The sequence below is a fragment of the Streptomyces sp. NPDC059009 genome, from assembly GCF_042740175.1.
Lineage (GTDB): Bacteria > Actinomycetota > Actinomycetes > Streptomycetales > Streptomycetaceae > Streptomyces.
The window spans coordinates 1-56,640 of record NZ_JBHYJB010000019.1 but is presented as its reverse complement, the minus strand read 5'-3'; the positions used below and the strand labels follow the sequence as shown (position 1 = coordinate 56,640).

Below are 56,640 nucleotides of genomic sequence, written 5' to 3'. Positions count from 1 at the left end.
CGCTCGTACCGTCAGGTCAGCACGGAGGCCAAGCACCAGGCGGTCACCGTCGCCAAGGTGAACGGCGTGTACGCGGGCACCGCCCTCGGCCTCAACGCGGTCCTCGCCGCGGCCGTGACCCTGACGGCGGGCTGGCTGGCGCTCGGCGGCGAGATCAACATCGGCGAACTCGTCATGGCCGTGGGCCTCGCGCAGTTCATCATGGAGCCACTGAAGCTCTTCTCGGAGATGCCCAAGTACGTGATGACGGCCCGCGCCTCCGCCGAGCGGATGGCCCTGGTGCTCGGTGCGCCGCCGGTGGCGACCCCCGGCGAGGGCCGCCCGGCCGAGGGCGGCGACCTGGAGCTCGACCACGTCCGGTACGGGTCCCTGCGCAAGCTGAAGTTCCGGGTGCGCGCGGGCGAGTTCGTGGCGATCGCCGTCTACCAGCCGCGCGCGGCGGCCGACCTCGCCTCGGTCCTCGCCGTGAACGTCCCGCCCGAGGCGTACGAGGGCGTGGTGCGGCTCGGCGGACAGGAGCTCGCCGCGCTGTCGGTCGAGTCGGTGCGCGAGCACCTGCTGGTGAATCCGTACGACGGGGAGATCTTCGCGGGCACCCTCCGGTCGAACATCGACCCCGCGGGCACGAGCCGCACGGTCGACGAGGCCGTCGAGGCGTCCATGCTGACCGACGTCGTCGCGCTGCACCGCGAGGGGCTCGACTACGGCGTCCGCGACCGCGGCGCCAACCTGTCGGGCGGACAGCGCCAACGCCTGTCGCTGGCGCGCGCGCTGGCCGCCGACGCCGAGATCCTGGTCCTGCACGACCCGACGACGGCCGTCGACGCGGTCACCGAACAGCTCATCGCGCGCAACGTCGCGAAGCTGCGCCGGGGCCGCACCACGGTCGTGCTGACCAGCAGCCCGGCGCTCCTGGACGCCGCGGACCGTGTGCTCGTCCTGGACGAGGGGGCCGTCGTGGCGGAGGACACGCACCGCAATCTGCTGGCGCGTGATGAGGAGTACTGCCTGGCCGTGGCCAGGTAAGACGTCGCGCGGCCCCCGGAGATTCCGTCCATGGGGGCCCCGGAGAGCACGTCCATGGGTGGCCCCGGGAGAGCACGTCAACTCCCCGGGGCCACCGGGCTGTTCGGGTTCCGGGCCGATCCGCTCAGGCCAGCGCCCAGGCGACATCCCTGAGCAGGGCGTGCCGCCAGCCCGCCCGGTCGTGGCCGGACGGCGACCTGGAGACCCGTACCGTCGCACCGGCTTCCTCGGCCAGCTTCTCGGTGAGCTCACAGTGGGGGAGCATGCGCGTCTCGTGCTCGCCCACGTCGAACGCGGCCCGCAGACCGGACAGTCCGGTGCGCTCCAGCTTCCGCAGCCGCTCGGCGACGGTGCCGCCGACCGCGCCGCCCAGCGGATCCGCCGCGCCCACGGCGCCGGGCGCCCACCAGAACGACGGCGACTGGCAGGCGATGCGGGACACGAGCTCCGGGAACTCGAGCGCCGCGTACATCGCGCTCAGCCCGCCGAGGCTCTGCCCGGCCACCACGAGGCGGTCCGTGTCCGCGCGGACCCCGGACTCCGCCACCAGCGGCAGCAGTTCGTCCCGGACCGCTTCCCACAGCGCCCGCTCGCAGCCGAACTCGGCCTCCCGGTCCTTGGCCGGCAGGAACACGAGGGTGACGGGCGGCATCTCGCCCCGGGCGACGGCCGAGTCGAAGGCGTCCATGGCCGGGTGCAGATACAGCCAGTCGTCCCCGTCGAGCAGCAGCACCACGGGCCCGCCGCCGCCCGCCGGATGGACCCGTACGGTGCGCCGGCCGCCGAGCCGTTCGCTGCTCCAGCGGATCCGGGTGCGCGGCAGGGGGAGTACGGCAGTGGGGTTGAGGGCGGGCCAGTGCGGCTGCTCCCCGGCGTCCGGGGTCGCGGCGATGGACCGATCGCCGCCCGCGCCTTCCGGGTTGAACGGGTCGGCGTGCGCGTCTCCGTCGTCGGTGAGGAACTGATAGGTCACGCGCAGCCGCGCGGGCATCGGCACCTCGGCGTACCAGCAGTCGGTCTCGCCCCAGCGCTTCAGGGGGACGGGCTCGGACCAGCTCTCGAAGGTGAGGGTTGCGGGGGAGCCGCGCCACAGGAAGAGGGTCGTCCAGCCGTCGTCGGCGGGGAGCGACACGGGTGCCTGGGCGGCTGCCCAGAACGTGTCGGTGCCGGGCTCGCCGGTCAGCCCGTATGCGGCGAAGGGCTGTTCTGCTCCGGTCGAGCGGTGCATGGACTCTCCTTGTGAGAGGGAAGGGTAAGGGCTAAGCTCACTGTTGATTAGGCGAGCCTAACCTAAGCAAATTCGAGGAGTCACTGGCACATGAGCACCAATCCCTTCGACGACCCCGACGGCCGCTTCCTGGTCCTGGTCAACCACGAGGGACAGCACTCGCTGTGGCCGTCCTTCGCCGAGGTGCCCGGGGGGTGGACGACTGTCTTCGAGGAGAACTCCCGGGACGCCTGCCTGGAGTACATCGAGGCCAACTGGACCGATCTGCGCCCGCGTTCGCTCGTGACGGCCGCGGACGCCTGACCCGCCGATGCTCTGCACCCGACTGACGAACGCGCGCTTCCTGACCATGGACCCGGACCACCCCGTCGCCCACGACCTGGGCATCTGGCGGGGCCGGATCGTGGGCCTCGACGCGGCCGTGACGTCGGTGCCCGCGCGCGAGGTGATCGACCTCCAGGGCGCCACCGTGCTGCCCGGGTTCATCGACGCCCATGTGCATCTGGCCTGGACCGGGTTCAAGGAGAGCACCCCGAGCATCGCGGGCCGCACCCGGATCGACGACGTGCTCGCGGTCGTGGAGGACGCCGTCACCCGCAAGGGCGGCCCGGGCGACGGCAGTCCGGGCGACTGGGTGACCGTCGTCGGCTACGACCAGCGGGCCCTCGGCCGGCACCTGACCGCCGCCGAACTCGACAAGGTCAGCCACGGGCACAAGCTGTACCTGCTGCACGACTCCGGGCACGGCTGCGTCGTCAACTCCGCCGTCCTGGACCTGCTGCCCGCGGACATCCCGCACGAGAACGGCTTCCTGGCCGAGGGCGCCATGGCCGCGGCCCGTGCTCTGCGCCTGCCGTACTCCCAGCGGGAGCTGGCCGACTCCATCGGTCGCGCCGCCCGGACCTGCCTGGCCGAGGGCGTCACCGCCTGCGCCGAGGCGGGCATCGGCGGCACGCTCCTCGGGCACAGCCCGGTCGAGCTGGGCGCCTATCAACGCGCGCGCGACGAGGGCCTGTTGCCGCTGCGGGTGCAGCTCATGGTCGCCGCGGACCGGCTGCGCCCGGTCGACGCGCACGCGGCCGACGGCTTCCCGCGCGCCCTCGACCTCGGCCTGCGCACCGGGTTCGGCGACGACCGCCTCTCCGTGGGGGCCCTGAAGGTCTTCACGGACGGCGGCATGATGGCCAGGACCGCCGCGCTCACCAGTCCGTACGAAGGACTCGACCACAGCGGCCAGTTGCAGGACGACCCGGACGTCCTCGCGGACACGATCGTGGACGGCCACCTCGCGGGCTGGCAGCTCGCCGTCCACGCCATCGGCGACCGCGGCGCCGACGTCGCCCTGGACGCCCTGGAGCGGGCCCAGCGCCTGCGGCCGCGCCCCGAGGCCCGGCACCGCGTCGAGCACGCCGGACTGATCCGCCCCGACCAGCTCGCGCGCTTCGCGCAGCTCGGCGTCACCGCGGTCGTCCAGCCCAACTTCCTGCGCTCCTTCGGCGACGACTACGCGGCGATCATGGGCGAGGAGCGGGCCCCCTGGCTCTACCGGGGCAGGTCGTTCCTGGACCACGGCGTCCGTCTCGTCGGCAGCTCGGACCGCCCGGTCACGGACGGATCCCCGCTGCGCGCCGTGCAGTTCATGGCCGAGCGCACCTCCGAGTCCGGCCAGGTGATCGGCCCGGACGAGGGCATCACGGTCGAACAGGCCCTGCACGCCTACACCATGGCGGGCGCCCACGCCTGCCACTGGGAGAACGACCTGGGCAGCCTCACCCCGGGCAAGCGCGCCGACCTGGTGGTGCTCGGCGACGACCCCACGCGCGTGGAGGTGTCGCGCATCGGCGGGATCGAGGTGGCGGCTACGTATGTGGACGGTCGCGAGACGGGGAAGGTGGCGGCGGCATGAGGGAGACAGAGTCGGGGCGGCCGGGGCGAGGGCCGATGGCAGTCGCCGAGAGCTACGCGAGCCTCTGGGAGAGCGACGCCTTCCCGCACCGCTGGGTCATCTGGGACACCCCGGAGGAGACCCTCGTCTTCGACAGGAAGATCAACTGCCCTGTGGACATCGTCGACGAGAGGGTCCTGAGCGAGGTGCTCGACCGGATGCGCCGGGCGGATGTGCCGGAGACCCGGGAGTATCCGGGCGGGCCGTGCGCGTAGCTGTCGTCGATCGCGTCATCGAGTACGTCATCACGTAACTGAGGAAGGAAAGCCTTGACCGCGGCCACGCCGCCCCCTGCCCTGTCCCTCCGGACACCGACGCGCACGCCGACGCCGGTCGTGCGCTGCGCCCGTGAGGCGGACGCCCCCGAACTCGCCGCCCTGTCCGAGCCGTTCGTGCGCTCGGGGGCGCTGCGTGAGCGGCCCGCCTCGCTGTACGCCGCTCATGCCACCGACTTCTTGGTGGCCGAGTCGCCTGAAGGGAGCTTCGGCAGCTTCGGCGGCCTCGGTGGCTGTGTGGGGCTGCGCGTGTACCCGGGCGCGGAGCGGGGGTTCGCGGGCGTTCTGTACAACTTCTGCGTGGCGGAGCACATGCAGGGGCGCGGAGTCGGAGCCGAACTCCTGCGCGCCGCGCTGGCGATGGCGCGGGCCGGGGCGCTGGACGCCCTCTTCACGGCGACGACCGGCGGCGGAGACCTCTTCCTGCGCTACGGCTTCGCGCCCGCGAGCGCGCAGTCGGCGCCACCGTCCTGGGCGGCGTCGCTCGACCCCCGGCGCAACGCGCGGGTGCTGGCGCGGAACGTGTGAGGCGGTGTGGCCGTGTGGCTCTGTGGCCGAGGTCCGTGCGGCTCCCGGCTGCACGGCACTTGGCTGTACGGGACTTGGCCGCGCGGCTCTCGGCTATACGGTGCTCGGGTCGCGGTCCTGGCTGTGGTCAGGGACCACGGTCGTGCCGGTGAGGGTCCCGCCGAGGATGCCGCGCAGCACCGCGTGCGGCACCCGGCCGTCGAGCACATGGGCCCGGCCCACACCGCCGCGCACGGCCCGCAGACAGCCCTCCATCTTCGGCAGCATCCCGCTCGCGAGTCCGGGCAGCAGCTCGTCCAGCGCCTCGGCCGTCAGGTGCTCGATCACTTCGGTGCTGCGCGGCCAGTCCGCGTACAGCCCCGCCACGTCGGTGAGCATCACGAGGCGTTCGGCGTCGAGGGCCACGGCCAGGGCCGACGCGGCGAGATCGGCGTTGACGTTGTACACCTGCCCGTCCGCGCCGCGGGCCACCGGGGAGACCACGGGGATGTGGCCCTGCTCCAGGAGCGTGCGCACCATGCTCGGGTTCACGTCCACGATGTCGCCGACGAGACCGATGTCCACGGGGCGGCCGTCGACCCAGGCGGGCCGCCGCTCGGCCGTCATCGTGTGTGCGTCCTCGCCGGTCATCCCCACGGCGAAGGGGCCGTGGGCGTTGATGTGGCCGACGATCTCCCGCTGGACCCGGCCGGTGAGCACCATGCGGACGACCTCCATGGTCTCCGGCGTGGTCACGCGCAGGCCCGCCTCGAAGCGGCTCTCCAGGTCCAGCCGGTCGAGCATCGCGCTGATCTGCGGACCGCCGCCGTGCACGACGACCGGGTGTAGGCCCGCCCGCCACAGCTCCACGACGTCCTGGGCGAAGGTGCGTTGGAGGCTCGCGTCCACCATGGCGTTGCCGCCGAACTTGATGACGACCGGTCTCATGCTCTCTGTCTCCACCCACCCCGGAGCCAACAAGATTTGCTCAGCTTAGCCTAACCTAACCTAGCTGGTGATCGACTCGGTGCGGGCATAGATGCGGGCATAGATGCGGGCATGGGCGGGGCACAGGCGCGGACAGGGGAGTTATCCACTGGTCGGGGGTTGTCCACAGGGTGAACCGGAAGCCCGTGCTCCGGGCCAGAGTCGCCTCATGACGAATGACAGCGAAGCGGTCGGCCCGATGGGCGACCCCGTGGGTGATCCGGTGGGTGATTTGGTGGGTGATCCGGTGGTGACGCTGCGCACCCCGGCCGAACTGGCGGACGCGCTCCCGTACTTGCTCGGCTTCCGCCCCGAGGAAAGCATGGTGCTGATCGCTCTGCACGGCGAGCGGGGCCGCTTCGGCGGGCGCGTGCGGCTCGGCATCCCCGAGCGGGAGCGGGACTGGCCGCCGGTCGCGAAGTCCCTGGCCGAGTGCCTCGTCGGCGGCTGCGAGCGCAGGGGCGCGCGTCCCGACGGCATCGTCGCCTTCCTCTGCCTGGAGCCGGTGGGCGCCGGGTCCGGGCGGGAGGTGCGGGAGCGCCTGCGGCCGCTGGCCCAGGCCCTGCGCAAGCAGTGCGGGCGGCTCGATGTCCCCGTGCTCGAGGTGATCTGCATCTCGGCGGGCCGCTTCTGGACCTACTGCTGCCCGAGCGAGCTGTGCTGCCCTCCCGAGGGCGTGCCCCTGCCCCGCCCCGGTACGTCGGTGATGGCGGCCGCGGCGGCCTACACCGGCATCCAAGTGGCGTGCACACAGCGGGAGATGAGGGCCCGCCTCGCCCCGTGGGCCACCGCGGCCGCCGCCGACCAGGAGCGGGCGCTCGATGCGGCGGGGCTCGCCCTCGTGCCCCGGATCCTGGACGGGACGGGCCACGCCGAGGTCGCCGCCGAGACGCTCGACCTGGCCCGCCGGGTCATGGCCCGCCTCGACGCGGCGCCCCCGGTCCGCGGCCGCCTCGAAGCGGACCTGCGCGACGACGAGCTCCTCGCGCACGACGAAGCGGCGGCCCTGATCATCGGCCTCCAGGTCCGCACGACACGCGATCAGGCCGCGGAGTGGATGGAGGGCTACGAGGCGGCCCCCGCGCTGCGCCTGTGGCGCGCCCTGTCCCGCCGCTGCGTCGGCGCGTACGGGGAGCACGCCGCGGTACCGCTGGCGCTCGCCGGCTGGGTGGCCTGGTCGTCGGGAGATCCTGTCGAGGGCCGGGAGGCGCTGGGCATGGCGCTGCGCGTGGACCCGCGCAACACCTTCGCCCGCCTCCTGATCGGCGCGTGCACCGCGGACCTGGACCCGGAGGCCATCCGCCGCTGCCTGCGCAGGGAACGAGCCGATCGCGAGGCGCCACGCCCCCAGGACCCGCCCTCCTCGACGCCGCCGCCGGTCACGCAACCGCGGGCACCGCGCCGCCGCCGTCGACTGCCGCGTCCCGCGGGAGGCGAGGCCGTACGGGTCACTGGGGGCACCGGCCCGACCGGCCCGACCGGCCCGACCGGCCCGACCGGCCCGACCAACCGGGCCAACCCGGCTAACTCGGCCAACCCGGCTAACCGGGCCAACTCGGCCGACCCGACGGGCCCGCGGTACCGGCGCCGGACCGCCCGGCGGGGCGCGAAGGACGCGGCGAGGGACACGAATTGAGGCATTCCGGAGGTCCTTCCGAAGGGTCTTCCGAAGGACCTTCCGGAGGTGCTCCCTGAGGGCGTCGGCGCGACCCCGCGCGCCCGCCGTGAGAGGGCGCGCGGCGACTCCCTTTGGGCCGAGTGGCTCCCCGGCGTCCGTCTTCCCGGTGCGGGGGCGTGACTTGGGGCGGTGCCGCCCCGTTCACCTGACTGGCGGTACCCGTGACGGGGCCGCGCTAGGCCGACGGTCTAGGTCTCCGGTTCCCGCAGCGCAGCCAGCGAGGAAGAAGCCGCCTCATGCCCCTTCCCGCCCCATCCTCCGTAGCCGACAGGGAGGGCCCCCGTCGGCCCGCTCCTGCTCCCGCTCCTGCTCCCGCCCCCAACTCGGCGCGCGGACCGGTCAATTCCGTTCCGCCCGCCGCCCGGCCGCCCGCTGCAAGGCATCCTGGCGCCCGACCTCCTGCCGACCGCCCCTCCGCCGCCCGTCCACCGGCCGGGCCCGCCCCGGCGCCCGCGTCCCGCCGCCCGGCCGAGCTCCCCCCGGCCCACACCGCCCTGATCTGTGTCGCCATGCCCGCCCTCGCGATCTCCACGGACCAGGGGCAGTTGACCGGCAGCGGCCTCGAAGGCTTCTACCGTGCGGGCCGCCGCGTGCTCTCCCGCTGCCAGGTGCGGGTGGCGGGGCGCGAGCCGGTGGCCGTGCAGGCCCGCATGGTCTCGGCCGACAGCGCGCGCTTCGTGGCGACGCTCCGTCTGTCCGCGGAGGGCGGCCCGGACCCGGACGTGCTCGTCGAGCGGACCCGCTTCGCCGACGGCACCGAGCGGATCGCGCTGACCAGTGCGGCAGGCCGCCCCCTGCGGGTGCCCCTCGAGGTGTCGCTCGGCACCGACCTGGCGGAGCTGGGCGCGGTCGCCTCCGGCCGGGCCGGACCCGAACTGCCCGCCAGCGTCCACGACTCGGGGATGCGCTGGTCGACCGCCACCGCGCAGTGCGTGGTCACCGCCGACCCGGCACCCGAGGACGCGCTCGCCTCCGCAGGGCTGCTGCGCTGGCAGCTCGACCTGCCGCCCGGAGCCACCCGCAGCGTGGAACTGCGCGTGCGGCCGGACGGCGCGGGCCCGGTCAGACCCGTGGGCCAGGGAGCGGTTCGCCCCCTCGCCGGGGCGCACGCGGCGGGCGACGACCCCCGGGTCCAGCCCCTCCTGCACACCTCCGTGGAGGACCTTCAGGCACTGCTGCTGCGCGACTCGGAGCACCCCACCGACGTCCATCTCGCCGCGGGCGCGCCCTGGCGTTGCGGCCCGGCCCCCGCCGAGGCGCTCACGGCGGCCCGCATGGCGCTGCCGCTCGGCACCCGGCTCGCGGCGGGCACGCTCCGCACGCTCGCCCGCGGGCAGATCACCGGGCCGGGGCCGCGTTCGGGCATGATCCCCGGCCCGCTGCGGGACGCGGGCCCGCACCTGCCGCCCGGCTGCACGGGCACCGAGGCGACCCTGCTGTTCCCGGCCCTGCTCGCCGAGGCCCGCCGATGGGGCCTGCCGGAACAGGACGCGGAGGAGCTGCTGCCGACGGCGGAGCGGTGTCTGCGCTGGCTGCTCGACTCGGTCGTCCCGGCGAGCGGCGAGAGCGGACTGTGGCTGCCGGACCCCGGCCCGGGCGGCCCCCGCCGCTGCGAGACACAGGCACACGCCCACCGGGCGGCGCTCCTCGGCGCCGACCTCCTCGACGCCTACGGGCGTGCGGGCGCCGCCGAACTGCGCCAGTGGGCGGGGCGGTTGCGGACCAGGTTCCGTGCGGAGTTCTGGGTGGAGGACCGCGCGGGCGGCCGTCCCGCGGCCGCGCTGCTGCCCGACGGCCGGCCCGTGCCGCACCTCACCAGCGCCGCCGCCCACCTCCTCGACACGGGCCTGCTCGGCTCGGGACTGCTCGCGCCGGGGCTCCTCGACAAGGTGCAGACCGAGCAGCTCGCCCGGCTGCTCGGCGGGCCCGCCATGGACTCCGGGTGGGGGCTGCGCAGCATGGGCGCGAAGGAGGCTGCGTACAACCCGTTCGGGCACCGCGGGGGAGCGGTCCGGGTCCAGGAGACGGCCGTCGCCGTCGCGGGCCTGGCCGCCGCGGGCTACGAGAAGGAGGCGAGTTCCCTGCTGCGCGGGGTGCTCGCGGCGGCCGAGACGTTCGGCCACCGGCTGCCCGAGATGTACGCGGGGGAGCAGCGGACGGAGGGCAGCGCACCACTCCCGCACCCCACGGCCTGCCGCCCGGCGGCGACCGGGGCGGCAGCCGGTGTCCAACTGCTCACGTCGCTGGCCGGAATCCGCCCCGACGCACCGGCGGGGACGGTGACCCTGAGCCCGGTGCGCAGCGTGCCCCTGGGAGAGTTGGGGCTGATGTCGCTGCGTGTGGCGGGTGAGCCGTTCTCCGTGCGGGTCAGCAGGCTGGGCCTCGCCATGGTCGAGGAGGCCGCCGACGGGCTGCAGTTGGGGGTGTGAGGCGATGACGGACCTCGGGAACCGGCCCCGGCAGGCTGACGGAGGAGGTGTTTATCGTCAGGAAGACGACTATGATCACGGCATGTCGCCCTACGACCCGTCGGCCTTCCCGCCCTTCGCTGTCACTGTCGACCTGGTCGTGCTGACCGTGCGGAGGCACGCCCTCTGCGCGCTGGCCGTGCGGCGCGGCGAGCCACCGTTCCAGGGGCGTTGGGCGCTGCCGGGCGGATTCGTGCGAGCCGACGAGGACCTGTCGGCGGCGGCCGCGCGCGAGCTGATCGAGGAGACCGGCCTGCGCGCCCATGACCCGGACGCCCCGGCCCAGGCCAACGGCGCGCACCTGGAGCAGCTCGCCACGTACGGCGACCCCAAGCGCGACCCGCGGATGCGCGTGGTCAGCGTCGCCCACCTCGCCCTCGCCCCCGACCTGCCCGCGCCCCGGGCCGGCGGCGACGCGAGCAACGCGCGCTGGGCCCCGGTCGAGGCGCTGCTCAACCAGGGCGGCTACGGCCGGGAGGACGAGCAGGCGGCCCCCCTCGCCTTCGACCACGCACAGATCCTGGCGGACGGGGTCGAGCGCGCCCGGTCCAAGATCGAGTACTCCTCGCTGGCCACCGCCTTCTGCACGCCCGAGTTCACCGTCGGCGAGCTGCGCCGGGTGTACGAGGCGGTGTGGGGCGTCGCGCTCGACCCGCGCAACTTCCACCGCAAGGTGACCGGCACGCCCGGCTTCCTCGTACCCACCGGCGGCACCACCACGCGCCAGGGCGGCCGCCCCGCCCAGCTCTTCCGCGCGGGCGGGGCCACACTGCTCAACCCGCCGATGCTGCGCCCGGAAGTCTGATCACTGTGGGCCGCGGCTGACACCCGCGGCCCACACCCTGACCGAAATGACGGAAATATCGCGTTATCTTGCTGCGGTACCCACGGGGTTCGTCCGCCTCCGAACCGGTGGACGGGCCTCGGCCGCCGAGCGGTCGCACATCCCGCGAGAGAAGCGATGATCCAGGCCATCGGACTGACCAGCAACGCCCGCAAGGACCTCCCGCCCGCCGTCGACGACGTGTCCTTCGAGGCGCGCACGGGCCGTGTCACCGCGCTGCTCGGCGCGCACGGCGCCGGAAAGACGACCACCCTCCGGCTGATGCTCGAGCTCCAACAGGGCCGTGGAATCACGTACTTCAGAGGCCGCCCCCTGCATCGCATCGCTCACCCCTGCCGCGAGGTCGGCGTCCTCCTCGGCGAGGTCCCCGGCCACCCGGCGCGCACGGTCCGCGGCCAGCTGCGCATGCTGTGCGCGGCCGCCGGGGTGCCCGTCCGGCGGGCCGACGACGTCCTGGAGGTCGTCGGCCTCGTCAGCCTCCGCGACCAGCGGCTCGGCATGCTCTCGCGCGGCATGGACCGCCGGCTCGGCCTCGCCTGCGCCCTGCTGTCCGACCCGCACACGCTCGTCCTCGACGGCCCCGCCGACGGCCTGTCCGTACGCGAGAGCCGCTGGCTGCACGGGATCCTGCGCGCGCACGCCTCCCACGGCGGCACCGTCCTGTTCTCCACGGGCGACGCCAAGGAGGCGGCGCGGACCGCCGACCGCGTCATCACCCTGGAGGCCGGACGCCTCGTCGCCGACCAGGAGGCCGCGGACTTCGCCCGCACCCGGCTCCGCCCCCGCGTGGCCGTCCGCAGCCCGTACGCGGGCCGCCTGGCCGCCCTGCTGACCAAGGAGGCGCGCACGGGGCAGCGCTCCATCGAAGTGGTCCGCGAAGACGGCAACAGGCTTGCCGTGTACGGCAGTAGCTGCGCCGACGTGGGCGAGACCGCCTTCCGCCACGGCATCCTCGTCCACCAACTCGCCGACGAGATCGGCGATGCGGGACCGCTGGCGCCTCCCACGCCGACAGCGGAAGCCCCCGGATCCGCCCGCCCCGAAGCCGCCCCCGCCGAAACCACCCCCTCCGCCACGCACGAGCCGGAACCGGATCCCGCCACCTCCTCGGCCCCGGCGTCAGCAATCTCCTCGCCCCCGGCGTCCGCAACCTCCTCGGCCCCGAAGCCCGCGCCGACGACGGACCCGAAGCCCGGGCTGACGGCGGACCCGGAGCCCGAACCGTCGCCACCCCCGGCCCAACTCCCGTACATCAAGCTCCAGTCCACCCCGCTCCGGCCCACCCCGCTCCAGTCCACGCCCGAAAACCCCGCGACCGGCCACCCCCTCCCCCCGACGGACCCGCAGCACGACACCACCCGGCAGCCCACGCCCACGACCATGGTCCCCCTGGCCACTGACATCGCCACAAGGAACCCGCTGACCACGGAGACCCCACAGCCCTCTCCAGCCTCTCTGTCACCCCTGCCACCCCCCATCACCATCCGCTCCGCCCGCAGCCCCCTGCGCCCCTTCCGCTACGAGCTGCGCCGCGCCTTCGGAGTGGGCACCGGCTACCTCACCTCGGCGGCCGTGCTCGCCCTGTCCGCCGTGCTCTGCGTCTTCCTCGGCAGGACCGGACACAGCCCGCAGCACCGCCTCCTCGCCGCCTGGCCGCAGGAACTGCCGCTGCCGCCCGCCGCGCTCGGAGCCGGGCTGCTCGGTGCGCTCGCCTTCGGGGACGAGTTCCGCCACCCCTCGCTCGCCGCCGACCGCGGCACCGTCCCCCGCCGCCTCGGGCTCCTCGTCGCCAAGCTCACGGTCGCCGCGGCCACCGGACTGCTGCTCGCCCTGCTCACCGTGGCGTCCGACGGCACTCTGCTCCACCTCGTCTACGGAGATGAGCTCACCAAGGTCCCCGCCGACTGGCTCTCGCTGAGCGCTAGTTGGGCTGCGCTGGTGATGGGGTGCGCCTGGGCCGGAGTGCTCGCGGCGGGCGTCTTCAGGTCCACGACCGCCGGTCTCGCCGCGGTGCTCGCGGTGCCGATCGTCGTCGTGCCCCTCGTACAGAAGGCCCTGGAGGGCCCATCTGTGCGATCGGCGGCGGGATTTCCGGCCAGGCTGCGCGATCTCGCGCTCGTGCAATGGCCGTTCGGCGCCGAGCGGTACGTCGCCGGGGGCGTGCGGGTCCTCGCCCAACCCGTGGGCAGCGCACTGATGTTGTCGCTCACCGCTCTGCTCTGCGCCTACCTGCTCACGGCCATGCGCGGCAGAGCCCGTTAACGACCGTTGGGCGCCTCGGGTTCGAGTGCTGCGCGCAACTCCCCGGGGAACGCCCATTTCTTTCCGATAAGGCGTCAATTGCGGCGGGGTAAGCGATCACCCTTTCGTGTGCTTTTCACCAAAGACCTCAAGGCACTTGGGAGCCACGCCGACAAAGGATCCGTGAGTACCCTTGCGCACACCATGATGACCGCCGCCCGCTCCGCCGACTCCGGCCTCGCAGGACCGGGCGAACTCGACCGCTACCCCTACGCGGAGGCCCCCGGAGCCGGCCGCGTCGTAGCCCCCGCGTGGGAGGGCGCCGACCAGGACCTGGGGCGCGTCGGCCGCCGCGCGGCCGGCAGCCGCGGCCGCGGCCTGCACGGCCAACTCGTCCAGCAGCTGGGCCAGATGATCGTCTCCGGCGACCTCGGCGCCGACCGCCCGCTGGTCCCCGAGGAGATCGGCCAGCGGTTCGAGGTCTCCCGCACCGTCGTCCGCGAGTCGCTGCGCGTGCTCGAGGCCAAGGGCCTGGTCAGCGCCCGGCCCAACGTCGGTACGCGCGTGCGCCCGGTCAGCGACTGGAACCTGCTCGACCCGGACATCATCGAGTGGCGGGCCTTCGGGCCGCAGCGCGACGACCAGCGGCGTGAACTCAGCGAGCTGCGCTGGATGATCGAGCCGCTCGCCGCCCGCCTCGCCGCCGGGCACGGCCGCGAGGAGGTGCAGCAGCGCCTCGCCGACATGGTCGAGATCATGGGGCACGCGCTCGGCCAGGGAGACTCGATCACCTTCTCCCGCGCCGACGCCGAGTTCCACTCGCTGCTCCTCCAGGTCGCGGGCAACCGCATGCTGGAGCACCTCTCCGGAATCGTTTCCGCCGCGCTCCAGGTCTCCGGCGGCCCGGTCACCGGCTGCGACCGCCCCACGGAGGCGTCCCTCGCGCACCACTCCCGCATCGTCGACGCCCTTGCGGCGGGCGACGGGGCCGGAGCGGAGGCCGCCATGCGCCAGCTGCTGACGGTCCACCCCGAGGTGGAGCGCGTCGTACCCGCTCCGCGCGAGCACTGACCTCGCGCCCACGCCGGCACGGCCGACGTGTGCGCCGCGCGGCAGCACCCCGCTTCCCCGTACGTACTCCGCTGACGTCACCCGCGACGGACGTCGCCCGCGACGCCCCGTGTGCCGCCGGGCCTCGGGCTCCCCAGGGAGCCGATGAGGTCCGGCGGCTCGGTCGTTGGGCCGTCGCCGACCGTTGTCGCGCGAAGCCTGGGTGCTTCTGACCGTATCTAGCTGCTTTTGAGCGCTTACGGGGTGTGACTCGGGCCACGTAGATTGGGCGTAACGCTCGTCGGGGCAGCGCGATGACCTAAGAGGTGATAGCCGAGGAGGGAATACAGACGTCGTTCACGACGCTGTGCAGCTCCACGGTCCCGCCCGCGCCGTCGGCCCATCCCCAGTCGTCGGTCGTCGGCTCCGGTCCACAGTGGACGGGGCCGGAAGCCGTTTTCCAACGTTCCGAGAGGTTGTTCGTGTCGGCCAGCACATCCCGTACGCTCCCGCCGGAGATCGCCGAATCCGTCTCTGTCATGGCGCTCATCGAGCGGGGAAAGGCTGATGGGCAGATCGCCGGCGATGACGTGCGTCGTGCCTTCGAAGCTGACCAGATCCCGGCCACTCAGTGGAAGAACGTTCTGCGCAGCCTCAACCAGATCCTCGAGGAAGAGGGTGTGACGCTGATGGTCAGTGCCGCGGAGCCCAAGCGCCCCCGCAAGAGCGTCGCAGCAAAGAGTCCGGCCAAGCGCACCGCGACGAAGACCGTCGCGGCCAAGGCAGCCACGGTCAAGCCGGCCGCCACGTCCGCCGCCGCCCCCGAGGCACCCGCGGCGGAGGCCGCGGCCGAGGAGGGCGCGTCCGCCAAGAAGGTCGCAGCCAAGAAGACGACGGCCAAGAAGGCCGTAGCCAAGAAGACCACCGCCAAGAAGGCGGCGGCCAAGAAGACCGCGTCCAAGAAGGACGACGAGCACGTCGAGGACGAGGCCGCCGAGGAGACCCCCGCAGCAGCGGGCAAGCCCGGCGAGGAGGAGCCCACCGAGGGCCAGGGCTTCGTCCTGTCCGACGAGGACGAGGACGACGCTCCCGCGCAGCAGGTCGCCGCCGCCGGTGCCACCGCCGACCCGGTCAAGGACTACCTCAAGCAGATCGGCAAGGTCCCGCTGCTCAACGCCGAGCAGGAGGTCGAGCTCGCCAAGCGCATCGAGGCCGGTCTGTTCGCCGAGGACAAGCTGGCCAACGCCGACAAGCTGGCGCCGAAGCTCAAGCGCGAGCTGGAGATCATCGCCGAGGACGGCCGCCGCGCCAAGAACCACCTCCTGGAGGCCAACCTCCGCCTGGTGGTCTCCCTGGCCAAGCGCTACACCGGCCGCGGCATGCTCTTCCTGGACCTGATCCAGGAGGGCAACCTCGGTCTGATCCGCGCGGTCGAGAAGTTCGACTACACCAAGGGCTACAAGTTCTCGACGTACGCCACGTGGTGGATCCGCCAGGCGATCACCCGCGCCATGGCCGACCAGGCCCGCACCATCCGTATCCCGGTGCACATGGTCGAGGTCATCAACAAGCTCGCGCGCGTGCAGCGCCAGATGCTCCAGGACCTGGGCCGCGAGCCCACCCCGGAGGAGCTGGCCAAGGAACTCGACATGACCCCGGAGAAGGTCATCGAGGTCCAGAAGTACGGCCGCGAGCCCATCTCCCTGCACACCCCGCTGGGCGAGGACGGCGACAGCGAGTTCGGTGACCTCATCGAGGACTCCGAGGCCGTCGTCCCGGCCGACGCGGTGAGCTTCACGCTCCTCCAGGAGCAGCTGCACTCCGTCCTGGACACCCTGTCCGAGCGCGAGGCGGGCGTCGTCTCCATGCGCTTCGGCCTCACGGACGGCCAGCCGAAGACCCTGGACGAGATCGGCAAGGTCTACGGGGTGACGCGTGAGCGCATCCGTCAGATCGAGTCCAAGACGATGTCGAAGCTGCGGCACCCGTCGCGCTCCCAGGTGCTGCGCGACTACCTCGACTAGTCACCCGCGTCACCCGACGCTCCACGGAAGGCCCGGAGTCCCGCATCGGCGGCTCCGGGCCTTTCCCGTGCCTGCCCGCTCTGCCACGCCCGCGCGGGGGTGCGGGGCTTGTCGTACTGGATCACTGTGGGTCTGCGATGGCAACCCAGAGTGAGGAGCTCGCATGCGGAGTCGCTTCGCCCGAAACCTGACGGGAGCAGTGGCCCTGACGGCCGCCGCGGCCGCGCTGGCGCTGGTCTCGCCCACCCCGGTGGCGGCCGACAGCGTGGTCATCGGAGGAAACCCGGTGCAGGCGTCCGAGAGCCCGTGGGCGGTGGCGCTCTCGAGCCGTGACCGGTTCGGAGGTACGCGGGCGGGACAGTTCTGCGGGGGCGTGGTCGTGGGGCCCTCGACGGTGCTCACCGCCGCCCACTGCCTGAGTGAGGAGGTCCTCGGGGTACCGCTGAACGAGGTGACCGACCTGAAGGTCATCGCGGGCCGGGGCGACCTGCGCGCGGCGGACGGGGGCGAGGTGTCCGTCGGCAGGGCCTGGGTCAATCCGTCGTACGACCCCTACACGAACGCCGGTGACATGGCCGCCCTGACGCTCTCCAGGCCGCTCCCGGCGTCCTGGGTGATCCCCATGGCCTCGGAGGGCGATCCGGCGTACGAGCCCGGCACGGGCGCCGCCGTGTACGGCTGGGGCGACACCACGGGGGCGGGCGACTACGCGCGCAAGCTGCGTTCCGCGCGCGTGCGAGTCCTCCCGGACACGGCCTGCGAGGCGGCCTACCCGGGCGACTCCGACGGAACGTATCTGCCCACCTCCATGCTGTGTGCCGGAGAGCTCGAGGGAGGGCGCGACGCCTGCCAGGGGGACAGCGGCGGGCCGCTGGTCGCCCACGGGCGTCTGGTGGGCCTGGTGTCGTGGGGGAGCGGCTGCGGGCGGGCCGGGAGCCCCGGGGTCTATACGCGGGTCTCCGAGGTCCTCCGCGCGGTGCGGCCGGGCTGAGCACGGGCCCGCGGGGACGGGCGGACATGAGAACGGGCGGCCGCCCCTGGGTCACAGGGGCGGCCGCCCGTTCACCGGTCTGGTGCCGGTGCTGGCTCGTCGTGGTCGCGAGGCGTCAGCGTTCCTCGTCGGACGCGGATTCCGGGACGGCCGTGAGCCGCTCCGTCTCGTCCTGTATCTCAGCGGCGATCTTCTTGAGTTCCGGCTCAAACTTGCGGCCGTGGTGGGCGCAGAAGAGCAGTTCACCACCGCTCAACAGGACGACGCGCAGGTAAGCCTGGGCGCCGCAGCGGTCGCAGCGATCAGCGGCCGTCAGGGGGCTCGCGGGGGTCAGAACAGTAGTCACGTCGCCTCTTCTCTAGCTCGACGAGCTGTCGTACCAGGGTCAACATCCAACCAGGCCGAAAACGTTCCCGCTCGTGGCTTTTCCTCGAAGTTTTCTTTCGAGTCGGCTGTCTGCTGCCGGTTGGCGGCGAATGTGCCGTATTGCGTCTCTTACGTGTCGTACGGTTTCGCGCTGTCTGTCAGGTCAGGTCCTCCCGGCTGGGTTGCCGGTTGTTCATGAGGACGTGCCCGGAGCCTAAATGGTTCATGCCTGGAAGGGAACGTGACGTGCGCTTCACTCGATCGAAGGATCGAACGTGCGTACGTATCTGGACTAGTCTGAGTTGAGATGAGGGTGGCGTGACAACGGCTCTACCTGGCCTCGGTACCCTCTGAGCGGCAATCGAAGCCGGGCCCTTACCCCAGAGGGCCCCTCTTGAAATTCAGCGAGGAGCGAACCGCGTGACCGCCGAGACGTCCGTGCCGTCCACAGCGTTGCTGACCGGAGCAGACCGGGACGGTTCCAACTACACCGCGCGGCACCTGCTCGTCCTGGAGGGGCTCGAGGCGGTTCGCAAGCGTCCGGGCATGTACATCGGGTCGACGGACAGCCGCGGCCTCATGCACTGCCTCTGGGAGATCATCGACAACGCCGTCGACGAGGCCCTGGGCGGGTACTGCGACCACATCGAGGTCATCCTCCACGACGACGCGTCCGTGGAGGTGCGTGACAACGGCCGGGGCATTCCGGTCGATGTCGAGCCCAAGACCGGCCTTTCCGGGGTCGAGGTCGTCATGACGAAGCTGCACGCCGGCGGCAAGTTCGGCGGTGGCTCGTACGCCGCCTCCGGCGGTCTGCACGGCGTCGGCGCCTCCGTGGTGAACGCCCTGTCGGCCCGTCTGGACGTCGAGGTCGACCGCAGCGGCCACACGCACGCCATCAGCTTCCGCCGCGGTGTCCCGGGGGCCTTCGCCAAGCCGGGGCCCGACGCCGACTTCGACCCGGCGGCCAAGCTGCGCAAGACCAAGAAGGTCCCCAAGAACCGCCAGGGCACGCGCGTGCGGTACTGGGCCGACCGCCAGATCTTCCTCAAGGACGCCAAGCTCTCCCTGGAGACGCTGCACCAGCGCGCCCGCCAGACCGCCTTCCTGGTGCCGGGCCTGACGATCGTCGTACGCGACGAGTACGGGCTCGGCGAGGGCGGCACCAAGGGCGAGGAATCCTTCCGCTTCGACGGCGGGATCAGCGAGTTCTGCGAGTACCTGGCCCAGGACAAGGCGGTCTGCGACGTCCTCCGCTTCTCCGGGCAGGGCACCTTCAAGGAGACCGTCCCGGTCCTCGACGACCACGGCCAGATGACGCCGACCGAGGTCACCCGGGAGCTCGGCGTCGACGTCGCGATGCGCTGGGGCACCGGGTACGACACGACGATCAAGTCCTTCGTCAACATCATCGCCACCCCCAAGGGCGGCACCCACGTGACCGGGTTCGAGCGCTCGCTCACCAAGACGATGAACGAGGCGCTGCGCGGCCAGAAGGTGCTGCGCGTCGCCGAGGACGACGTCGTCAAGGACGACGCCCTGGAGGGCCTGACGGCGGTCGTCACCGTCCGCCTCGCGGAGCCGCAGTTCGAGGGCCAGACCAAGGAGGTCCTCGGCACCTCGGCGGCCAACCGGATCGTGGCCAATGTGGTGGCCAAGGAGCTGAAGGCGTTCCTGACCTCCACGAAGCGCGACGCCAAGGCGCAGGCCCGCGCCGTCATGGACAAGGTCGTCGCCGCGGCCCGCACCCGCATCGCGGCCCGCCAGCACAAGGACGCACAGCGCCGGAAGACCGCGCTGGAGTCCTCCTCGCTGCCCGCGAAGCTCGCCGACTGCCGCAGCGACGACGTGGAGCGCAGCGAGCTGTTCATCGTCGAGGGCGACTCGGCGCTCGGCACGGCCAAGCTGGCGCGGAACTCCGAGTTCCAGGCGCTCTTGCCGATCCGCGGCAAGATCCTCAACGTTCAGAAGGCGTCCGTCTCGGACATGCTGAAGAACGCGGAGTGCGGCGCGATCATCCAGGTCATAGGAGCCGGGTCCGGCCGGACCTTCGACATCGACGCGGCGCGCTACGGCAAGATCATCCTGCTCGTCGACGCCGATGTCGACGGCGCGCACATCCGGATCCTGCTGCTGACGCTGTTCCAGCGCTACATGCGCCCGATGGTCGAGGCGGGCCGGGTCTTCGCCGCCGTGCCTCCGCTGCACCGGATCGAGCTCGTCCAGCCCAAGAAGGGCCAGGACAAGTACATCTACACGTACTCGGACCGCGAGCTGCGCGAGACGCTGCTGGAGCTGCAGCGCAAGAACGTCCGGTACAAGGACTCGATCCAGCGGTACAAGGGTCTCGGCGAGATGGACGCCGACCAGCTGGCCGAGACGACGATGGACCCGCGGTACCGCACGCTGCGCCGGATCAACATCTCCGACCTCGACGGCGCGGAGCAGGTCTTCGATCTGCTGATGGGCAACGAGGTCGCGCCGCGCAAGGAGTTCATCACCAGCTCCGCCGCGACGCTGGACCGCTCGCGCATCGACGCGTGAGCCCGGCGCGGCCCGCCGCGTAGGCGTCTTCTCCACCCCTGGGTGGAGCCCATGGCTCCACCCAGGTTCCACCTCTGCTCCGATCCCGTGACCTGGGCCTTTCCGTAGCGTCGAAGGCGTTGATTCCCCGTCCTTCCCGCTCTCGGAGGCATCAGATGTCCGGGCTGACCAACGTTCTCGTGATCTGCGCCGTCGTCGTGCTGGTGATCGCCCGCCAGTTCAAGGCGCAGGAGGTCACCGCCGACAAGCGCTGGTGGGTCGTGCCCGCAGTGCTCGTGTTCCTGGCCGTGCGCGACCCCGACCTGCTGGATCCGCAGCAGCGGACCCTGTCCGCCGTGCTCCTCGGCACCGAGGTCCTGGTGGGCATCGGTCTGGGCGCTGCCTGGGCACGGACCACTCATCTGTGGCGGGGGCAGGACGGCGTCGTCTGGAGCAAGAGCACCAAGGCCAGCGCGCTCGTCCTGGTCGTCGGCATGGCGGCGCGGGCGGGGCTGTTCGGCGTCGGCGCCCTGCTGGACATACATCAGGGCAGCCCGGCCATGATGCTGGCCATCGCCGCCACCCTTCTGGTCCGCAGCGGCATCCTGGTGCTGCGCGCGCGCCCGCTCGCCCCGGCCTACGGTGGAGCGGACACGTCGTACGCCCCGCGCATGCCGCACGAGCCGACGAGGCAGAACACCTTCCAGGGGTACGCCGAGCCGTTGCGGAAGGACCGTGTGTGAACCAGGACCGGTGGATGGCATGGCCCTCCCGGGAGGCTCTCACCCGGGAGGGGACGAGCCCGGCCCGGGTGTGGTTCGTCCGGGTCCTGCGCGTGCTGATCCTCGGCAGCCTGACGTGGGACGCGTTCCACTCCGAGCGTGGCTGGCGGCTGGTGGCGGGGCTCGCCATGGTCGCGGTCGTCGCCGGGCTCGGCTGGGGCCTGTACCGCGCCTCGCTCGCTCACCGGCTGTGGCCCTCGGTGGGGCTGCTCGCCCTGCTGATGGGGGCGGCGTTCGTGGCGCAGTGGCAGGACTGGCGAGTGCTCGCGCTGGTGCTCTGGTGCAGCACGGCGGTCACGGCCCTGGAGCGGTTGCCGCTGGTCGCGGGGGTGGTGTGCGTGCTCGTCGCGATGACGGCGTTCGCCACGTACAACACGGACAACTGGCTGGGGACCTCGCTCATCGTCGTCGGGCTCGCACTCGCCGGCTACACCCTGCGGCTCGACGCCGAGGCGCGTGGCAACGCACAGCGGCTGCTGGCCCAGGAGCGGGCGGCCCGCGCGGCCGAGGCCGAGTCGGCGGCGCTGGCCGAGCGTGCGCGCATCGCCCGCGAGATCCATGACGTGCTCGCGCACAGCCTGTCCGCGCAGCTCGTCCACCTCGAAGCGGCCCGGCTGCTGATCGAGAGGGACGCGGCGCGGGACCAGATCCTGGACCGCGTCGTGGCGGCGCGCTCCATGGCCCGTGAGGGGCTCGCCGAGACCCGGCAGGCGCTCTCGGCGCTGCGCGGGGAGATGACGCCGGTCGAGGACTTCCTGCGCGAGCTGGTCGCCTCTGAGGGGGCGGAGGTCACGGTCCGCGGGACGCGTCGGGCCCTGCCCGCCGAGGCTTCGCAGGCGGTTCGCAGGGTCGCGCAGGAGGCGATGACGAACGTCCGCAAGCACGCCCGGGGCGCCAAGGTGTTCGTGAGCCTCGAGTACGGCGAGGAGGAAGTGACCCTGGGCATAAGGGATTCGGGCGGGGCGCCGGGCGAACTCGCGGGCTCCGGGGCCGGATACGGTCTGCTCGGGATGCGGGAGCGGGCCGAACTGCTGGGCGGCTCCCTGGAGGCAGGGCCGGACGAGGAGGGCTTTGTGGTGACGCTGAAGGTGCCCGCATGACGGTGAGCGGTGAGGGGGCGCCCGCGGCGGGGGACCCGGCCGTGCCCGGTGGCGGGGGTGGCGGGGACAAGAGGCCCGCGCGCGTGGTCGTGGTCGACGACCAGACAGTGGTGCGGGAAGGGATCGTGATGCTGCTGGGCCTGCTGCCCGGGATCGAGGTCGTCGGGGCCGGGGGAGATGGCGAGGAGGCCGTACGGCTGGTGGCCGAACTCTCCCCGGACGTCGTCCTGATGGACCTGCGGATGCCCCGCGTCGACGGCGCGGAGGCCACGCGCAGGATCCGGGCCGAGTATCCGCGCACGCAGGTCGTCGTGCTCACCACCTACGCGGACGACGAGTCGCTGTTCCCCGCGCTCCGGGCGGGAGCGCGGGGCTACCTCACGAAGGACGCGGGCGGGGACGAGATCGTACGGGCGGTGGAGGACGTGCTGTCGGGGGACGCGGGTCTGTCGCCGAAGATCCAACGGCGGCTCCTGGAGCGGCTGTCCGAGCCCGATCCGCCCCCACCGGCGGTGGCGCCGCCGGACGGTCTCACCACGCGGGAGACCGAGGTGCTCGTCCTGATCGCTGAAGGGCTGACGAACCACGAGATCGCCCGCGCGCTGCACGTCTCGACCGCCACGGTGAAGACCCACATCAACAACCTCTTCGCCAAGACGGGCCTCAAGGACCGTGCGCAGGCCGTCCGTTACGCCTACCGGCACGGTCTCGCGCAGCCTCCTGGGAACTCCCGGGCCTGAGGGAAGCCGGAGACGAGGGGTATCACCTGATGGGGTGAAGAGCGCGAGAGAAGAGTCAGGGATCTTCCCGTTCTGCCCATCCTTGGGCACGCGGCCGAACGGCGCCGCGGACAAGGAGAGTTCGGTGAAGAAGCACGACAGGCGCGAGGCCGGGCAGGCCCGGACAGGAGATCTCGAGGATCCCTGGTACGACGCGCTTGCCTCCGGCTGGGGCGAGTTGGACGGCACGGGGGCGCCCACGCCCGTGGTGCCGGCCCCGGCCGCCGCCGTGGAGTCCAGCGCGGCCGACATCTACCGGGAGGTGCAGCAGAGCGCCGCCTTCCAGGAGGTGCGACGGCGCTATCGACGGTTCGTCGTGCCCGGGGTGGCCGTCTTCTTCACCTGGTACCTGACGTACGTCGTGACCGCGACGACGGCGCCGGGCCTGATGGCGCGGCCCGTCTCGGGGGCGGTGAACGTCGCGATGGTCGCGGGGCTCGCCCAGTTCCTCACGACCTTCCTGCTGACCTGGGCGTATGCGCGCCATGCCCGGCTGCGCCGGGACCGGGCGGCGCTCGATCTGCGCTGGTCCGTGTACGAGCAGAAGCGGGAGCACGAGCAGCGCAGGGGCCAGGGCGGTCCGGCGCGGGGACGCGGGCAGGTGGCGGAGTGATGACCGGTGACCACCAGACCCTGGCGCTCGTGCTGTTCGGACTCTTCGTGGCGGTGACGCTGGCGATCACCACCTGGGTGAGCCGCAACCGGCACGGCTCTGCGGAGGAGTTCTACGCGGGCGGTCGGCTGTTCTCCCCCATGGAGAACGGTTTCGCCATCGCGGGCGACTACATGTCGGCGGCCTCCTTCCTCGGCGTCACCGGGCTGATCGCGCTCTACGGCTACGACGGCATGCTCTACGTGGTGGGCTTTCTCGTGGCCTGGCTCGTGGTGCTGTTCCTGGTCGCCGAACTGGTGCGCAACTGCGGGCGGTTCACGCTCGCGGACGTCGTCGCCGCCCGGATGCGGGAGCGGCCGGTCCGTATCGCCGTGGGCTCGTCCTCGGTGACCGTGTCCGTGCTCTACCTGGTGGCCCAGATGGTGGGGGCGGGCTCACTGGTCGCGCTGCTGCTCGGCGGGACGAGCGGGGCGGCCCGGGCCTGGACGGTGATCGGGGTCGGCGCGCTCATGGTGATCTATGTGTCCTTCGGCGGGATGCGGGCCACCACCTGGATCCAGATCGTCAAGGCGGTCCTCCTGCTGTGCGGGGCGGTCGCGCTGACCGTGCTCGTCCTGGTGCGGTTCCACGGCGACATCGACCAGTTGCTGCGGACGGCGGCCGACCGCAGCGGCCAGGGGAATCGATTCCTCGCACCCGGCCTGAAGTACGGCGGGAGCTGGACCGCGCGCTTCGACTTCATCAGCCTGGGGCTCGCGCTCGTCCTCGGCACGGCGGGACTGCCGCACATCCTGTCGCGCTTCTACACGGTGCCGACGGCGCGGGCCGCCCGTCGCTCCGCCGTCTGGTCCATCGGGCTCATCGGCGGCTTCTACCTGATGACGATCGTGCTCGGCTTCGGCGCGGCGGCCATCGTGGGTCCCGATGCGGTGCGCGGGTCGAACGCAGCGGGGAACACGGCCGTTCCGCTGCTCGCGCTCGATCTCGGAGGCGGCGCGGATTCCACGGGAGGAACGGTTCTCTTCGCGGTCGTCGCCGCGGTCGCGTTCGCCACGATCCTCGCCGTCGTCGCCGGGATCACGCTCGCCTCCTCGGCCTCCGTCGCCCACGATCTGTACGCGTCCCTGAGGCGCCGGAGCGCCGAGCCGCGCAGCGAGGTGGCGGTCGCCCGGGTCGCGGCCGCAGGGGTCGGCGTGGTCGCGATCGCCCTCGGACTGCTCGCCCGTGACCTGAACGTCGCCTTCCTGGTGGGCCTCGCCTTCGCCGTCGCCGCGTCCGCCAATCTGCCGGTGCTGCTCTACTCGCTGTTCTGGCGGCACTTCACCACGCGTGGCGCGGTCTGGTCGGTCTACGGGGGCCTGGTGCCCGCCCTCGCGCTCGTGGTGCTCTCACCCGTCGTCTCCGGTGGGCCGGGCGCCCTCTTCCCGGGCATGGACTTCCAGTACTTCCCGCTGGAGAACCCCGGCCTGGTCTCGATCCCGCTCGGCTTCCTCGCGGGCTGGCTGGGCACGGTCACCTCGCCGGAACCCGCGGACGAGGACAAGCACGCCGAGACCGAGGTGCGCGCGCTCACCGGGGCGGGCGCGGCGTAAGAGGCCGAATCCGCCCACGAGTCGAGGGCCGGACGAACCCGGAGGCCGGACAGACCTAAAGGCTGGCGGCCCACTCGTAGCGGTGCTCGGGGCGGCCCGTGTCGCCGTACTTGAGGCTGAGCCTGACCCGGCCCGTGCGCTCCAGGAGCTTCAGATAGCGCTGGGCGGTCTGGCGGCTCAGCCGGGTGCGCTCCGCCAACTCCTGTGCGGACAGCGGCCCTTCCGCCGCCATGAGGGCCCTGCGGACCAGCTCCGCCGTGGTCGGGGAGTGGCCCTTGGGCAGCTCCGGGGCGGCCGTGGTCGACAGGGCGCCGAAGATCCGGTCGACCTCGGCCTGCTCGGCCTCGCCGCCGCCGTCGAGGGTGCGGCGCAGCGCCGCGTACGCGTCGAGTTTGGCGCGCAGACCCGCGTACGAGAACGGCTTCACCAGGTACTGGAGCGCGCCGTGGCGCATCGCGGCCTGGACGGTGCCGACGTCGCGGGCGGCGGTCACCATGATCACGTCGGCCTGGTGGCCGCGCTCGCGCAGCGACCGTACGACCGCGAGGCCGGTCTCGTCGGGCAGATAGTGGTCGAGGAGCACGAGGTCGACGGTGAGCTCCCCGGTGAGGCGGAGGGCGTCGGCCGCGCTGTGGGCCTTCCCGGCCACGCGGAAGCCCGGCACCTTCTCCACGTAGGCGGCGTTGACGTCCGCGACGCGCACGTCGTCATCCACCACCAGGACCTCGATCATCGTGCTTCCTCCGCGGCGGTCAGCTCGGCCTGTGCGAGCGCTTCGGGCAGGATCACCGTGAACTCGGCGCCCCCGTCGGATGCGGCGGCGACCCGTGCGCTGCCCCCCTGCCGTTCCGCGAGGCGGCGCACCAGGGCGAGGCCGATGCCGCGCTTCCCGTGTGCCGGAGGCTCCTTGGTGGACCAGCCCTCGATGAAGATTGATTCATATTGATCGGCCGATACACCGGGTCCGGTGTCGCGCACGCGCAGCACCACGGTGCCTTCCTCTGCCCGCAGTTCGACCTCCACGCGCGCGTGCTCGCTCCCGGCGGCAGCGTCCAGAGCGTTGTCGACGAGGTTGCCCACGATGGTGACCAGGCCGCTCGGGTCGACGAGGCGGTCCGGGAGCCCGGTGCCGGGCGGCAGGGAGAGGGTCACGCCGCGCTCCGCCGCGACCGTCGCCTTGCCGACGAGGAGCGCCGCGAGCAGTGGGTCACGGATCTTCTCGGTGATCTGCTCGGCGGTCACCCGGTGCGCGCCCGCCACCTCGCCCACGAACTCGGCCGCCTCCTCGTACATCTCCAGTTCGAGGAGGCCCAGGAGGGTGTGCATGCGGTTGGCGTGCTCGTGGTCCTGGGCGCGCAGCGCGTCGATGAGGCCGCGTGTGGAGTCGAGTTCACGGCCGAGTTGCTCGAGCTCGGTGCGGTCGCGGAGGGTCGCGACGGCGCCGCCGTCGTCGGTGGGCATGCGGTTGGCCACCAGGACGCGCTGGCCGCGCACCGTCAGCAGGTCGGTGCCCTCGACCCGGCCCGCGAGCACATCGGTCGTACGCCCCGGGCCGAGCGCCGCGTCGAGGGGCCGGCCGATGGCCTCGGTGCCGAGGCCGAGCAGCCGCTGGGCCTCGTCGTTGAGCAGCCGGATCCGCCCGTTCCGGTCGAGCGCCACGACCCCCTCACGGATGCCGTGCAGCATGGCCTCGCGCTCGGCGAGGAGCGCCGAGATATCGGAGAAGGCCAGGTCACGGGTCTGTCGCTGCACCCGGCGCGAGATCAGATACGCGGCCAGGGCGCCCACCGCGAGCGCCCCGCCCGCGTACGCGAAGAGGCCCGGGATCGCGTGGATGAGGCGGTCCCGCACGCTGTCGTACTCGATGCCCACGGAGACGGCGCCCACGATGCCGCCGTGGGCGTCCCGCAGCGGTACCTTGCCGCGCGCGGAGCGCCCCAGGGTGCCGTCGTCGATCTCCATGACGTCCTGGCCCGCCAGCGCGTCGCTGGGGTCGGTGGAGACGACATGGCCGATCTGGGACGGGTCGGTGTGCGACCAGCGCACCCCTTCCTTGTTCAAGATCACGACGTACTCGGCCCCGCTGGCCCGCCGGATCCGCTCGGCCTCGGCCTGCACGGGGCCCTTGGGGGTGGGTCGGCTGGCCGCCAGGTCCTCGGCGATCTGCGGCTGTGCCGCCGTCGTCTGCGCGATGGCGAGGGCCCGGCGCATCGCCTGGTCGTCGAGCTGGTCGCCGAGCGGGGCGAGGAACAGGCCGGTGGCGAGCACCGCGACCCCGGCGGCTATCCCCAACTGCATCAGCAGGACCTGCGAGAAGACGCGCCGCGGCAGGCCGAGGCGGAGTCGTCGGGCAGGGGAGGTCGGGCTCATGTGTACGAACGGTACGGCGGCGGGAGGGCTACTCCGAAGTCAGTGTGGCGGGGATCTCCCGCGCGCGGGACACCGGTTTCACCGCCACGACGTCCATCCGCGCCGGTGACCCGAGCGCACCGCCGCAGCTTTCCGGCCGGGGCGGCAGCGCGGCCCCCTGCGCCACTGTCACCTGCCAGCGCCTGCCGTCGGTGTGGGTGACGGCCACGTCCCAGCTCGGGGCCGCAGCGTCCACCTGACCGTCCACCTGTACGACCTGACCGTCCGCCTGTGAGACCTGTGAGACCTGTGCGACGGTCAGGGCTCCGGCCGAGTCCTCCCCGACGGCCCTGCGCACCGCCAGCTCCGCCGCCTGCCCCGGCCGCTCCCACGCCGAGCCGCCCCGGCACCCCCGGGTGACGACGCGTCCCTCACGGGCGGCCTCGAGGATCTCCTTCACGTCGTGCGCGGAGGCGCGGCCGTACGCGTATCCGTAGGGCAGCACCAGGAGCGTGGGGGAGAAGCGGTGACCACCCAGATGAGTGACTTCCCAGGCGCCCTCCACACCGGCCCCGGCCAGTTCGGCGGCGAGCGGGCGGCCCAGCAGGGCGCAGCAGCGGTCGCGCTTGCCGTTGGTGCAGACGAGGGCGAGCGGCGCACCGGTGTGCGCGGTTCCGAAGTCCTGGTGGTCGCCGTTGCCCAGGGCCACGAAGTCCAGGTCGAGCAACTCCCTTGGCGCCTGCGTCATATGGGTGCGCAGCCAGCTGTGGCCGGGGGCGGTGTGGGCCACGTAGACGCGGCGGCGCGCGACGGTGTGGCAGTCGGCATGCCGTCCGGGGCGCCGGATCAGCGCGACCCGTACGCCCGTGCCGTCAGCCGCCGCCTCCAGGGCGCGGCCGAGCTCGGGGTCGAGGTGGCTGGACGTGAGGGCCTTGGTGCCCCAGGGGCCCGGCTGCTCGACGAGAAGCCATGTCCTGGCGGTCGCGGCGGTGCCGGCGAGAGGCTCGGCCAGGTCCCGCGAAGCGGTCGCACACGTACTCACAAAGGCGAGCCTAACCTGCCCCGGTCCGGCGCTCTCGTGGGCCGGGGCCCTCCGGGGCTCAGCCGCCTTCCGGAACGGGCAGCGGCTGCGGCGGCCGCACGCCCACGTACTGGCCGCTGGGCCGCATCCGCAGCGGGCGCTCCTGGTACTCCTCCAGGGCGTGCGCGATCCAGCCCGCGGTGCGCGCCACCGCGAAGATCGTCTCGCCCCCCTCCGCGGGCATCCCGGAGGAGGCGGTGAAGACCGCGAGCGCCAGGTCGACGTTGGCGTGCAGGTCGGTGTGGCGGGCGGTGGTGGCCACCACGTCGCGGGCCGCGGCGAGGGCGGGACCGGCCTTGGGCATCCTCTCCAGGAGGCCGAACAGTGCCCGCGCGCGCGGGTCTTCACCGGGGTAGAGGCGGTGGCCGAGCCCGGGGACCCGCCGCCCGGCGCGCAGCTCGTCCGCCACGACGGGGGCCGCGCTGCCCCGGTCCAGGACGTCGAGGAGCATGCGGTGGGCCAGGCCGCTGGCCGCGCCGTGCAGGGGGCCCTCCAGGACGCCGAGACCGGCCGACACGGCCGCGTACGGGTGTGCGTGCGCCGACGCTGCGACGCGGACGGCCAGGGTCGACGCGGCGAGGTCGTGGTCGACGAGGAGCGCGAGGGCGGTGTCCAGGATGTGCAGGGACGCCTCGTCGGGCGTCCGTCCGCTCAGCCTGGTCCAGAGGCGGTGGGCGAGGGGGCCGTCGTCCTTGTGCGTGCCGAGAACCGGGGGGAGCGCGTGGACCAGGGTGGGGATGAGTGTGCGGCCGGTGCCGATGACGGCTTGCTCGGACAGGTCGAAGCGGAGCGGGTCGGCGGCCGCGGCGGAGATGGCCGCGACCCTCAACCGGTCGGTCGGGCCGCTGTGTTCGGGCAGTGCTCCGACGGCGCGCCGGGCGGCTCTGACGGTGTCCTTGGGAGCGGCGAAGCGGATGCCGGGGCGCAGGGTGCCCGTCCACAGCCACTCGGCGACCTCTTCGTAGGAGTGGTTCAGGGCGAGCTCGGCGGCGTCGACGCCGCGGAAGTAGTAGCGGTCCTTGTCGATGAGGGTGATGTGGGTGCGCACGGAGAGCTCGCCGCTCGCGGCCGTCGCCGTGGGGTCTCTTCTGTTCCTGCGTGCGAGCGCCTCGACCTCGTTGGCGTCGAAGGTGCTGCCGCGGGAGCCGGGTCCTCTGCGGCTGCTGAGCTGACCGCGGCTCACGTACGCGTACACGGTCTCGGGCTTCACGCCGAGCGCTTCGGCGGCCTCTTTGGTGGTCAGCCGTCGGCCTTCTCGTCCCTGGTCTTCTTCCTGGGCCTCTCGAACTGTGCGCGCACTGTGGGCCCTTCGCTCCGTCATGGCGTCACCGTATCCGCATCGCGCCTATATTGATTCAATCAATATTGACAGAGATTAAGTCAAGCATGGACAGTCGAATCAAGTCCAGGGAGGAAGTCGAGGAACACCATGCCGATCAATGGCTCCACCACCCCCGCAGCCGCCCCCGTCGAGGTCCCGCGCGGCCTCGCAGGCGTCGTCGTGACCGAGACCCGGCTCGGCGACGTCAGGGGGTACGAGGGCTTCTACCACTACCGCCAGTACTCGGCCGTCGAGCTCGCGCAGGCCCGCGGCTTCGAGGACGTATGGCACCTCATGTTCCACGGTGAACTGCCGGACGCCGCCCAGCGCGCGGTCTTCACCGAGCGGACCGCGGCGCTCCGTCACCTGCCGGACGAGGTGCGCGCCGCACTGCCCGCGATCGCCCGGGCCAGCTCGCTCTCGGGCCCGCTCGCGGGCCTGCGCACCGCGCTGTCGCTCTTCGGGGCGTCGCGCGACTTCCGCCCGGTGTACGACATCGACGGTGATCAACGACGGTCGGACGCCCTCGCCGCATCCGCCGTGGTCCCCACCCTGCTGACCGCGCTCCACCGGCTCGGCCAGGGGCTCGACCCGGTCGAGCCGCGCGACGACCTGTCGTACGCGGCCAACTACCTCTACATGCTGACCGGTTCGGAGCCGGACCCCCGGCGTGCGCGGGCGATCGAGCAGTACTTGATCTCCACGATCGACCATGGATTCAACGCGTCCACATTCACCGCCCGCGTCATCACATCAACAGGTGCGGATGTCGCCGCTTGTCTGGTCGGGGCCGTCGGCGCGCTGTCCGGCCCGCTGCACGGAGGGGCGCCGAGCCGCGCGCTCGACACACTCGACGCGATCGGCAGCCCCGACCGCATCGACGGCTGGATCCGGGAACGGGTCCTGGCGGGCGACCGGATCATGGGCTTCGGGCACCCCGTCTACCGCACCGAGGATCCGCGCTCGCGCATGCTGCGCGGCATCGCGCAGCAATTCGGCGGCCCGATGGTGGAGTTCGCCGTCGAGGTCGAGCGGCAGGTGGAGGCGATCCTCGCCGAACTGAAGCCCGGCCGCGAGCTGCACACCAACGTGGAGTTCTACGCGGGTGTCGTCATGGAGCTGTGCGGCCTGCCCCGCGAGATGTTCACGCCGACGTTCGCCTCGGCGCGGGTCGTCGGCTGGAGCGCCAACATCCTTGAACAGGCGGAGGATTCAAAGATCATCCGCCCTGCGGCGCGGTATGTGGGGGCGGTTCCGCCGGTGCCGGTGCCGGTGCCGTCGGAAGGGGCGATCTGACGCCTACGGTGCTGAGCCCGGCGGCGGCGTGCCTCGCCGCCGAGCGGCCAGTGCCTGCTCGAAGGCTTGGAACACATGTCCCTCGGAGCTCTCCGGCGACAGCGCGGCCTTGTGCGCCCGTGTGGCGTTCCAATATCTCCGGAAGGCACTGCTGCTCAGGAGGTTCTCGGCGTGGACGATCAAGTCGTCGTCGGAGATGTTGCCCCAGCTGTACGCGAGGACATAGTGGTTGAAGGTGAGGTTGGCGAAGAGGTTCTGGCGGAGCGTGGAATCGGGCTCTCCGCGGAAGTCGTTCCACACAGCGGACAGAGACGGATCATCCATGATCATCTGTGTGAGCTGCACATGGAGGGCCCTCATGTCGGCTTCCGCGCTCCGGCGCAGCTCGTCGCGTGACGCGTTGAGCTCGTGGCGCTGAAGGGAGAGTTCCTGGCGCTGCAGCCGCAGTTCCCGCTGCTGGAAGAGCAGTGTGACGACAAGCAGCAGGAGAGCGAGCCCGGAGAAGACGGCACTCACGCCGCCGAAGTAGTCGCCGAGTGAGCTGCGCTGCTCCGCGGTCCGCCGGTCGCCGTTGATCGCCTCCACGCCGCGTATGAGCCAGCCGCTCACAGCGATGGAGGCGATACCCACCAAGATCACTCCTGCGACACACGAGACGACCCATGAGCAGATCTTGAGCGCGGAGTGCCACATCTGCTGGCGTGCCATCAACCCCTCCCCGAACCTGCGGGATTCTTCCCTCAGGGGGTAAGGGAAAACGGGGTTGTTCCTCAAGGGGCTTGCCCCGTACGGCAGTTGAGGGCGCCCTTGTCAGGGCTGCCCTCAACTGCACTGTGACTACTTGTCAGGAATGTCGGGCCTGGCCAGCACCAGCGTCTGTCGGGTGATGACGACGATGCGCTGGTCGATGCCGTGTAGGCAGCCGGGCGGCAGACAGTACCGGAGACGCTCGGTCGCGTCGGTCCCGATCACGGCGAAGTCGCCGTTGGTGAGCTCGAAGATGTCGGGACAGGTCTCGCCGCTGAGGCTGCCCCGCTGGCGTGGGGCGACGCCGACGCGGCGTGCTATCTGCAGTGGGTGGGCGCCGGTGCGCCCGAGGTGAACTGGCATGCTGCGACTCCTCGCGGCAGGCGGAGAGCAGTGAGTGATACGGAACGCGAGGGATCACTCGCGTGGTGTGACGGCTCGATGCCGCAGACCGGATCCGGTGCGGCGCGAGTTGAGGGCAGCTCAGGCCTCTGGGATGTCGACCTTGGCCCGGACGAGGGTGTCCCGACTGATAACGACGATGCGTTCGTAGTCGGCACGTGCAGCATCAGTCGGCAGTTCGCCGTCGAGCGCCTCGGTCCTGTCCGTCCCGATGACGGCGAAGTTGCCGTCACTCAGTTCAAAGATGTCGGGGCAGGTCTGGCCGGTTGCGCTGCCCCGCTCACGGGGAGACGCGCCGATGCGGCGCACGATCTTCAAGGCGATCCCTGTCCTTGGGCGGTAGGGGAGTAAGGGCGGAGACAGGGTAGCCCCTCGATGTTGCGTGGACGGGTGTGTCGTCATCCAACTGGCCCTATTCGCCAGGTGGTTCACCCACCACCCACCACTCGTCGGTCTCTGCTTCCTGCAACTCCCGGTCCAGGCGGTCCACCATCCGTCCCAGTTTGGCCTCGTCCGAAGAGCGATCCAGGCTCGCGCGGTGATGGCGGGTGGCGTCCCAGTACTCCCGGAAGATGGGGTTTTGGCACATCACCCGAAGGTGTCCGTGGAGCTCTGTCAGGCTCATGGCGCCTATGCGATGGGCGTGCAAGGCGTTGATGTAGAGCGCGTTGGCGAAGAGGAACTGCCGTTGCCGCTCGGGCGGAACATCCTCGTCGTACGTGTTCAGGACGGCCGCCAGTGTGGCGTCCCCCATGGCTTTGCACAGTAAGTCGAAGTGGAGGCGGTGCTGCTCGGTGAGTGCGGCGACGTGGTGCCTGGCCGCCTGCGCTGCGGGTTCGTCCTCGGCGCCGAGACCTTCGTGTGTGGCAGGGAGCGCGGACTGGCGTCGCTCCCAGGCTCGGAGTAGCGCGAAGGCCCCTGTTGCGAAAGCGAGCCCCGCGACAGCGGCCGAGCCCGTCCCCCGTATCCGATATTTCTGTGTGGCCATGTCAACCCCCGAATCAGGCGACCGTCCGCCGGTCGTCGGGTGCGGGCCAACGGGGAGTGGGACCGGCGAGAGCGATGGGCGGCGCGCTTGCCGCCTCCCAGGTTGCCGAGCGGCGCTGATCGACAGGGAGGCGGAGAGGAGGCGCACAGGAGGCAGCTCTGGTCGAACCTCCCGGCGCCGTGCCCAATGTGTGCCCCGCGAGCGCCGCTAACAATCGTTCACTTCGCGGTGCTTCTACGCGCACATATCCTTGGGCGGTCTTCACACGTCGTACGGGGCTCGTCTGCCCGTCGACGCGGGATGTACACGGATCCCGTAGCGACGACATGGACGAGATGGATGTCATGGGCGTCATGAGCAACATCAGCGGTACGAATCAATGCGAGAGGCGCACGGTGAGCACGCGACAGATCCCGGTCATCGTCCTCGCCGGCTTCCTGGGGTCCGGAAAGACGACCCTGCTCAACCACCTTCTGCACCGCAGCGGGGGAAGCCGGATCGGTGCGATCGTCAACGACTTCGGGTCGATCGAGATCGACGCCATGTCCGTCGCGGGCCAGCTCGGCGACTCCACCGTCTCCCTGGGCAACGGCTGCCTGTGCTGCGCCGTGGACGCCGGCGAACTCGACGAGTACCTGGAGCGGCTCGCCCGGCCCTCCGCCCGTATCGACGTCATCGTGATCGAGGCCAGCGGGCTCGCGGAGCCGGAGGAGCTGGTGCGGATGCTGCTCGCCAGCGAGAACCCGCACATCGTGTACGGCGGGCTGGTGCAGGTCGTCGACGCCGCCGAGTTCGACGCCACCAGGGAGCGCCACCCCGAGGTCGACCGGCACCTGGGCATCGCCGACCTCGTCGTGGTCAACAAGAGCGACCGGGTGGCCGTGGAGGAGCGCGAGCGGGTGCTCGGCGTGGTGCGCGGGCTCGCGGGGCGCGCGGCCGTCGTGGCGGCCTCCTACGGGCGCGTGGACGTCGAGCTGCTCCTGGACCGCAAGCCGGTGGGGGAGCGGGTCGGGCAGCTCTCGTTCGACGACCTGCATGCCGTGGAGCGCGAGGAGCACGACCACGATGACGGCCACGACGGCGAACGCGACAGCCACGCGCGCCATCTGCACTCCGCCTACGAAAGCCTCGCCTTCGTCTCCGAAGTGCCCCTGGCGCCCCGCCCGTTGATGGCCTTCCTCGACAGCAGGCCCGAGGGGCTCTACCGCATCAAGGGATACGTCGACTTCGGGCCGTCCGACCCGAAGAACCGGTATCTGGTGCACTCCGTGGGGCGGTTTCTGCGCTTCTACCCGGAGCCGTGGCCGATCGCGGAGCCGCGCCGCACGCAGCTCGTGTTGATCGGGTCCAGCATTGACGCGGACGGTCTGGAGAAGGAGCTGGAGGCGTGCCGCGCGGAGACCCCACAGGCCGATGAGCACGGCATGTGGGGCGTCCTGCGCTACGTACAGGAGCCGGAGGAGGCACCCGAGGGGTGAACCCCTCGGGCGGTCTCCGCCGAGCGAGCGCTACACCGGGCCCGCGACCGCCGCCACCGGCTTCGCCAGGGACACGCCCGAGCCGTCCCGGCGCGGGTCCGGCTCAGGGAGCTCGGCGGGCGAGCCGTTGCGCTGTGCCGCGTGCGGTGGCGTCGGGCCCGCCCAGGCGAAGCTCAGGCAGTCCTCGCCCTTCAGGAAGCGCTGCACGCGGACGCCGCCCGTGGCGCGGCCCTTGCGCGGGTACTGGTCGAACGGCGTGAGCTTCGCCGTGGTCTGCACCGAGTCGTCGAGGGTGCCGCGCGAGCCCGCGACCGTGAACACCACGGCGTCTGCCGCCGGGTCGACCGCCGTGAACGAGATGACCTTCGCGCCGTCGGTGAGCTTGACGCCCGCCATGCCGCCCGCCGGGCGGCCCTGCGGCCGCACCTGGGACGCCTGGTAGCGCAGCAGTTGCGCGTCGTCCGTGATGAAGACCAGGTCCTCCTCGCCCGTACGCAGCTCGGCCGCGCCGACGATGCGGTCGCCCTCCTTGAGGGTGATGACCTCCAACTCCTCCTTGTTCGAGGGGTAGTCGGGGACCACGCGCTTGACCACGCCCTGTTCCGTGCCGAGCGCGAGGCCCGGGGAGGACTCGTCGAGCGTCATCAGACAGATCAGCTTCTCGTCCGCCTCCAAGGAGAGCAGCTCCGAGACCGGCGCCCCACCGGAGAGGTTGGGTGCGGCCGCCGTCTCCGGGAGCTGTGGCAGGTCCACCACGGCGAGCCGCAGCAGTCTGCCCTCCGAGGTCACGGCGCCGACCTCGCCGCGCGCCGTCGCGGGCACCGCCGAGACGATCACATCGTGCTTGGTGCGCTTGCTGTCGCCCTCGGAGAACGGGTCGCCGTTCGCCGTGCGTGCCAGCAGGCCCGTCGACGACAGGAGCACACGGCACGGGTCGTCGGCCACCTGGAGGGACGCCGTGGGGGCCGGGGCGCCGGAGGACTCCATCAGGACCGTGCGCCGCTCCGTGCCGAACTTCTTGGCCACCGCGGCCAGTTCGGAGGAGACCAGCTTGCGGAGCTCGGCGTCCGACTCCAGGATGCGGGTCAGCTCCTCGATCTCCGCGTTCAGCTTGTCGCGCTCGGACTCCAGCTCGATGCGGTCGTACTTGGTGAGGCGGCGCAGCGGGGTGTCGAGGATGTACTGCGTCTGCACGTCGCTCAGGGAGAAGCGCTCCATCAGGCGCTCCTTGGCCTGCGCGCTGTTCTCGCTGGAGCGGATGAGGCGGATGACCTCGTCGATGTCCAGGAGGGCGACGAGCAGGCCCTCGACCAGGTGCAGCCGGTCGCGCTTCTTGCCGCGCCGGAACTCGCTGCGCCGGCGCACGACATTGAAGCGGTGGTCCAGATAGACCTCGAGGAGCTCCTTGAGGCCGAGGGTGAGGGGCTGGCCGTCCACCAGCGCGACGTTGTTGATGCCGAAGGACTCCTCCATGGGAGTCAGCTTGTAGAGCTGCTCCAGGACGGCCTCCGGCACGAAGCCGTTCTTGATCTCGATGACCAGGCGCAGGCCGTGCTCGCGGTCGGTGAGGTCCTTGACGTCGGCGATGCCCTGGAGCTTCTTCGACCCGACCAGGTCCTTGATCTTGGCGATCACCTTCTCCGGGCCGACGGTGAAGGGCAGTTCGGTGACGATGAGGCCCTTGCGGCGCGCCGTCACGTTCTCCACGGAGACCGTGGCGCGGGTCTTGAAGGTGCCGCGGCCCGACTCGTACGCGTCCTTGATGCCGGAGAGGCCGACGATGCGGCCGCCCGTGGGCAGGTCGGGGCCCGGGACGAACTTCATCAGCGTCTCGAGATCGGCGCCCGGGTGCTTGATCAGGTGGCGGGCGGCGGCGATGACCTCGCTGAGGTTATGCGGCGGCATGTTCGTCGCCATGCCGACGGCGATGCCCGACGAGCCGTTCACCAGCAGGTTCGGGTAGGCGGCCGGGAGGGCGACCGGCTCGGTCTCCTGGCCGTCGTAGTTCGGGGTGAAGTCGACGGTGTCCTCGTCGATCGACTCCGTCATCAGGGAGGTGGCGTCGGCCATGCGGCATTCCGTGTACCGCATGGCGGCCGGCGGGTCGTCGTTGCCGAGCGAGCCGAAGTTGCCGTGGCCGTCCACCATCGGCAGGCGCATGGAGAAGGGCTGGGCCATGCGCACCAGGGCGTCGTAGATCGAGGCGTCGCCGTGGGGGTGCAACTTACCCATGACCTCGCCCACGACGCGGGCGCACTTGACGTAGCCGCGCTCGGGGCGCAGGCCCATCTCGTTCATCTGGTAGACGATGCGGCGCTGGACGGGCTTCATGCCGTCCCGCGCGTCCGGCAGGGCGCGGGAGTAGATGACCGAGTAGGCGTACTCGAGGAAGGAGCCCTGCATCTCGTCGACGACGTCGATGTCGAGGATCTTCTCCTCAAAGTCGTCGGGCGGCGGGGTCTTCGTGCTGCGGCGGGCCATCGCTGCTGCGGCTCCTTCACAGATTCTGCCGGGGCATGTACGGGATCTGACGCGGACCATTGTGGACCGTCCCACTGACATCGCCGACCACGACCCGGGCTCACGGCGTTGTCACGGGCGACTACGCCGAGGGCGGAGCGGGAACTTCGTCAGGTGTCAGCGGGCTTGCATACAGTGGCAGGACTGCATCTCTTGACTCCATCACTTGCTGAGATCTCGCGATCGAAGGGACGTACATGCCCATGGGTCACACGGCCACAGCCGAGGCCGGCTCCGGCGGCCTGACAGCGACCGAGCACCGGCTGGCCAACGGCCTGCGCGTGGTGCTCTCCGAGGACCACCTGACCCCGGTCGCCGCGGTCTGCCTCTGGTACGACGTCGGCTCCCGCCACGAGGTCAAGGGGCGTACGGGCCTTGCGCATCTCTTCGAGCACCTGATGTTCCAGGGCTCCCACCAGGTGCACGGCAACGGCCACTTCGAGCTGGTGCAGGGCGCGGGCGGGTCCCTGAACGGGACGACGAGCTTCGAGCGCACCAACTATTTCGAGACCATGCCCGCGCACCAGCTGGAGCTCGCGCTGTGGCTGGAGGCCGACCGGATGGGCTCGCTCCTGTCCGCGCTCGACGAAGAGTCGATGGAGAACCAGCGGGACGTCGTCAAGAACGAGCGCCGCCAGCGCTACGACAACGTCCCGTACGGCACGGCCTTCGAGAAGCTCACCGCCCTCTCGTATCCGGCGGGCCACCCGTACCACCACACGCCGATCGGTTCGATGGCCGACCTGGACGCGGCCACCCTGGAGGACGCGCGGAACTTCTTCCGTACGTACTACGCGCCCAACAACGCCGTCCTGTCCGTCGTCGGCGACATCGACCCGGAGCAGACGCTCGCCTGGGTCGAGAAGTACTTCGGCTCCATCCCCGGGCACGACGGCAAGCAGCCGCCCCGCGACGGCAGCCTTCCGGAGCGCATCGGCGAGGAGCTGCGCGAGGTCGTCGAGGAGGAGGTCCCGGCGCGCGCCCTGATGGCCGCCTACCGGCTGCCGCAGGACGGCACGCGCGCGTGCGACGCGGCCGACCTGGCGCTCACGGTCCTCGGCAGCGGCGAGTCCTCCCGGCTCTACAACCGGCTGGTGCGCCGCGACCGCACGGCCGTGGCCGCCGGTTTCGGCCTGCTGCGCCTCGCCGGGGCGCCCTCGCTCGGCTGGCTGGACGTGAAGACCTCCGGAGACGTCGAGGTCCCCGTCATCGAGGCCGCCGTCGACGAGGAGCTGGCCCGCTTCGCCGAGGAGGGTCCCACCGCCGAGGAGATGGAGCGCGCCCAGGCGCAGTTGGAGCGCGAGTGGCTCGACCGGCTCGGCACCGTCGCGGGCCGCGCCGACGAACTGTGCAGATTCGCCGTCCTGTTCGGCGACCCGCAGCTGGCTCTCACCGCCGTGCAGCGAGTCCTGGACGTCACCGCGGCAGAGGTCCAGGAGGTCGCCAAGGCCCGCCTGCGCCCCGACAACCGCGCGGTGCTCGTGTACGAACCCGTGTCCGCCGCCGACGAGGCCGCAGAGGAAGAGGAGGCGGCGAAGTGACCGAGTCCGCACCGCACACCACGACCCAGTCCGCACCGCTCGCCGCGATGGATTTCCACCAGCAGCCCCAGGCAGGCACGGCCAAGCCCTGGGCCTTCCCGGCCCCCGAGCGCGCCACCCTGGGCAACGGCCTGACGGTGCTGCGCTGCCACCGCCCCGGCCAGCAGGTCGTCGCCGTCGAGATCCACCTCGACGCGCCCCTGGAGGCCGAGCCCGCCGGACTCGACGGCGTGGCCACGATCATGGCGCGGGCCTTCGCCGAGGGCACCGACAAGCACTCCGCCGAGGAGTTCGCGGCCGAACTGGACCGCTGCGGCGCGACGTTGGACGCGCACGCGGACCACCCCGGCGTGCGCGTCTCCCTCGAAGTGCCCGTCTCCCGCCTTCCGAAGGCCCTCGGTCTGCTCGCCGACGCCCTGCGCGCCCCCGCCTTCGCGGACAGCGAGATCGAGCGCCTCGTCCGCAACCGCCTGGACGAGATCCCGCACGAGGCCGCGAACCCGGCCCGGCGCGCCGCCAAGGAGCTCTCCCGGCAGCTCTTCCCGGCGACCTCGCGCATGTCGCGTCCCCGTCAGGGCACCGAGGAGACGGTCTCCGGCATCGACTCGGCGGCGGTACGCGCCTTCTACGAGAAGCACGTTCGCCCCGCCACGGCGACCGCCGTCGTCGTGGGCGACCTCTCCGGGACGGACCTCGACGCGCTCCTCGCGGACACCGTGGGCGCCTGGACGGGCGACACGGCGGAGCCGTACCCCGTGCCCGCGGTGAGCGCCGACGACACCGGCCGCGTGGTCGTCGTCGACCGCCCCGGAGCCGTCCAGACGCAGCTCCTCATCGGCCGTGTCGGCGCCGACCGGCACGACCGCGTGTGGGCCGCCCAGATCCTCGGCACCTACTGCCTGGGCGGCACCCTCACCTCGCGTCTGGACCGGGTCCTGCGCGAGGAGAAGGGATACACCTACGGAGTGCGGGCGTTCAGCCAGGTGCTGCGCTCGACCGCGCCCTCGTCCTCGGAGGGGGCCGGCGGCGTCGCCATGCTCGCCATCAGCGGCTCCGTGGACACCCCGAACACCGGCCCGGCCCTCGACGACCTGTGGAAGGTCCTGCGCACCCTCGCCGCGGAGGGCCTCACGGACGCCGAGCGCGACGTCGCCGTGCAGAACCTGGTGGGGGTCGCCCCGCTCAAGTACGAGACGGCGGCGGCCGTCGCGGCCACGCTCGCCGACCAGGTCGAGCAGCACCTCCAGGACGACTTCCAGGCCCAGCTGTACCGGCAGTTGGCCGCGACGGGCACCGTGGAGGCCACCGCGGCCGTCGTGAGCGCCTTCCCGCAGGACCGCCTGGTGACCGTGCTCGTCGGGGACGCCGCGCAGATCGAGGAGCCCGTCAGGGCCCTCGGGATCGGTGAAGTGACGGTTGTCACGGGCTAGATGAACGGGCGGTCGCCGCCGAGGCGACCTCCGCAGGGCTCAGGACCCCGGTGACAGGACATGTCACCGGGGTCCTCATATGTCCGAATTAGTAGAGAGGTTGCCTGTCTGCCCTGTGGCGTGCGCTACAAAAGCCGTCTTCTGTTTGTCGATTGAAAGATGTCCCGTTTAGCGTCGGTCCGACTGTTCGTCACGCAGTACGCCGCACCCGCGGCACCGGACAGTCATCGCCGAGTCCCCGTACGGCGCGAGCCAGGGGAGCCGGGGACCCACATGTCCCCCTGGGGTGAATCGGGCACCTTGCCGCGAGGCGAGGGATCCGTAGGAGACCTTCCTGCTCCGAACCCGTCAGCTAACCCGGTAGGCGAGAGGGAAGGAAAGGATCAGCCGCTTCATGGCGTTCACCCGTGCCACCGGGAAGCACCGTCGTCCGAGCCGTCTCACCCGTACGACCGCGCAAGTAGCGGGTGTCGCCGCGATCACCACGACCGGTGTCATCGGAGGGCTCGCCGCTCCGGCGCTCGCCGCCGACGAGGCGCCCGTCGAGCACACCGGCTTCACCCAGGCCATCTCCGTCGGCGACTCGCTCGCCGACAGCATCGACGCGCAGGCCACCGCTCAGAAGGAAGCCGCCGACGCCGCCGCTGCCGCGAAGAAGGCCGAAGAGGCCGCCAAGAAGAAGGCCGCCGAGGCGAAGCGCGCGGCCGAGGCGAAGGCCAAGAAGGAGCGCGAGGCCAAGGAGCGCGCCGCCCGTGAGGCCGAGCGCAAGCGCCTGAACCGCTTCGTCTCCCCGATCGCCGGCTCGTACGTCTCGACCGCCTACAAGGCGAGCAGCGGCCTGTGGTCCTCCGGCAGCCACACCGGCATCGACTTCCACGCCGCGTCCGGTACGTCGGTCCACTCCGTCGGCTCGGGCACCGTCGTCGAGGCCGGCTGGGGCGGCGCCTACGGCAACAACGTCGTGATCAAGATGAACGACGGCACGTACACCCAGTACGGACACATGTCCTCCATCGGTGTCTCCGTCGGCCAGACGGTCACCCCCGGACAGCAGATAGGTCTCTCCGGAGCGACCGGCAACGTCACCGGCCCGCACCTCCACTTCGAGGCCCGCACCTCCCCGGACTACGGCTCGGACATCGACCCCGTCGCCTACCTCCGCTCGCACGGCATCAACGTCTGACGGCCACCGCGCACCCCGAAAGCCCCGGCTCGCCCACCGCGAGCCGGGGCTTCGCCGTTCCGGGCCCCCGAGCCTCGGAGCCTTGGCCAAAAGAAATCCATGGATTCCCGGTCGCCGTCGGAAATTCCGCGGCTCTGCAATAGAGTTGACGAGCGAGCGTCAATCGACCGCGTTTCGCGGGGATTAAGGCGGAGGTCCGGTCATGCGCATTCCCGCGCACTCGGTATGCACGGCCATTCGGGACGACATCGTGTCGGGTGTCTACGAACGGGGCGGCCGACTCACCGAGGATCTGCTCGCGCGTCGCTACGGAGTCTCCCGCGTCCCCGTGCGCGAGGCGCTGCGCACCCTGGAGGCCGAGGGCTTCGTCGTCACGCGCAGGCACGCGGGCGCGTGCGTCGCCGAACCCACCGAGCAGGAGGCCGCCGACCTCCTGGAGGTCCGCATGCTGCTCGAACCGCTGGGCGCCGCCCGGGCCGCCCAGCGCCGCACGGAGGCGCACCTGAAGGTGCTGCGCGGCCTCGTGCGGCTCGGCCAGGAGCGCGCCAGGCGGGGCCAGAGCGAGGATCTGCGCTCCCTGGGCGGCTGGTTCCACGAGACGCTCGCGCAGGCGTCCGGCAGCCCGGGCCTGACCACGCTGCTCACCCAGCTGCGGCACAAGATCGCCTGGATGTACGTGGTGGAGCCGCCGGCCGCCCCCGCCGAGTCCTGGGCCGAGCACGCGGCGATCGTCGACGCGGTGATCCGCGGCGACGCGGAGCGGGCCCGTGGCCTCACCGCGCAGCACGCGGAACGCGCGACGGCGGCGCACCGCCTCCGCTTTCCCGCGGGGCTCGGGCGCCGGCGGGGCGTCGATCGCGTGAGGGATTCGCAACATCCCGTAAACACGCTGAGCGTTCAGAATTAACGGCGCCGCCGTATACAAAGAGAAGTAATTCGCAGGGCTTGATTTGTGCTGCCCGCTTTTCGGGGTGTCCCTCTTTTCATGCCGCCCGGCCGTCACGGATGAGTGGCCCGCGGGCACGTGAAAGGGCCCGCCCGGAAATCCGGGCGGGCCCTTTCACGTATATGCGATCAGACAGTCTCGGGGAGTTCCTCGAGGCCCTCCGCGACCAGCTTCGCCAGACGGTCCAGGGCGGCGTCCGCGCCCTCGGCGTCCGACGCGAGCACGATCTCCTCGCCGCCCTGGGCGCCCAGGCCGAGCACCGCGAGCATCGAGGCGGCGTTGACGGGGTTGCCGTCGGCCTTGGCGATCGTCACGGGGACGCCCGCGGCCGTGGCCGCGCGGACGAAGATGGAGGCGGGGCGGGCGTGGAGGCCCTCGGCCCAGCCGACGTTGACGCGGCGCTCAGCCATGTGTTGCTGCCTTCCAGGTGTCTCACACTTGTCTAGACCACTATCTCATGCCGCGACAGGTGCTCCGCCGGACGTCCGTCCACGCTGTGCGTGCCGTACGTCCCGAGTCCCGGCCGCCTTTCGACCTCTCTAGCCTGCCCCGGCCCCACCGCCCGCGCGACCCGTACCCTGACCCCATGCAGACCCCGTCGGATCAGCAGTCGGACCAGCATGCGTACCCGGCCCACTGGGAGGCCGACGTGGTGCTGCGCGACGGGGGGACCGCCCGGATCAGGCCCATCACGGAGGCCGACGCCGACCGGCTGACCAGCTTCTACGAGCAGGTCTCGGACGAGTCGAAGTACTACCGCTTCTTCGCGCCCTACCCGCGCCTGTCCGCCAAGGACGTGCACCGCTTCACCCATCACGACTACGTGGACCGGGTGGGGCTGGCGGCGGTGGTGGGCGGCGAGTTCATCGCGACCGTCCGCTACGACCGCATCGACGCCAACGGCATGGCGGCTTCGGCCCCCGCCGACGAGGCCGAGGTCGCCTTCCTCGTACAGGACGCGCACCAGGGCAGGGGCGTCGCCTCCGCTCTCCTGGAGCACATCGGGGCCGTCGCCCGGGAGCGCGGGATCCGCCGCTTCGCGGCCGAGGTGCTGCCCGCCAACTCCAAGATGATCAAGGTGTTCACGGACGCCGGGTACCAGCAGAAGCGCAGCTTCGAAGACGGCGTCGTCCGCCTGGAGTTCGACATCGAGCCGACGGACCGGTCGCTCGCCGTGCAGCACGCGCGCGAGCAGCGCGCCGAGGCCCGCTCGGTGCAGCGCCTGCTCACCCCGGGCTCCGTCGCCGTGATCGGCGTGGGCCGCTCCCCAGGAGGCGTCGGCCGCAGCCTGCTGCGCAATCTCAAGGAGGCCGCGTTCACCGGCAGCCTGTACGCGGTCAACGCCGCCTACGTCGAGGACCAGCCGCCCGTCGACGGAGTGCCCGCCTACCGCTCCGTCGCCGACATCGACGACTCCGTGGACCTCGCCGTCGTCGCCGTGCCCGCCGAGCGTGTCCCCGAAGTGGTCGCCGCGTGCGGGGAGCGGGGCGTGCAGGGGCTCGTGGTGATCTCCGCCGGATACGCCGAGAGCGGCGCCGAGGGGCGGGAGCGGCAGCGCGAACTGGTGCGCCAGGCACGCTCCTACGGGATGCGCATCATCGGACCCAACGCCTTCGGAGTCATCAACACCTCTCCGGAGACCGCCCTCAACGCCTCGCTGGCACCACAGCCCCCCGCGCGCGGGCGCATCGGTCTGTTCACCCAGTCCGGCGCGATCGGCATCGCGCTCCTGTCCGGACTGCACCGCCGCGGCGCCGGCCTGTCGACGTTCGTCAGCGCGGGCAACCGCGCCGACGTCTCGGGCAACGACCTGCTGCAGTACTGGCACGAGGACCCCGACACCGACGTCACGCTGATGTACCTCGAATCCATCGGCAACCCGCGGAAGTTCACCCGCCTGGCCCGCCGCACCGCCACCGCGAAGCCCCTCGTCGTCGTGCAGGGCGCCCGGCACAGCGGCATCGCGCCCACCGGCCACGCGGTGCGCGCCACCCGCCTCCCGCACGCCACCGTCTCGGCGCTGCTGCGGCAGGCGGGCGTGATCCGGGTCGACACCGTCACGGAGATGGTCGACGCGGGCCTCCTCCTCGCCGGACAGCCGCTGCCCGCCGGACCCCGGGTTGCCATCCTCGGCAACTCGGAGTCGCTGGGGCTGCTCACGTACGACGCCTGCGTCGCCGAGGGGCTGCGGCCGCTGCCCCCGAGGGACCTCACCACGGCCGCGACCCCCGCCGATTTCCGCGCCGCCCTCGCCGAGGCCCTCTCCGACGGCGCGTGCGACGCCGTCATCGTCACCGCGATCCCCTGGGTGGGGGAGTCCGTCGACGAGTCCGCCGCCGAGGGCGAGGGCCTCGCCGCCGCCCTCACCTCCGCCACGGAGGGCTGCCCCGCCAAACCGGTGGCCGTCGTCCACGTCGAGCTCGGCGGGCTCGCCGAGGCGCTGGCCGCCGCCACCCGGACCCGGCCGGACGCCCGGGTTCCGGCCCCCGGCACCGAAACGGCCCTCTCCGAAGGAACCGCCTCCGAAGAGGACGCCCAGCCGGCCGACCCCCCGCCCCTCACCGGACACGGCACCAGCACGCTCCCCGCCTACCCCGCCGCCGAGCGGGCCGTACGCGCCCTCTCCGAAGCCGTGAAGTACGCCCAGTGGCACCGCGACGCGGGCAACCCCGGCAAGGTCCCCGAGTACGAGGACATCGACGAGAGCGGCGCCGCCGACCTCGTCACCACCCTGCTCGCCAAGAACGACGACGCCCGCGGCACCACCCTCGCGGGGCCGGACGCCCACGCCCTGCTCGCCCGGTACGGCATCGCCGTGAAGGCCGCGCAGCCCGCCCCCGACCCGGACGCCGCCGCCCGTGCCGCAGCTCACCTCGGCTACCCGGTCGCCCTGAAGACGACGGCGCCCCACCTGCGCCACCGCGCCGACCTCGGCGGGGTCCGGCTCGACCTGGCCGACGAGGACCAACTGCGCCGTGCCTACGCCGAGTTGACCGAGACCTTCGGCACGCCCGAGGAGCTGCGCCCGGTCGTCCAGGGCATGGCGCCCCGGGGCGTCGACACCGTGGTGCGCGCCGTGCTCGACCCCGCCGCCGGGGCCGTGCTCTCCTTCGGCCTCGCGGGCGCCGCGTCCGAGCTGCTCGGCGACACCGCGCACCGGCTGATCCCGGTCACCGAACGGGACGCTGCCCAGGCGATCCGGTCGATCCGGACCGCGCCCCTCCTCTTCGGCTGGCGCGGCTCCGCACCCGTGGACACCGCCGCCCTCGAAGAGCTGCTCCTGCGCGTCTCCCGCCTGGTCGACGACCACCCCGAAGTGGTCGCGGTCTCCCTGGAGCCGGTGGTCGTCGCCCAGCGCGGCCTGACCGTGCTCGGCGCCTCCGTCCGGCTCGCGCCGCCGCCCGCGCGCACCGACCTCGGCCCCCGCACGCTGCCCGTGTACTGAGCCCGCCATGGGGGCACTGCGCGCCCCCTGCCGGGCCGTAGGATGGAGGGCATGGCAAAGACCGGTACGACGACCCAGGGGCTGCGCGCGGCGATCGAGCGCAGCGGCTACTACCCGGCCCTCGTGGCCGAGGCGGTGGAGGCCGCGATCGGCGGCGAGTCCATCGGGTCGTACCTGGTCCACCAGGAGACGACGTTCGACGCGAACGAGGTGCGCCGGCACGTCACGGTCCTCGTCCTGACCGACACCCGCTTCATCGTGAGCCACACGGACGAGCAGGCCGCCGACAGCACGTCCCCGACGCCGTACGCGACGACGTCCACCGAGTCCGTGAAGATCGGCCGCATCTCCTCCGTGGTCCTCAGCCGCGTCGTCGCCAACCCCGAGAAGTACGTGCCCGGCACGCTGCCCCGCGAGGTCGTCCTGACCATCGGCTGGGGCGCCGTCTCCCGCATCGACCTGGAGCCCGCGGCCTGCGGCGACCCCAACTGCGAGGCGGACCACGGCTACACGGGCAACTCGACGGCGGACGACCTCAGCCTGCGCGTCAGCGAGGCCGGCGACGGCCCGGACGCGGTGCGCCAGACGCTCGCCTTCGCCCAGGCCCTCTCCGAGGTCACGGCGGCGACCCGGGACACCGGCCGCTGATGTCGCTGCCCGCCTGGGACGACGTGCAGCCCCTTGCCGTCGCCTCCGCCCCCGTGCCCGAGTACGGCGCGGGCTCGCTCGCCGATCTGCTCCCCACGCTGGTGGCCCACCAGGGCGTGCCCGGCTTCGAGGCGCCGCGCATCGCCGAGCTGGCCCCGGCCGACCGCAACTGCGTCTTCCTGATCGACGGCCTGGGCTGGGAACAGCTGCGGGCCCACCCGGCCGAGGCGCCCTTCCTGACGTCCCTGATCGCCTCCTCGCGGGGCGCCACGGGCCGCCCGATCACCGCGGGCTTCCCCGCGACGACGGCCACCTCGCTGGCCTCGGTCGGCACCGGCCTGCCCCCGGGCGGACACGGACTGCCCGGCTACACCGTGCGCAACCCCGCCACCGGCGAGCTGATGAACCAGCTCCGCTGGAACCCGTGGACCGACCCGCGCGCGTGGCAGCCCCACCCCACCGTCTTCCAGCAGGCCCACGAGGCGGGCGTGCACACCGCGCAGGTCTCGTCCCCGCACTTCGAGAACACCCCGCTCACCAAGATCGCCCTCAGTGGCGGAACGTTCCGCGGCCGTCTCTCCGGAGAGGACCGCATGGACCTCGCCGCCGAGCAGCTGGCGGCGGGCGACCGTTCGCTGGTCTACACGTACTACGCGGAGGTGGACGGCAAGGGACACCGCTTCGGTGTTGATTCTGACGCCTGGCGCGGTCAACTCATGTATGTGGACCGGCTCGTCCAGCGCCTGGCCGAGCAACTCCCGCCGCGCAGCGCCCTGTACGTGACCGCCGACCACGGCATGCTCGACATCCCCTTCGACGAGCAGTCCCGCGTCGACTTCGACGAGGACTGGGAGCTCCGTGCCGGGGTCGCCCTCCTCGGCGGCGAGGGCCGCGCCCGCCATGTGTACGCGGTGCCGGGCGCCGCGAACGACGTGCTGACCGTCTGGCGCGAGGTCCTCGGAGAGCAGTTCTGGGTGGCGAGCCGGGACGAGGCGATCGCGGCGGGCTGGTTCGGTCCACACATTGATCAACGTGTGTACGAGCGGCTCGGCGACGTCATCGCCGCGGCCCACGACGACGTCGCGATCATCGCCTCGCAGTTGGAGCCCAAGGAGTCGGCCCTGGTCGGCATGCACGGCTCCATGACCCCCGTCGAACAGTTGGTGCCGCTCCTCGAAGTCCGCTCCTGATCCCGCACGCTCCTGATCCCACACGCTCCTGATCCCGTACGCCCTTGAGGGCGCCCCTCTCCCCGTACGTACCGAAAGGTTCTCAACTCCCCATGCCCGAGCTGGTGTTCTTCTCCGGAACGATGGACTGCGGAAAGAGCACGCTGGCTCTGCAGATCGAGCACAACCGCTCGGCCCGCGGCCTGGTGGGCATGATCTTCACGCGGGACGACCGCGCGGGCGAGGGCAAGCTGTCGTCCCGCCTCGGCCTGGTCACCGACGCGGTGGAGGCGGAGCCCGACCTCGATCTGTACGGGCACGTGGTGGAGAGCCTCTCGCAGGGCGGCAAGGTCGACTACGTGATCGTGGACGAGGCCCAGTTCCTGGCCCCCGGACAGATAGACCAGCTCGCCCGGGTCGTCGACGACCTGGAGCTCGACGTCTTCGCCTTCGGCATCACCACGGACTTCCGCACCCGGCTCTTCCCCGGCTCGCAGCGGCTGATCGAACTGGCCGACCGGGTCGAGACGCTCCAGGTCGAGGCGATGTGCTGGTGCGGGGCGCGGGCCACGCACAACGCGCGCACCGTGGGCGGCGAGATGGTGGTCGAGGGGGAGCAGGTCGTGGTGGGGGACGTGGACCGCTCGATGGCGGAGGTCGGGTACGAGGTGCTGTGCCGGCGCCATCACCGGAAGCGGATGACGAGTGCCGCGGCGCGGGCGGCGGCGCTGTCGCCGGACGTGCTGCCGATCGTCCCTGCCTGACGCGGCGCTCCCTTCTTTCTCTTTCGCCACGGAATTCATCAAGGCATTCACCGCGCCCATCATCAGGGCGTTCACCTGCGTGTTCATCCGGGTGTTCAGCTGCGCGTGTGTCAGGGTGCCTTTTTCCTTCATTCATGAGTCTGTCCCGGCTGAATGATCAACTCCAGGAAGCTGCTTCTCTGTTGATGTAGCCCTGCGCGTCTCTGCAATCGACAGAACTTCAAGGGTGGGCATCCTGTGAGACTCCTGATGATCGCCATGCCGTGGCAAGGACTTGACACCCCGTCGAGCGCCCTGGGAATTCTGGGGCCGAGCGCTCGCAGAAGCGCCGCCGGCTGGACCGTCGACGAGATGTACGTCAGCCTTCGCTGGGCCGAGCATCTGATGCGAGAGAGCGACGGCACCATCACGGCGGCGGATTATGAAGACGTCGCCGTGCAGGTATTCCACGGTGTGGGCGACTGGGTGTTCACGCCGCCCCTGTACGACGTCGACAGCTATCTGGTCGACGAGTTCGCCGAGTTCCTCACGGAGCGCGGCATCGACCCGGCCATTCCCGTGCACATGCAGAAGTACGCGCGGAAGTTCATCCAGGATCTCGCGGTCGAAATCGCCGCCGACCCGCCGGACGTCGTCGGATTCACCAGCACCTTCATGCAGAATGTGCCGTCCCTCGCGCTGGCCAAGGAGCTGAAGCGCCTTGTGCCGGGCATTCGGACGGTGCTCGGCGGCAGCAACTGCGACGGGCAGCAGGGCGCCACCCTGCACCGGAATTTCGACCAGATGGATTTCGTGGTCAGCGGGGAGGGCGAGCGCTCTCTGCCCGCGCTGCTCAACCGCATCGCCCAGGGCGCGAGTTTCGCGGACGTGCCGGGGCTCAGCTGGCGCGACGCCGAGGGCCATTCGGTGGCGAACGACCCCGCGAAGGGGGCGCTGCCGTTCGCGGCGGTGCCCGCGCCGGACTACGACAGCTACTTCGAGGCGCTCAAGGCGTCGCCGGTCCGGGAGCACGTGAGCCCGATGCTGGTGATGGAGACCTCGCGCGGCTGCTGGTGGGGCGAGCGCCACCAGTGCACGTTCTGCGGCCTGAACGGCTCGAACATCGATTTCCGGAGCAAGGCCCCGGCGCGCATCGCCCAGGAAGTGCGGGATCTCGCCGAGCGTTATCAGGTCCTCGATCTGGTGATGGTCGACAACATCCTCGACATGAAGTACATCAACACGGTCATGCCGGAGCTGGCCGATCTCGAATGCGATCTGCGGATCCACTACGAGATCAAGTCGAACCTGACGCGCAAGCAGTTGAGCAGCCTCCGCGAGGCGAATGTGCTCTATGTCCAGCCCGGTATCGAGGGGTTGACCGATCATGTGCTGCGCCTGATGGACAAGGGCGTCAGCGCCGCGCACAACGTACGGCTGCTTCGGGACTCGGAGGACCTGGGCCTCAACGTCACCTGGAACATCCTCTACGGGTTCCCGGGGGAGACCGAGGAGGAATACCGGGCCCTGATGAAGAAGTTCGCCACGCTCGAACATCTTCAGCCGCCGACCGGAGCCTGGCGCATCGCCCTCGAGCGGTTCAGCCCCTACTTCGAAGAACCCTCCCAAGGGTTCATGTTCCGGCGCCCGGCCGAGATCTACGAGTTCATCTATCAGGTGCCGAAGGACCAACTGCACGACCTGGTCTATCTCTTCGACACCACCGACCAGGGAATCGTCGGCGCCATCGAGGACGAGCTGAAGCAGGGCGTCGAGGAATGGGCCAAGGCGTATGCGCGCAGCGACCTCTCCTATTGGAGCGACGAGCGGGGCCGTGTGGTCATCGAGGACCGGCGTGCCAGCTGGCCCGAGGAAGTGATCGTGCTGGACGAGCGCAGGAGCAATGTGTATCTCGGCATGTTCCAGGGCGCGGGCGTCGAGGGCGTACGACGGCGTCTTACCGACAGCGGATATCAGGTCGAGGACGGCGAAGTCGAGGAAATGCTGCGCTACTTCGTCGACCGCGGTCTCGCCTTCGAGGACGAGGGGCGCTATGTGAGCGTCGCGCTCGAGGTCGACCCGTACCGCCGGAAGCTGATCGAAGGCAGGGAGGTGTCAGCGGCGCGATGAGCATGCTGATGGGAATCGACGAGTTCAGGACACAGGCATCGAATACGGAGGGCGTGACGACGACGGCCGATCCACCGGGGAGTGCCACGCTGACTCTCGGGGCCGACGGGGCCGACGGGGCCGACGGGGCCGACGGGGCCGACGGGGCCGACGGGGCCGAACTCCCCGCCGCCACCGAACTGGCGGGACTGCTGCCGCGAGTACCGGTCGCCCGCGTCAGGTTCGCGGCGGACGCCGATTTCTCCGCGCTGTCCGACCAGGCGATCGTGCGGACCATTGCCGTGCTCCGTGAATGCTCCTCGATCGGCGTCCAGGTCGACTGGTCGCTGATTCTGGGCGCGGCACAGAGCGGCCTGATCGAGCGGCTCGACCATCTGCCCGCCCCCGGCCGCATCACGGTGCGGGACAACGCATCCGCAGCCACCGGAGCGTGGCGGTCCGCCGACCATTTCGGGCTCCTCTATTTCCGCAAGGGCCCGGCATTCCTGTCGGTCGTCGACCAGCGCCCCGAATCCGCCAGGCGCATCATCGTCGACGATCCCGCCCTGATGGACGTCTTCTCCCGCGCACTCGCCGGCTGCGCCTGGTCCGAGGTGACCCAGGACGCACAGCACGCCGGCGCCGCCCGGGACCTGGTGGACAAGGGCCTGCTCCTGCGTGTCGGGGAGCACTGCGTGACGCTGCCGGTGCACATGCGCACCTGGCCCCTGGGCGCGGCCTTGTTGGGGGGAACTCTGGCCGCCGCCGGAAAGAAACTGGAGGAAGGTAATTAGTGTCCGACCGCATCGACGACATGGCGCTGTTCGGGGACCTGCCGCAGCTGGTTCACTTCGAGCCGGAGCCCGCCCGGCGCTTTCTCAACAATGCCGCGGAGGAGTACCAGAAGTGTCTGGACAGCCGGGACGCCGAGGGAATCCCCAGCCATCTGCCGCGCGCCTCGGGCCTGTTGTTCGGGCAGGTGACCGGCGCCGAGATCATCATCAGTGACATCGAGTTCGTACTGAACATCCGCGGTGACGACGAAGACGTCATGGACGAGTTCGAGACGATCATCGCGCCGCAGTTCGGTGAGGTCTACCGGAATCCGGGCCGCGGATTCTGGTGCGACGAAGAGGGCGTCTTCGCGGCGATCCGGCGACAGGCCGCGAACGGCCTGGAGTTGATGGGCTCCATCCACTCGCACCCGGACTGGCACGAGATCGGCCCGCCGCACGAGCGGACACAGGAGCTCAGCGAGCTGCCGACGCGCATGGACGAATACCTCTTCCGGCAGTCGTGCTGGCCCGTGAACGTCATCTGGTACGTGCACACGCGGGACGGCGTCGTCGCCCATCGCGTGGCGGCCTGGCGGCCCGGGCCCGACCAGTCCGACAGGCTCGACCTGCGGATCCCGGCCGAGATCCACGAAGAGTCAGAGATAACAGGTTCCTAGCGAGGAGACGTAAGACATGCCCAGTTCTACGCAGACCGTCGGCGCGGACCTCCAGAGCGTCGACGAGACTGTTCCGGCACCCGTCGTGGCCATCAGGCTCCCTGCCGCCTTCCACGCGCTGACCGGCGGGCAGCGGCAGATATCGGGTGCGGGGAAGACCATCGGGGAGGTGCTGCGCAGCCTCGACCAGGACTTCCCCGGCGTCATCGAGCGGATCATCGACGCGGAAGGCGCCGTGAAGCGCTACGTCAACGTCTATCGCAACGACACCGACATCCGGAGCGTCGACGGCCTCGACACCGAGGTGGCCCAGAGCGATGTCGTCTGGATCATCCCGGCCGTCGCGGGCGGCTGCCGAGCCGGGTTCTAGGAGCCACGGTGGCGGACACCACGGAGAGGCCGGACACGACCTCGGCCCCGGACACACCGGCCGTACTGCCCACGGAATTCTTCACCGATCCGGGACCGTCCCCGCACGCGGCCAACGCGGAGCTCAGGTCGAAGTGCCCGGTCCACCGGATCAACTACCCGCCGGGCGCGGACGCGTTCGCGGTCCTCGGGCACCGGGCCGTCGAACAGGCCCTGGGCGACGCGCGCCTGTCCAAGCAGGTAGAGAACCTGCCGCCGCGCTTCCGGGACAAGGCCCTGGCCGACAGCCTCCTGATGGTCCGCAACCTCGGGTTCGCCGACCCGCCCGAGCACACCCGGCTGCGCAGACCCATCAGCCGCGCCTTCGTGCCCGGCCGGATCGCCGGGCTCCGCCCCCGCATCCAGGACATCGTCGACGACCTCATCGACGCCTTCCCGGAGTCCGGCGAGGTCGACCTGCTGACCGAGTTCGCCCTGCCGCTGCCGCTCACCGTGATCTGCGAGTACCTGCGGATCCCGGTCGCGGACCGGCCGCTGTTCCACCAGTGGGGCTACGTCCTCAGCCAGGACCCGTTCCACACGTCCGAGGCCGAACTCAGGGCGGCGACCGAGGAGTTCGTCGACTACTTCGGACGGCTGGTGGCCGAGCGCCGCTCGGATCTGCGGGACGACCTGCTGAGCGATCTCATCCGGGGCAAGGACGAGGGCGTCTTCAGCGAGCGGGAGCTGTTCTCGACGATCCTCCTGGTGCTCATCGCGGGGCACAAGACGGTCGCGAACATGCTCGGCAACGGGACGGCGCTGCTGCTGTGCCACCCCGAGCAGCTCGCCCTGCTGCGCGCCCGGCCCGAGCTCGTCCCCTCGGCGGTGGAGGAGATCCTGCGGTACGAGGGGGCGGCCTCCTGGGCCTCGCTGCGGATCGCCGCTCAGGACATGCAGCTCGGCGGCGTGGACATCCCCCGCGGCAGCTTCGTGCACCTGTCCCTGTCCGCCGCGGGCCACGACCCCGAGGTGTACGACGACCCGGAGCACTTCGACGTCACCCGCTCACCCAACCACCACCTGGGCTTCGGCCACGGCCCGCACTTCTGCGTGGGGGCCCCGCTGGGCCGCCTCCAGGGCGAGATCGCCTTCACCACGCTGCTGCGCAGGCTGCCGCAGCTGGAGCTCGCGGTGGCGCCCGAGGAGATCGCCTGGCTCTCCGACAGCTCACTCAGCCGCGGCCTGGAGGCCCTGCCCCTGCGCGTGGGCACGCGGCTGCCGAGAAGGAGTGAGGACGGATGACCGTGACCGGAAAACTGCGCGGCCCGAGCATCGCCGTGGTCGGCGCCGGCGCGATCGGCGGCTACTTCGGCGGCCGGCTCGCGGCCGCAGGGCAGGACGTGCGGTTCCTGGCGCGCGGCGCGAACCTCGCGGCACTCCGACGCGACGGCCTGCGCGTCATCGACGGCTCGGCAGGCGAGGGAACGGCAGGCGAGGGAACGGGCGCCGAGGGCACGGGCGCCGCCCCAAGTGCCGTGTCCATGGCGGACGTTCACGCCTCGGACGCCTCGTCGGACATCGGCGAGGTCGACTTCGTCCTGCTGAGCGTCAAGACCCCGCAGCTGGCGGCGGCCATCGACACGCTCTCCCCGATGGTCGGCGCGGACACCGCCGTGATCACCGTGCAGAACGGCGTCGAGGCCCCCGGACAAGTCGCCGCCGCCCTGGGCCGCGACCGGGTGCTGCCCGGCCTGCCCCGGGTCGTGGCCGTACGGACAGGACCGGGCGAGGTGCGGCACATGGGCCCGCCCGGCGCGCTGGCCTTCGCCGAGTGGGACGGCGGCACCTCCGCGCGGGTGGAACGGCTGCGCGAGGCGCTGCGCGCCGCCTCGGTGGCCGTGCCGGAGCCGGCCGACATCTGGGCGGACCTGTGGGCGAAGTTCCTGCTGGTGGTGCCCGTCGGCAGCCTCGGGGCCGCCACCGGCGGGGCGACCATGGGCGAGCTCCGCTCCCGCCCCGGCACGCGGAAGATGCTGATCACGGGCATGCGGGAGATCCACGAGACCGCCCTCAGGCTCGGGATCAAACTCCCGGAGAACGCGGTGGACACGGCGACCGGCCTCATGGACCGCCAGCCCCCCGAGGCCGCGACCTCGCTGCAGCGCGACATCCTCGCGGACCGCCCGTCCGAGCTGGAGGCGTGGACCGGCGCCGCCGTACGCCTCGCGAAGAAGGCGGGACAGCCCGCGCCGCTCCTGGAGACGCTCTACGAGCTGCTCGCCACGCGGGAAGCGTTGGCGGCGGAGCGGTCACTCCAGGAGTAGCGCCTCGGCAACAGGCAACGGGCCCAACCCTCTTGCCGCACAAGGGGTTGGGCCCGATGCGGAGTGTTCGGTTGATCCGTCGATGGTCAGGCGTTCGACCGTACGAGAGTGAAGGCCGCACCCTCGGGGTCGGCCACCGTCGCCACCCGCCCGTGCGTGCCCACGCGCGCGGGCTTGAGGACGTGACCGCCGAGCTCGGTGACCCGCTCCACGGCCTCGTCCACGTCGGCCACCTCGAAGTACGTCATCCAGTGCGCGCCCCGGTCGCGCGGCAGGGCTTGGCCGACGCCGTGCACCGAGGCCACCGGGCGGCCCTGGACGCGCAGCGTCAGATAGTCGAAGTCGGCCGAGACCACGGCCTCCTCCTCGTATCCGAAGACGGCCTGGTAGAACTTCCCGACCGTGGCGGTCTCCCGGGTGAGCAGCTCGTTCCACGCGGGCGCCCCGGGCTCCCCGAACACGGCCGTGCCCACGTGCTCGGCGGCCTGCCAGATCCCGAACACCGCGCCCGACGGGTCCGACGCGATCGCCATCCGCCCGGCGTCGCCCGCGTCGAGCGGCCCGACGCCGATGGTCCCGCCGCAGTGCCGTACGGCCTCGGCCGTCACGTCGACGTCGTCCGACGCGAGATAGGGCGTCCACGCGATGGGCAGGTGGTGGTCGGGCGGCAACTGGCCGATGCCGGCCACCTCATGGCCGTCGAGCATGGCGCGAACATACGGCCCGAGCTGCTCGGGTCCCGGCTGGAACTCCCAGCCGAAGAGCGATCCGTAGAACTCCTGGGTCGCGTCCAGGCCGTGCGCCATCAGGCTCACCCAGCAAGGTGTGCCGGGTGTGTGCCGAACGGTGTCCGCGCTCTCGCGTCGGCCCGCCGACCCCCGTGCCTCGGTCATCGTCACTCTCTCCTCGACCCCTCATGGTTCCCGAACGCGCGTACCCTCGCCGCGCGCATGCGCGCCCGTGCAGATGCTCGCACCACCTCGCGCGACGCGCTCCCCAACCGCGCCGCTTCTGTCAGCTTCGCTACGACTTCCCTCGCAGGGATGCCCGGTTTGCCATTTCTCATCCGTTAACGCGTAGTTGCCGAGCGATATCGATTCGCTGCACACAGCGTGCGCGCTTCCCTACGACGCGTATTCCGGCGGTGCAGGGTAACTGGACCTGAACGGCGGGGCTACCCCATGCGCAAGGATGGGCCCATGAATGCCATCATCTCCGCATCCGAACTCGCGAGCGAGTCGACGGGCGAGAACCCGCCGCTTCTTTTGGACGTCCGCTGGCAGCTCAGCACGGCCAAGGCCGGGGGCGCCGCCCCCTTCGACGGCCGGGCCGCCTACGAGGAGGGGCACGTCCCCGGTGCGGTCTTCGTGGATCTGGACGCCGATCTGGCGGGGCCGGCGGGCGCGGCGGGGCGCCATCCGCTGCCGGACGTCGCACGTTTCGGTGCGGCCATGCGCGCGGCCGGGGTCAGCGCGGACCGGCCGGTCGTCGTGTACGACGGCGGGCAGGGCTGGGCCGCGGCGCGCGCCTGGTGGCTGCTGCGCTGGACGGGGCACGAGGCGGTGCGCGTCCTTGACGGCGGCCTGGCCGCCTGGGACGGCCCGCTCGAGTCGGGCACCGTCGCTCCGGAGGAGGGAACCTTCGTGCCCGCCCCGGGCGCGGCCGGGCTCCTGGACGCGGACGGCGCGGCGTCGCTGGCCCGGTCGGGGCTCCTCCTGGACGCGCGCGCGGGCGAGCGCTACCGCGGCGACGTCGAGCCGATCGACCGCGTCGGCGGCCACATCCCGGGTGCGGTCTCGGCGCCGACCACGGAGAACGTCGCGCAGGACGGCCGGTTCAAGCCGGCCGACGAGCTCGCCGACCGCTTCAAGTCCCTGGGTGCGTCCGGGACTTCACAGGTCGGCGTGTACTGCGGCTCGGGCGTCTCGGGGGCGCACGAGGTCCTCGCGCTCGCGGTGGCGGGCATCGACGCCGCGCTCTATGTGGGCTCCTGGTCGGAGTGGTCCTCGGATCCCGCGCGCCCGGTGGCGACGGGGCCGGACCCACAGTAGGCGGCCTTTCCGCACGTACGAGGGGGCCCGCACCGGACTGCCGGTG

The 56,640-nt window shown here is 71.6% G+C and carries 49 protein-coding genes and 1 riboswitch (1 of these 50 only partly in view); of the genes, 35 read left to right on the top strand and 14 right to left on the bottom strand.

The features are described from left to right. Window positions 1-1,026 carry the 3' portion of an ABC transporter ATP-binding protein gene (locus ACFWYM_RS20190; RefSeq protein WP_384838595.1) on the top strand. 687 nt of this gene lie to the left of the window's left edge, so only the last 1,026 of its 1,713 coding nucleotides appear in the window; its start codon lies beyond the left edge, outside the window; the stop codon is at window positions 1,024-1,026. A 124-nt stretch (window positions 1,027-1,150) separates the two neighbouring features. On the opposite strand, the gene ACFWYM_RS20185 is transcribed toward ACFWYM_RS20190, so the two are convergent. Further along, window positions 1,151-2,254 carry an alpha/beta hydrolase-fold protein gene (locus ACFWYM_RS20185; protein ID WP_384838592.1) on the bottom strand — a complete coding sequence of 368 codons (1,104 nt, stop codon included), beginning with the start codon at window positions 2,252-2,254 and terminating at the stop codon, window positions 1,151-1,153. Window positions 2,255-2,344: 90 nt separating this feature from the next. Here ACFWYM_RS20185 and ACFWYM_RS20180 point away from each other — a divergent pair, with 90 nt between their 5' ends. Genes ACFWYM_RS20180 through ACFWYM_RS20165 form a run of 4 tightly spaced genes read left to right on the top strand, consistent with a single transcriptional unit; the run spans window position 2,345 to window position 5,002 of the window. Continuing rightward, entirely contained in the window at window positions 2,345-2,557 is a 213-nt protein-coding gene (locus ACFWYM_RS20180; protein ID WP_384838589.1) for an MbtH family protein, read from the top strand. Window positions 2,558-2,564: 7 nt separating this feature from the next. After that, entirely contained in the window at window positions 2,565-4,160 is a 1,596-nt protein-coding gene (locus ACFWYM_RS20175; RefSeq protein WP_384838586.1) for an amidohydrolase, read from the top strand. Continuing rightward, the gene (locus tag ACFWYM_RS20170) at window positions 4,157-4,414 is read left to right on the top strand and encodes a hypothetical protein (protein ID WP_384838583.1); all 258 of its coding nucleotides are present in this window, start codon (window positions 4,157-4,159) and stop codon (window positions 4,412-4,414) included. Before ACFWYM_RS20175 ends, ACFWYM_RS20170 begins: the two co-directional genes overlap by 4 nt. Window positions 4,415-4,468: 54 nt before the next feature. Further along, complete coding sequence (locus ACFWYM_RS20165; RefSeq protein ID WP_384838581.1) at window positions 4,469-5,002, top strand: GNAT family N-acetyltransferase; 534 nt, start codon at window positions 4,469-4,471, stop codon at window positions 5,000-5,002. 93 nt (window positions 5,003-5,095) lie between these two features. On the opposite strand, the gene argB is transcribed toward ACFWYM_RS20165, so the two are convergent. Beyond that, window positions 5,096-5,929, bottom strand: coding sequence for an acetylglutamate kinase (gene argB / locus ACFWYM_RS20160; RefSeq protein ID WP_384838578.1), 834 nt, complete (start codon window positions 5,927-5,929; stop codon window positions 5,096-5,098). A 208-nt stretch (window positions 5,930-6,137) separates the two neighbouring features. Between argB and ACFWYM_RS20155 the strand changes: the two genes are divergently transcribed. The 7 genes from ACFWYM_RS20155 to ACFWYM_RS20125 all read left to right on the top strand — a co-directional run bounded on the left by ACFWYM_RS20155 (window position 6,138) and on the right by ACFWYM_RS20125 (window position 17,264). Beyond that, window positions 6,138-7,604: a DUF4192 domain-containing protein gene (locus tag ACFWYM_RS20155; protein WP_384838575.1), complete on the top strand. Its 1,467-nt coding sequence runs from the start codon at window positions 6,138-6,140 to the stop codon at window positions 7,602-7,604. 551 nt (window positions 7,605-8,155) lie between these two features. Beyond that, window positions 8,156-10,075, top strand: a complete 1,920-nt coding sequence (locus ACFWYM_RS20150; protein ID WP_384838572.1) for a glycogen debranching N-terminal domain-containing protein — start codon at window positions 8,156-8,158, stop codon at window positions 10,073-10,075. Window positions 10,076-10,157: 82 nt separating this feature from the next. After that, on the top strand, window positions 10,158-10,919 hold the full coding sequence (locus ACFWYM_RS20145) for an NUDIX domain-containing protein (protein ID WP_384838570.1): 762 nt from the start codon (window positions 10,158-10,160) through the stop codon (window positions 10,917-10,919). Window positions 10,920-11,075: 156 nt separating this feature from the next. Further along, window positions 11,076-13,220 (top strand): ATP-binding cassette domain-containing protein, encoded by a 2,145-nt coding sequence (locus ACFWYM_RS20140; RefSeq protein WP_384838566.1) that lies wholly within the window; start codon window positions 11,076-11,078, stop codon window positions 13,218-13,220. 162 nt (window positions 13,221-13,382) lie between these two features. Continuing rightward, complete coding sequence (locus tag ACFWYM_RS20135; RefSeq protein WP_384838563.1) at window positions 13,383-14,270, top strand: FadR/GntR family transcriptional regulator; 888 nt, start codon at window positions 13,383-13,385, stop codon at window positions 14,268-14,270. A gap of 461 nt (window positions 14,271-14,731) precedes the next feature. Further along, window positions 14,732-16,273, top strand: coding sequence for an RNA polymerase sigma factor (locus tag ACFWYM_RS20130; protein WP_384838560.1), 1,542 nt, complete (start codon window positions 14,732-14,734; stop codon window positions 16,271-16,273). A gap of 163 nt (window positions 16,274-16,436) precedes the next feature. Then, entirely contained in the window at window positions 16,437-17,264 is an 828-nt protein-coding gene (locus ACFWYM_RS20125) for a serine protease (protein WP_384838557.1), read from the top strand. 115 nt (window positions 17,265-17,379) lie between these two features. On the opposite strand, the gene ACFWYM_RS20120 is transcribed toward ACFWYM_RS20125, so the two are convergent. After that, window positions 17,380-17,610 (bottom strand): hypothetical protein, encoded by a 231-nt coding sequence (locus tag ACFWYM_RS20120; protein ID WP_055697095.1) that lies wholly within the window; start codon window positions 17,608-17,610, stop codon window positions 17,380-17,382. Window positions 17,611-18,050: 440 nt separating this feature from the next. Here ACFWYM_RS20120 and ACFWYM_RS20115 point away from each other — a divergent pair, with 440 nt between their 5' ends. From ACFWYM_RS20115 to ACFWYM_RS20090, 6 genes are all read left to right on the top strand, one after another. After that, window positions 18,051-20,174 (top strand): type IIA DNA topoisomerase subunit B, encoded by a 2,124-nt coding sequence (locus ACFWYM_RS20115; RefSeq protein WP_384838554.1) that lies wholly within the window; start codon window positions 18,051-18,053, stop codon window positions 20,172-20,174. Between the two features lie 155 nt (window positions 20,175-20,329). Beyond that, on the top strand, window positions 20,330-20,896 hold the full coding sequence (locus ACFWYM_RS20110; protein WP_384838551.1) for a DUF1453 domain-containing protein: 567 nt from the start codon (window positions 20,330-20,332) through the stop codon (window positions 20,894-20,896). Continuing rightward, window positions 20,893-22,035 (top strand): sensor histidine kinase, encoded by a 1,143-nt coding sequence (locus ACFWYM_RS20105; protein ID WP_384838549.1) that lies wholly within the window; start codon window positions 20,893-20,895, stop codon window positions 22,033-22,035. The genes ACFWYM_RS20110 and ACFWYM_RS20105 overlap by 4 nt, the downstream gene beginning before the upstream one ends. Beyond that, entirely contained in the window at window positions 22,032-22,775 is a 744-nt protein-coding gene (locus ACFWYM_RS20100) for a response regulator (protein WP_384838546.1), read from the top strand. Before ACFWYM_RS20105 ends, ACFWYM_RS20100 begins: the two co-directional genes overlap by 4 nt. 124 nt (window positions 22,776-22,899) lie before the next feature. Continuing rightward, on the top strand, window positions 22,900-23,427 hold the full coding sequence (locus ACFWYM_RS20095) for a DUF485 domain-containing protein (RefSeq protein WP_384838543.1): 528 nt from the start codon (window positions 22,900-22,902) through the stop codon (window positions 23,425-23,427). Then, window positions 23,427-25,019: a cation acetate symporter gene (locus tag ACFWYM_RS20090; protein ID WP_384838541.1), complete on the top strand. Its 1,593-nt coding sequence runs from the start codon at window positions 23,427-23,429 to the stop codon at window positions 25,017-25,019. The genes ACFWYM_RS20095 and ACFWYM_RS20090 overlap by 1 nt, the downstream gene beginning before the upstream one ends. Window positions 25,020-25,074: 55 nt before the next feature. Here ACFWYM_RS20090 and ACFWYM_RS20085 read toward each other — a convergent pair whose 3' ends face one another. From ACFWYM_RS20085 to ACFWYM_RS20070, 4 genes are read right to left on the bottom strand one after another with little or no spacing between them, the layout of a single operon-like run. Continuing rightward, window positions 25,075-25,752, bottom strand: a complete 678-nt coding sequence (locus tag ACFWYM_RS20085; protein ID WP_384838538.1) for a response regulator — start codon at window positions 25,750-25,752, stop codon at window positions 25,075-25,077. Next, entirely contained in the window at window positions 25,749-27,389 is a 1,641-nt protein-coding gene (locus ACFWYM_RS20080; protein WP_384838535.1) for an ATP-binding protein, read from the bottom strand. Before ACFWYM_RS20080 ends, ACFWYM_RS20085 begins: the two co-directional genes overlap by 4 nt. A 28-nt stretch (window positions 27,390-27,417) precedes the next feature. Then, complete coding sequence (locus ACFWYM_RS20075) at window positions 27,418-28,410, bottom strand: sucrase ferredoxin (protein WP_384838532.1); 993 nt, start codon at window positions 28,408-28,410, stop codon at window positions 27,418-27,420. A gap of 58 nt (window positions 28,411-28,468) precedes the next feature. Continuing rightward, on the bottom strand, window positions 28,469-29,770 hold the full coding sequence (locus tag ACFWYM_RS20070) for a citrate synthase family protein (protein ID WP_384838529.1): 1,302 nt from the start codon (window positions 29,768-29,770) through the stop codon (window positions 28,469-28,471). Window positions 29,771-29,878: 108 nt separating this feature from the next. Between ACFWYM_RS20070 and ACFWYM_RS20065 the strand changes: the two genes are divergently transcribed. Beyond that, window positions 29,879-31,066, top strand: a complete 1,188-nt coding sequence (locus ACFWYM_RS20065; protein ID WP_384838526.1) for a citrate synthase — start codon at window positions 29,879-29,881, stop codon at window positions 31,064-31,066. A gap of 3 nt (window positions 31,067-31,069) precedes the next feature. Here ACFWYM_RS20065 and ACFWYM_RS20060 read toward each other — a convergent pair whose 3' ends face one another. The 4 genes from ACFWYM_RS20060 to ACFWYM_RS20045 all read right to left on the bottom strand — a co-directional run bounded on the left by ACFWYM_RS20060 (window position 31,070) and on the right by ACFWYM_RS20045 (window position 33,203). Then, window positions 31,070-31,774 (bottom strand): DUF6082 family protein, encoded by a 705-nt coding sequence (locus tag ACFWYM_RS20060; RefSeq protein ID WP_384838523.1) that lies wholly within the window; start codon window positions 31,772-31,774, stop codon window positions 31,070-31,072. Between the two features lie 129 nt (window positions 31,775-31,903). Further along, window positions 31,904-32,176 (bottom strand): hypothetical protein, encoded by a 273-nt coding sequence (locus ACFWYM_RS20055; protein WP_384838520.1) that lies wholly within the window; start codon window positions 32,174-32,176, stop codon window positions 31,904-31,906. Between the two features lie 120 nt (window positions 32,177-32,296). Next, a complete protein-coding gene (locus ACFWYM_RS20050; RefSeq protein WP_384838518.1) occupies window positions 32,297-32,533 on the bottom strand; it encodes a hypothetical protein in 237 nt (78 codons plus the stop codon). A gap of 94 nt (window positions 32,534-32,627) precedes the next feature. Further along, the gene (locus tag ACFWYM_RS20045; RefSeq protein ID WP_384838516.1) at window positions 32,628-33,203 is read right to left on the bottom strand and encodes a DUF6082 family protein; all 576 of its coding nucleotides are present in this window, start codon (window positions 33,201-33,203) and stop codon (window positions 32,628-32,630) included. Between the two features lie 353 nt (window positions 33,204-33,556). Here ACFWYM_RS20045 and ACFWYM_RS20040 point away from each other — a divergent pair, with 353 nt between their 5' ends. Next, window positions 33,557-34,681, top strand: a complete 1,125-nt coding sequence (locus ACFWYM_RS20040; protein WP_384838843.1) for a CobW family GTP-binding protein — start codon at window positions 33,557-33,559, stop codon at window positions 34,679-34,681. 30 nt (window positions 34,682-34,711) lie between these two features. Here the strand turns inward: ACFWYM_RS20040 and ACFWYM_RS20035 are convergent, their stop codons facing one another. Beyond that, window positions 34,712-37,162 (bottom strand): DNA topoisomerase (ATP-hydrolyzing) subunit A, encoded by a 2,451-nt coding sequence (locus ACFWYM_RS20035; RefSeq protein ID WP_384838513.1) that lies wholly within the window; start codon window positions 37,160-37,162, stop codon window positions 34,712-34,714. A 236-nt stretch (window positions 37,163-37,398) separates the two neighbouring features. On the opposite strand from ACFWYM_RS20035, the gene ACFWYM_RS20030 reads away from it, so the two are divergent. The 4 genes from ACFWYM_RS20030 to ACFWYM_RS20015 all read left to right on the top strand — a co-directional run bounded on the left by ACFWYM_RS20030 (window position 37,399) and on the right by ACFWYM_RS20015 (window position 42,262). Then, window positions 37,399-38,742 (top strand): M16 family metallopeptidase, encoded by a 1,344-nt coding sequence (locus tag ACFWYM_RS20030; RefSeq protein ID WP_384838510.1) that lies wholly within the window; start codon window positions 37,399-37,401, stop codon window positions 38,740-38,742. A gap of 47 nt (window positions 38,743-38,789) precedes the next feature. Continuing rightward, entirely contained in the window at window positions 38,790-40,172 is a 1,383-nt protein-coding gene (locus ACFWYM_RS20025; RefSeq protein ID WP_384838840.1) for a M16 family metallopeptidase, read from the top strand. Between the two features lie 218 nt (window positions 40,173-40,390). Next, window positions 40,391-40,554, top strand: a riboswitch (cyclic di-AMP (ydaO/yuaA leader). Window positions 40,555-40,566: 12 nt separating this feature from the next. Next, window positions 40,567-41,355, top strand: a complete 789-nt coding sequence (locus ACFWYM_RS20020; protein ID WP_384838507.1) for a M23 family metallopeptidase — start codon at window positions 40,567-40,569, stop codon at window positions 41,353-41,355. A 202-nt stretch (window positions 41,356-41,557) separates the two neighbouring features. Beyond that, the gene (locus tag ACFWYM_RS20015) at window positions 41,558-42,262 is read left to right on the top strand and encodes a GntR family transcriptional regulator (protein ID WP_384838504.1); all 705 of its coding nucleotides are present in this window, start codon (window positions 41,558-41,560) and stop codon (window positions 42,260-42,262) included. A gap of 167 nt (window positions 42,263-42,429) precedes the next feature. Here the strand turns inward: ACFWYM_RS20015 and ACFWYM_RS20010 are convergent, their stop codons facing one another. Then, window positions 42,430-42,711 (bottom strand): HPr family phosphocarrier protein, encoded by a 282-nt coding sequence (locus ACFWYM_RS20010; RefSeq protein ID WP_030021209.1) that lies wholly within the window; start codon window positions 42,709-42,711, stop codon window positions 42,430-42,432. 176 nt (window positions 42,712-42,887) lie between these two features. Between ACFWYM_RS20010 and ACFWYM_RS20005 the strand changes: the two genes are divergently transcribed. From ACFWYM_RS20005 to ACFWYM_RS19960, 10 genes are all read left to right on the top strand, one after another. Then, a complete protein-coding gene (locus ACFWYM_RS20005) occupies window positions 42,888-45,746 on the top strand; it encodes a GNAT family N-acetyltransferase (protein ID WP_384838501.1) in 2,859 nt (952 codons plus the stop codon). Between the two features lie 51 nt (window positions 45,747-45,797). Further along, window positions 45,798-46,394 (top strand): DUF5998 family protein, encoded by a 597-nt coding sequence (locus ACFWYM_RS20000; protein ID WP_384838498.1) that lies wholly within the window; start codon window positions 45,798-45,800, stop codon window positions 46,392-46,394. Further along, entirely contained in the window at window positions 46,394-47,584 is a 1,191-nt protein-coding gene (locus ACFWYM_RS19995) for an alkaline phosphatase family protein (RefSeq protein ID WP_384838495.1), read from the top strand. The genes ACFWYM_RS20000 and ACFWYM_RS19995 overlap by 1 nt, the downstream gene beginning before the upstream one ends. Window positions 47,585-47,676: 92 nt before the next feature. Next, the gene (locus tag ACFWYM_RS19990) at window positions 47,677-48,327 is read left to right on the top strand and encodes a thymidine kinase (protein ID WP_384838492.1); all 651 of its coding nucleotides are present in this window, start codon (window positions 47,677-47,679) and stop codon (window positions 48,325-48,327) included. A gap of 249 nt (window positions 48,328-48,576) precedes the next feature. Further along, on the top strand, window positions 48,577-50,436 hold the full coding sequence (locus ACFWYM_RS19985; protein ID WP_384838837.1) for a RiPP maturation radical SAM C-methyltransferase: 1,860 nt from the start codon (window positions 48,577-48,579) through the stop codon (window positions 50,434-50,436). Next, window positions 50,433-51,209: a DUF5825 family protein gene (locus ACFWYM_RS19980; RefSeq protein WP_384838489.1), complete on the top strand. Its 777-nt coding sequence runs from the start codon at window positions 50,433-50,435 to the stop codon at window positions 51,207-51,209. The genes ACFWYM_RS19985 and ACFWYM_RS19980 overlap by 4 nt, the downstream gene beginning before the upstream one ends. Continuing rightward, window positions 51,209-51,868: a hypothetical protein gene (locus ACFWYM_RS19975; RefSeq protein ID WP_384838487.1), complete on the top strand. Its 660-nt coding sequence runs from the start codon at window positions 51,209-51,211 to the stop codon at window positions 51,866-51,868. The genes ACFWYM_RS19980 and ACFWYM_RS19975 overlap by 1 nt, the downstream gene beginning before the upstream one ends. A gap of 16 nt (window positions 51,869-51,884) precedes the next feature. Then, window positions 51,885-52,238 carry a MoaD/ThiS family protein gene (locus ACFWYM_RS19970; RefSeq protein ID WP_384838484.1) on the top strand — a complete coding sequence of 118 codons (354 nt, stop codon included), beginning with the start codon at window positions 51,885-51,887 and terminating at the stop codon, window positions 52,236-52,238. Window positions 52,239-52,246: 8 nt separating this feature from the next. After that, entirely contained in the window at window positions 52,247-53,521 is a 1,275-nt protein-coding gene (locus ACFWYM_RS19965; RefSeq protein ID WP_384838481.1) for a cytochrome P450, read from the top strand. After that, window positions 53,518-54,543, top strand: a complete 1,026-nt coding sequence (locus ACFWYM_RS19960; RefSeq protein WP_384838479.1) for a 2-dehydropantoate 2-reductase — start codon at window positions 53,518-53,520, stop codon at window positions 54,541-54,543. The genes ACFWYM_RS19965 and ACFWYM_RS19960 overlap by 4 nt, the downstream gene beginning before the upstream one ends. Window positions 54,544-54,629: 86 nt before the next feature. On the opposite strand, the gene ACFWYM_RS19955 is transcribed toward ACFWYM_RS19960, so the two are convergent. Continuing rightward, complete coding sequence (locus ACFWYM_RS19955) at window positions 54,630-55,436, bottom strand: VOC family protein (RefSeq protein ID WP_384838476.1); 807 nt, start codon at window positions 55,434-55,436, stop codon at window positions 54,630-54,632. A 306-nt stretch (window positions 55,437-55,742) separates the two neighbouring features. Here ACFWYM_RS19955 and ACFWYM_RS19950 point away from each other — a divergent pair, with 306 nt between their 5' ends. Beyond that, window positions 55,743-56,594, top strand: coding sequence for a sulfurtransferase (locus ACFWYM_RS19950; protein WP_384838474.1), 852 nt, complete (start codon window positions 55,743-55,745; stop codon window positions 56,592-56,594). The last annotated feature ends 46 nt before the right edge of the window (window positions 56,595-56,640 follow it).

Coding starts and splice junctions, on each gene's coding strand:
- ACFWYM_RS20185 (WP_384838592.1), bottom strand. CDS start 2,254: ATGCACCGCTCGACCGGAGCAGAACAGCCCTTCGCCGCATACGGGCTG.
- ACFWYM_RS20180 (WP_384838589.1), top strand. CDS start 2,345: ATGAGCACCAATCCCTTCGACGACCCCGACGGCCGCTTCCTGGTCCTG.
- ACFWYM_RS20175 (WP_384838586.1), top strand. CDS start 2,565: ATGCTCTGCACCCGACTGACGAACGCGCGCTTCCTGACCATGGACCCG.
- ACFWYM_RS20170 (WP_384838583.1), top strand. CDS start 4,157: ATGAGGGAGACAGAGTCGGGGCGGCCGGGGCGAGGGCCGATGGCAGTC.
- argB (WP_384838578.1), bottom strand. CDS start 5,929: ATGAGACCGGTCGTCATCAAGTTCGGCGGCAACGCCATGGTGGACGCG.
- ACFWYM_RS20155 (WP_384838575.1), top strand. CDS start 6,138: ATGACGAATGACAGCGAAGCGGTCGGCCCGATGGGCGACCCCGTGGGT.
- ACFWYM_RS20150 (WP_384838572.1), top strand. CDS start 8,156: ATGCCCGCCCTCGCGATCTCCACGGACCAGGGGCAGTTGACCGGCAGC.
- ACFWYM_RS20145 (WP_384838570.1), top strand. CDS start 10,158: ATGTCGCCCTACGACCCGTCGGCCTTCCCGCCCTTCGCTGTCACTGTC.
- ACFWYM_RS20140 (WP_384838566.1), top strand. CDS start 11,076: ATGATCCAGGCCATCGGACTGACCAGCAACGCCCGCAAGGACCTCCCG.
- ACFWYM_RS20125 (WP_384838557.1), top strand. CDS start 16,437: ATGCGGAGTCGCTTCGCCCGAAACCTGACGGGAGCAGTGGCCCTGACG.
- ACFWYM_RS20110 (WP_384838551.1), top strand. CDS start 20,330: ATGTCCGGGCTGACCAACGTTCTCGTGATCTGCGCCGTCGTCGTGCTG.
- ACFWYM_RS20100 (WP_384838546.1), top strand. CDS start 22,032: ATGACGGTGAGCGGTGAGGGGGCGCCCGCGGCGGGGGACCCGGCCGTG.
- ACFWYM_RS20090 (WP_384838541.1), top strand. CDS start 23,427: ATGACCGGTGACCACCAGACCCTGGCGCTCGTGCTGTTCGGACTCTTC.
- ACFWYM_RS20085 (WP_384838538.1), bottom strand. CDS start 25,752: ATGATCGAGGTCCTGGTGGTGGATGACGACGTGCGCGTCGCGGACGTC.
- ACFWYM_RS20080 (WP_384838535.1), bottom strand. CDS start 27,389: ATGAGCCCGACCTCCCCTGCCCGACGACTCCGCCTCGGCCTGCCGCGG.
- ACFWYM_RS20070 (WP_384838529.1), bottom strand. CDS start 29,770: ATGACGGAGCGAAGGGCCCACAGTGCGCGCACAGTTCGAGAGGCCCAG.
- ACFWYM_RS20065 (WP_384838526.1), top strand. CDS start 29,879: ATGCCGATCAATGGCTCCACCACCCCCGCAGCCGCCCCCGTCGAGGTC.
- ACFWYM_RS20060 (WP_384838523.1), bottom strand. CDS start 31,774: ATGGCACGCCAGCAGATGTGGCACTCCGCGCTCAAGATCTGCTCATGG.
- ACFWYM_RS20055 (WP_384838520.1), bottom strand. CDS start 32,176: ATGCCAGTTCACCTCGGGCGCACCGGCGCCCACCCACTGCAGATAGCA.
- ACFWYM_RS20045 (WP_384838516.1), bottom strand. CDS start 33,203: ATGGCCACACAGAAATATCGGATACGGGGGACGGGCTCGGCCGCTGTC.
- ACFWYM_RS20040 (WP_384838843.1), top strand. CDS start 33,557: ATGAGCAACATCAGCGGTACGAATCAATGCGAGAGGCGCACGGTGAGC.
- ACFWYM_RS20035 (WP_384838513.1), bottom strand. CDS start 37,162: ATGGCCCGCCGCAGCACGAAGACCCCGCCGCCCGACGACTTTGAGGAG.
- ACFWYM_RS20030 (WP_384838510.1), top strand. CDS start 37,399: ATGCCCATGGGTCACACGGCCACAGCCGAGGCCGGCTCCGGCGGCCTG.
- ACFWYM_RS20025 (WP_384838840.1), top strand. CDS start 38,790: ATGGATTTCCACCAGCAGCCCCAGGCAGGCACGGCCAAGCCCTGGGCC.
- ACFWYM_RS20020 (WP_384838507.1), top strand. CDS start 40,567: ATGGCGTTCACCCGTGCCACCGGGAAGCACCGTCGTCCGAGCCGTCTC.
- ACFWYM_RS20015 (WP_384838504.1), top strand. CDS start 41,558: ATGCGCATTCCCGCGCACTCGGTATGCACGGCCATTCGGGACGACATC.
- ACFWYM_RS20010 (WP_030021209.1), bottom strand. CDS start 42,711: ATGGCTGAGCGCCGCGTCAACGTCGGCTGGGCCGAGGGCCTCCACGCC.
- ACFWYM_RS20005 (WP_384838501.1), top strand. CDS start 42,888: ATGCAGACCCCGTCGGATCAGCAGTCGGACCAGCATGCGTACCCGGCC.
- ACFWYM_RS20000 (WP_384838498.1), top strand. CDS start 45,798: ATGGCAAAGACCGGTACGACGACCCAGGGGCTGCGCGCGGCGATCGAG.
- ACFWYM_RS19995 (WP_384838495.1), top strand. CDS start 46,394: ATGTCGCTGCCCGCCTGGGACGACGTGCAGCCCCTTGCCGTCGCCTCC.
- ACFWYM_RS19990 (WP_384838492.1), top strand. CDS start 47,677: ATGCCCGAGCTGGTGTTCTTCTCCGGAACGATGGACTGCGGAAAGAGC.
- ACFWYM_RS19985 (WP_384838837.1), top strand. CDS start 48,577: ATGATCGCCATGCCGTGGCAAGGACTTGACACCCCGTCGAGCGCCCTG.
- ACFWYM_RS19980 (WP_384838489.1), top strand. CDS start 50,433: ATGAGCATGCTGATGGGAATCGACGAGTTCAGGACACAGGCATCGAAT.
- ACFWYM_RS19970 (WP_384838484.1), top strand. CDS start 51,885: ATGCCCAGTTCTACGCAGACCGTCGGCGCGGACCTCCAGAGCGTCGAC.
- ACFWYM_RS19960 (WP_384838479.1), top strand. CDS start 53,518: ATGACCGTGACCGGAAAACTGCGCGGCCCGAGCATCGCCGTGGTCGGC.
- ACFWYM_RS19955 (WP_384838476.1), bottom strand. CDS start 55,436: ATGACCGAGGCACGGGGGTCGGCGGGCCGACGCGAGAGCGCGGACACC.
- ACFWYM_RS19950 (WP_384838474.1), top strand. CDS start 55,743: ATGAATGCCATCATCTCCGCATCCGAACTCGCGAGCGAGTCGACGGGC.